The organism is Arsenicicoccus bolidensis DSM 15745 (genome assembly GCF_000426385.1).
GTDB classification, from domain to species: domain Bacteria; phylum Actinomycetota; class Actinomycetes; order Actinomycetales; family Dermatophilaceae; genus Arsenicicoccus; species Arsenicicoccus bolidensis.
Window position 1 is genome coordinate 1 of the sequence record NZ_AUFG01000005.1, and the last position, 54332, is coordinate 54332.

At 73.5% G+C, this 54332-nt stretch carries 55 protein-coding genes, 1 tRNA gene and 2 pseudogenes (1 of these 58 running past the window's edge); 38 read left to right on the plus strand and 20 right to left on the minus strand.

Annotated features, from left to right (window positions below; genetic code table 11):
• Positions 1–654: 654 nt before the first annotated feature.
• Together K313_RS0104030 and K313_RS0104035 are read right to left on the minus strand one after the other, a co-directional pair.
• The gene (locus K313_RS0104030) at positions 655–1008 is read right to left on the minus strand and encodes a type II toxin-antitoxin system PemK/MazF family toxin (protein WP_313535875.1); all 354 of its coding nucleotides are present in this window, start codon (positions 1006–1008) and stop codon (positions 655–657) included.
• Complete coding sequence (locus K313_RS0104035) at positions 975–1208, minus strand: YlcI/YnfO family protein (protein ID WP_029210535.1); 234 nt, start codon at positions 1206–1208, stop codon at positions 975–977. Before K313_RS0104035 ends, K313_RS0104030 begins: the two co-directional genes overlap by 34 nt.
• Positions 1209–1306: 98 nt before the next feature.
• Between K313_RS0104035 and K313_RS0104040 the strand changes: the two genes are divergently transcribed.
• Complete coding sequence (locus K313_RS0104040; RefSeq protein ID WP_029210536.1) at positions 1307–1915, plus strand: DUF1648 domain-containing protein; 609 nt, start codon at positions 1307–1309, stop codon at positions 1913–1915.
• Positions 1916–2002: 87 nt separating this feature from the next.
• Here K313_RS0104040 and K313_RS0104045 read toward each other — a convergent pair whose 3' ends face one another.
• Both K313_RS0104045 and K313_RS0104050 read right to left on the minus strand, forming a co-directional pair.
• A complete protein-coding gene (locus K313_RS0104045) occupies positions 2003–2551 on the minus strand; it encodes a mycothiol transferase (protein ID WP_029210537.1) in 549 nt (182 codons plus the stop codon).
• Complete coding sequence (locus tag K313_RS0104050; RefSeq protein WP_029210538.1) at positions 2551–3120, minus strand: DinB family protein; 570 nt, start codon at positions 3118–3120, stop codon at positions 2551–2553. The genes K313_RS0104045 and K313_RS0104050 overlap by 1 nt, the downstream gene beginning before the upstream one ends.
• Before the next feature lie 62 nt (positions 3121–3182).
• Between K313_RS0104050 and K313_RS0104055 the strand changes: the two genes are divergently transcribed.
• The gene (locus K313_RS0104055; protein WP_029210539.1) at positions 3183–4172 is read left to right on the plus strand and encodes a helix-turn-helix transcriptional regulator; all 990 of its coding nucleotides are present in this window, start codon (positions 3183–3185) and stop codon (positions 4170–4172) included.
• A gap of 22 nt (positions 4173–4194) precedes the next feature.
• Here K313_RS0104055 and K313_RS0104060 read toward each other — a convergent pair whose 3' ends face one another.
• Complete coding sequence (locus K313_RS0104060; RefSeq protein ID WP_029210540.1) at positions 4195–4821, minus strand: hypothetical protein; 627 nt, start codon at positions 4819–4821, stop codon at positions 4195–4197.
• A 148-nt stretch (positions 4822–4969) separates the two neighbouring features.
• Here K313_RS0104060 and ald point away from each other — a divergent pair, with 148 nt between their 5' ends.
• The 10 genes from ald (at position 4970) to K313_RS0104105 (ending at position 13762) form a co-directional block, all read left to right on the plus strand.
• Entirely contained in the window at positions 4970–6085 is a 1116-nt protein-coding gene (gene ald, locus K313_RS0104065) for an alanine dehydrogenase (protein WP_029210541.1), read from the plus strand.
• A complete protein-coding gene (gene xerD / locus K313_RS0104070) occupies positions 6055–7032 on the plus strand; it encodes a site-specific tyrosine recombinase XerD (RefSeq protein ID WP_156911130.1) in 978 nt (325 codons plus the stop codon). The genes ald and xerD overlap by 31 nt, the downstream gene beginning before the upstream one ends.
• A 50-nt stretch (positions 7033–7082) precedes the next feature.
• Positions 7083–7427, plus strand: coding sequence for a hypothetical protein (locus K313_RS23375; RefSeq protein ID WP_156911131.1), 345 nt, complete (start codon positions 7083–7085; stop codon positions 7425–7427).
• 180 nt (positions 7428–7607) lie between these two features.
• On the plus strand, positions 7608–8444 hold the full coding sequence (locus K313_RS0104075; protein WP_084412477.1) for a ParA family protein: 837 nt from the start codon (positions 7608–7610) through the stop codon (positions 8442–8444).
• A gap of 5 nt (positions 8445–8449) precedes the next feature.
• Entirely contained in the window at positions 8450–9487 is a 1038-nt protein-coding gene (locus tag K313_RS0104080; RefSeq protein ID WP_029210543.1) for a segregation and condensation protein A, read from the plus strand.
• Positions 9480–10109, plus strand: a complete 630-nt coding sequence (gene scpB / locus K313_RS0104085; RefSeq protein WP_029210544.1) for an SMC-Scp complex subunit ScpB — start codon at positions 9480–9482, stop codon at positions 10107–10109. The genes K313_RS0104080 and scpB overlap by 8 nt, the downstream gene beginning before the upstream one ends.
• Before the next feature lies 1 nt (position 10110).
• Entirely contained in the window at positions 10111–11196 is a 1086-nt protein-coding gene (locus K313_RS0104090; protein ID WP_084412453.1) for a pseudouridine synthase, read from the plus strand.
• A complete protein-coding gene (locus K313_RS0104095; RefSeq protein WP_029210545.1) occupies positions 11193–12356 on the plus strand; it encodes a prephenate dehydrogenase in 1164 nt (387 codons plus the stop codon). Before K313_RS0104090 ends, K313_RS0104095 begins: the two co-directional genes overlap by 4 nt.
• Positions 12357–12366: 10 nt before the next feature.
• On the plus strand, positions 12367–13122 hold the full coding sequence (gene cmk, locus K313_RS0104100; RefSeq protein WP_084412455.1) for a (d)CMP kinase: 756 nt from the start codon (positions 12367–12369) through the stop codon (positions 13120–13122).
• Positions 13115–13762 (plus strand): lysophospholipid acyltransferase family protein, encoded by a 648-nt coding sequence (locus tag K313_RS0104105; protein ID WP_029210547.1) that lies wholly within the window; start codon positions 13115–13117, stop codon positions 13760–13762. Before cmk ends, K313_RS0104105 begins: the two co-directional genes overlap by 8 nt.
• On the opposite strand, the gene K313_RS0104110 is transcribed toward K313_RS0104105, so the two are convergent.
• Entirely contained in the window at positions 13759–14145 is a 387-nt protein-coding gene (locus K313_RS0104110) for a VOC family protein (protein ID WP_029210548.1), read from the minus strand. The genes K313_RS0104105 and K313_RS0104110 overlap by 4 nt on opposite strands.
• Before the next feature lie 90 nt (positions 14146–14235).
• Between K313_RS0104110 and K313_RS0104115 the strand changes: the two genes are divergently transcribed.
• From K313_RS0104115 to K313_RS19960, 5 genes and pseudogenes are all read left to right on the plus strand, one after another.
• Positions 14236–15219 carry a helix-turn-helix transcriptional regulator gene (locus K313_RS0104115; RefSeq protein ID WP_029210549.1) on the plus strand — a complete coding sequence of 328 codons (984 nt, stop codon included), beginning with the start codon at positions 14236–14238 and terminating at the stop codon, positions 15217–15219.
• 37 nt (positions 15220–15256) lie between these two features.
• Positions 15257–15937: a hypothetical protein gene (locus tag K313_RS0104120; protein WP_029210550.1), complete on the plus strand. Its 681-nt coding sequence runs from the start codon at positions 15257–15259 to the stop codon at positions 15935–15937.
• Entirely contained in the window at positions 15937–16383 is a 447-nt protein-coding gene (locus tag K313_RS0104125; RefSeq protein ID WP_029210551.1) for a helix-turn-helix domain-containing protein, read from the plus strand. Before K313_RS0104120 ends, K313_RS0104125 begins: the two co-directional genes overlap by 1 nt.
• Positions 16384–16486: 103 nt before the next feature.
• Positions 16487–17956, plus strand: a complete 1470-nt coding sequence (gene der / locus K313_RS0104130) for a ribosome biogenesis GTPase Der (RefSeq protein ID WP_034251684.1) — start codon at positions 16487–16489, stop codon at positions 17954–17956.
• Between the two features lie 316 nt (positions 17957–18272).
• Positions 18273–19132, plus strand: a pseudogene (locus K313_RS19960) (SDR family oxidoreductase).
• A gap of 96 nt (positions 19133–19228) precedes the next feature.
• On the opposite strand, the gene K313_RS24685 reads toward K313_RS19960, so the two are convergent.
• The gene (locus K313_RS24685) at positions 19229–19357 is read right to left on the minus strand and encodes a hypothetical protein (RefSeq protein WP_019285733.1); all 129 of its coding nucleotides are present in this window, start codon (positions 19355–19357) and stop codon (positions 19229–19231) included.
• 173 nt (positions 19358–19530) lie between these two features.
• Here K313_RS24685 and K313_RS0104145 point away from each other — a divergent pair.
• From K313_RS0104145 to K313_RS24400, 4 genes are all read left to right on the plus strand, one after another.
• A tRNA-Pro gene (locus tag K313_RS0104145) sits at positions 19531–19607 on the plus strand.
• A 146-nt stretch (positions 19608–19753) separates the two neighbouring features.
• Positions 19754–20335 carry a type IV toxin-antitoxin system AbiEi family antitoxin domain-containing protein gene (locus tag K313_RS0104150; RefSeq protein ID WP_029210553.1) on the plus strand — a complete coding sequence of 194 codons (582 nt, stop codon included), beginning with the start codon at positions 19754–19756 and terminating at the stop codon, positions 20333–20335.
• Positions 20336–20466: 131 nt separating this feature from the next.
• Positions 20467–20799 carry a hypothetical protein gene (locus K313_RS24395; protein WP_051273994.1) on the plus strand — a complete coding sequence of 111 codons (333 nt, stop codon included), beginning with the start codon at positions 20467–20469 and terminating at the stop codon, positions 20797–20799.
• Between the two features lie 117 nt (positions 20800–20916).
• Positions 20917–21480: a fatty acid desaturase family protein gene (locus K313_RS24400; RefSeq protein ID WP_240483933.1), complete on the plus strand. Its 564-nt coding sequence runs from the start codon at positions 20917–20919 to the stop codon at positions 21478–21480.
• Here K313_RS24400 and K313_RS0104160 read toward each other — a convergent pair.
• The 4 genes from K313_RS0104160 to K313_RS0104175 form a co-directional block, all read right to left on the minus strand.
• Positions 21410–23374, minus strand: coding sequence for an alpha/beta hydrolase family protein (locus K313_RS0104160; RefSeq protein ID WP_205621810.1), 1965 nt, complete (start codon positions 23372–23374; stop codon positions 21410–21412). The two genes, K313_RS24400 and K313_RS0104160, sit on opposite strands and share 71 nt — an antisense overlap.
• Complete coding sequence (locus tag K313_RS0104165) at positions 23356–25140, minus strand: N-acetylglutaminylglutamine amidotransferase (protein WP_029210555.1); 1785 nt, start codon at positions 25138–25140, stop codon at positions 23356–23358. Before K313_RS0104165 ends, K313_RS0104160 begins: the two co-directional genes overlap by 19 nt.
• Entirely contained in the window at positions 25140–27800 is a 2661-nt protein-coding gene (locus K313_RS0104170; protein WP_029210556.1) for a carboxylate--amine ligase/circularly permuted type 2 ATP-grasp protein, read from the minus strand. The genes K313_RS0104165 and K313_RS0104170 overlap by 1 nt, the downstream gene beginning before the upstream one ends.
• Positions 27801–27878: 78 nt before the next feature.
• A complete protein-coding gene (locus K313_RS0104175; RefSeq protein ID WP_156911132.1) occupies positions 27879–28052 on the minus strand; it encodes a hypothetical protein in 174 nt (57 codons plus the stop codon).
• On the opposite strand from K313_RS0104175, the gene K313_RS0104180 reads away from it, so the two are divergent.
• From K313_RS0104180 to K313_RS0104195, 4 genes are read left to right on the plus strand one after another with little or no spacing between them, the layout of a single operon-like run.
• Entirely contained in the window at positions 28051–31188 is a 3138-nt protein-coding gene (locus K313_RS0104180; RefSeq protein WP_156911133.1) for a hypothetical protein, read from the plus strand. The two genes, K313_RS0104175 and K313_RS0104180, sit on opposite strands and share 2 nt — an antisense overlap.
• Before the next feature lie 35 nt (positions 31189–31223).
• A complete protein-coding gene (locus K313_RS0104185) occupies positions 31224–34103 on the plus strand; it encodes an FtsX-like permease family protein (protein WP_029210558.1) in 2880 nt (959 codons plus the stop codon).
• A complete protein-coding gene (locus tag K313_RS0104190) occupies positions 34103–35110 on the plus strand; it encodes an ABC transporter ATP-binding protein (protein ID WP_029210559.1) in 1008 nt (335 codons plus the stop codon). Before K313_RS0104185 ends, K313_RS0104190 begins: the two co-directional genes overlap by 1 nt.
• Positions 35103–35807, plus strand: a complete 705-nt coding sequence (locus K313_RS0104195) for an ABC transporter ATP-binding protein (protein ID WP_029210560.1) — start codon at positions 35103–35105, stop codon at positions 35805–35807. Before K313_RS0104190 ends, K313_RS0104195 begins: the two co-directional genes overlap by 8 nt.
• 70 nt (positions 35808–35877) lie before the next feature.
• Here the strand turns inward: K313_RS0104195 and K313_RS0104200 are convergent, their stop codons facing one another.
• Both K313_RS0104200 and K313_RS0104205 read right to left on the minus strand, forming a co-directional pair.
• On the minus strand, positions 35878–36273 hold the full coding sequence (locus K313_RS0104200) for a (R)-mandelonitrile lyase (RefSeq protein WP_029210561.1): 396 nt from the start codon (positions 36271–36273) through the stop codon (positions 35878–35880).
• Complete coding sequence (locus tag K313_RS0104205; protein ID WP_084412457.1) at positions 36270–37178, minus strand: UbiA family prenyltransferase; 909 nt, start codon at positions 37176–37178, stop codon at positions 36270–36272. The genes K313_RS0104200 and K313_RS0104205 overlap by 4 nt, the downstream gene beginning before the upstream one ends.
• Before the next feature lie 54 nt (positions 37179–37232).
• On the opposite strand from K313_RS0104205, the gene K313_RS0104210 reads away from it, so the two are divergent.
• Genes K313_RS0104210 through K313_RS0104220 form a run of 3 tightly spaced genes read left to right on the plus strand, consistent with a single transcriptional unit; the run spans position 37233 to position 39981 of the window.
• On the plus strand, positions 37233–38345 hold the full coding sequence (locus tag K313_RS0104210) for a type III polyketide synthase (RefSeq protein WP_029210563.1): 1113 nt from the start codon (positions 37233–37235) through the stop codon (positions 38343–38345).
• Positions 38342–38866, plus strand: coding sequence for an isoprenylcysteine carboxyl methyltransferase family protein (locus K313_RS0104215; RefSeq protein WP_029210564.1), 525 nt, complete (start codon positions 38342–38344; stop codon positions 38864–38866). Before K313_RS0104210 ends, K313_RS0104215 begins: the two co-directional genes overlap by 4 nt.
• Positions 38867–38925: 59 nt before the next feature.
• Positions 38926–39981, plus strand: coding sequence for an NAD(P)/FAD-dependent oxidoreductase (locus tag K313_RS0104220; RefSeq protein ID WP_029210565.1), 1056 nt, complete (start codon positions 38926–38928; stop codon positions 39979–39981).
• Positions 39982–40086: 105 nt separating this feature from the next.
• On the opposite strand, the gene K313_RS0104225 is transcribed toward K313_RS0104220, so the two are convergent.
• The 3 genes and pseudogenes from K313_RS0104225 to K313_RS0104235 all read right to left on the minus strand — a co-directional run bounded on the left by K313_RS0104225 (position 40087) and on the right by K313_RS0104235 (position 42769).
• The gene (locus tag K313_RS0104225; RefSeq protein ID WP_029210566.1) at positions 40087–40686 is read right to left on the minus strand and encodes a DUF2231 domain-containing protein; all 600 of its coding nucleotides are present in this window, start codon (positions 40684–40686) and stop codon (positions 40087–40089) included.
• Positions 40687–40737: 51 nt separating this feature from the next.
• Positions 40738–41526, minus strand: a pseudogene (locus tag K313_RS19970) (TIGR03557 family F420-dependent LLM class oxidoreductase); the annotation flags it as partial.
• A gap of 292 nt (positions 41527–41818) precedes the next feature.
• Positions 41819–42769 carry an ornithine cyclodeaminase family protein gene (locus tag K313_RS0104235; RefSeq protein WP_240483930.1) on the minus strand — a complete coding sequence of 317 codons (951 nt, stop codon included), beginning with the start codon at positions 42767–42769 and terminating at the stop codon, positions 41819–41821.
• Between the two features lie 371 nt (positions 42770–43140).
• Between K313_RS0104235 and K313_RS0104245 the strand changes: the two genes are divergently transcribed.
• From K313_RS0104245 to K313_RS0104255, 3 genes are read left to right on the plus strand one after another with little or no spacing between them, the layout of a single operon-like run.
• A complete protein-coding gene (locus K313_RS0104245) occupies positions 43141–43479 on the plus strand; it encodes a TraR/DksA family transcriptional regulator (RefSeq protein ID WP_019285773.1) in 339 nt (112 codons plus the stop codon).
• A gap of 44 nt (positions 43480–43523) precedes the next feature.
• Positions 43524–44531 carry an aldo/keto reductase family protein gene (locus K313_RS0104250; protein ID WP_029210568.1) on the plus strand — a complete coding sequence of 336 codons (1008 nt, stop codon included), beginning with the start codon at positions 43524–43526 and terminating at the stop codon, positions 44529–44531.
• Positions 44531–44920: an ankyrin repeat domain-containing protein gene (locus K313_RS0104255; RefSeq protein ID WP_205621812.1), complete on the plus strand. Its 390-nt coding sequence runs from the start codon at positions 44531–44533 to the stop codon at positions 44918–44920. Before K313_RS0104250 ends, K313_RS0104255 begins: the two co-directional genes overlap by 1 nt.
• A gap of 110 nt (positions 44921–45030) precedes the next feature.
• Here the strand turns inward: K313_RS0104255 and fumC are convergent, their stop codons facing one another.
• Positions 45031–46431, minus strand: a complete 1401-nt coding sequence (fumC, locus tag K313_RS0104260) for a class II fumarate hydratase (protein WP_029210570.1) — start codon at positions 46429–46431, stop codon at positions 45031–45033.
• Positions 46432–46496: 65 nt separating this feature from the next.
• The gene (locus K313_RS19975) at positions 46497–47795 is read right to left on the minus strand and encodes an AI-2E family transporter (RefSeq protein WP_029210571.1); all 1299 of its coding nucleotides are present in this window, start codon (positions 47793–47795) and stop codon (positions 46497–46499) included.
• Positions 47796–47947: 152 nt separating this feature from the next.
• Between K313_RS19975 and K313_RS0104270 the strand changes: the two genes are divergently transcribed.
• Positions 47948–49261 carry a threonine/serine exporter family protein gene (locus tag K313_RS0104270; RefSeq protein WP_029210572.1) on the plus strand — a complete coding sequence of 438 codons (1314 nt, stop codon included), beginning with the start codon at positions 47948–47950 and terminating at the stop codon, positions 49259–49261.
• On the opposite strand, the gene K313_RS22070 is transcribed toward K313_RS0104270, so the two are convergent.
• Together K313_RS22070 and K313_RS0104280 are read right to left on the minus strand one after the other, a co-directional pair.
• The gene (locus tag K313_RS22070) at positions 49233–50036 is read right to left on the minus strand and encodes a M23 family metallopeptidase (protein WP_029210573.1); all 804 of its coding nucleotides are present in this window, start codon (positions 50034–50036) and stop codon (positions 49233–49235) included. The genes K313_RS0104270 and K313_RS22070 overlap by 29 nt on opposite strands.
• Positions 50033–50755, minus strand: coding sequence for a PP2C family protein-serine/threonine phosphatase (locus K313_RS0104280; protein ID WP_019285782.1), 723 nt, complete (start codon positions 50753–50755; stop codon positions 50033–50035). The genes K313_RS22070 and K313_RS0104280 overlap by 4 nt, the downstream gene beginning before the upstream one ends.
• A gap of 123 nt (positions 50756–50878) precedes the next feature.
• On the opposite strand from K313_RS0104280, the gene K313_RS0104285 reads away from it, so the two are divergent.
• The 6 genes from K313_RS0104285 to K313_RS0104310 all read left to right on the plus strand — a co-directional run.
• Positions 50879–51493 (plus strand): CDP-alcohol phosphatidyltransferase family protein, encoded by a 615-nt coding sequence (locus tag K313_RS0104285; protein ID WP_240483931.1) that lies wholly within the window; start codon positions 50879–50881, stop codon positions 51491–51493.
• Between the two features lie 68 nt (positions 51494–51561).
• Positions 51562–52524, plus strand: coding sequence for a DUF881 domain-containing protein (locus K313_RS0104290; protein ID WP_029210575.1), 963 nt, complete (start codon positions 51562–51564; stop codon positions 52522–52524).
• Positions 52521–52853 carry a small basic family protein gene (locus tag K313_RS0104295; protein ID WP_019285785.1) on the plus strand — a complete coding sequence of 111 codons (333 nt, stop codon included), beginning with the start codon at positions 52521–52523 and terminating at the stop codon, positions 52851–52853. The genes K313_RS0104290 and K313_RS0104295 overlap by 4 nt, the downstream gene beginning before the upstream one ends.
• A complete protein-coding gene (locus K313_RS0104300) occupies positions 52850–53719 on the plus strand; it encodes a DUF881 domain-containing protein (RefSeq protein ID WP_029210576.1) in 870 nt (289 codons plus the stop codon). The genes K313_RS0104295 and K313_RS0104300 overlap by 4 nt, the downstream gene beginning before the upstream one ends.
• 58 nt (positions 53720–53777) lie before the next feature.
• Positions 53778–54164 (plus strand): glycine cleavage system protein GcvH, encoded by a 387-nt coding sequence (gene gcvH, locus K313_RS0104305; RefSeq protein ID WP_034251643.1) that lies wholly within the window; start codon positions 53778–53780, stop codon positions 54162–54164.
• A gap of 115 nt (positions 54165–54279) precedes the next feature.
• Positions 54280–54332, plus strand: the 5' end (the start) of a protein-coding gene (locus tag K313_RS0104310; protein ID WP_019285788.1) for an FHA domain-containing protein. The gene runs 400 nt beyond the window's last position; the window shows 53 of its 453 coding nt (coding positions 1–53); it begins with the start codon at positions 54280–54282; the stop codon falls past the right edge of the window.

Genomic DNA, 54332 nt, shown 5'->3' on the forward strand with positions numbered 1-54332 from the left:
CGAGGCTGCCACCTGGACCCCGCCCGCGGAGGACCTCCGTCCGTCCCTCGAGCGCGTCGAGGCCTGAGCCCCGCTCCGGGCGGGCACCCGACGGGACGTGACCTGTCGGGTCGCGTCGGGTTGAGCCCAGGGCGGGCACCCGACGGGACGTGACCTGTCGGGGCGCGTCGGGTTGAGCCCAGGGCGGCCGCCGACGGGATGTGACCTGTCGGGGCGGGTCGGGTCGGGCCCGAGGCCGCCAGCCGACGGGATGTGACCTGTCGGGGCGGGTCGGGTCGGGCCCGAGTCCGCCAGCCGACGGGACGTGACCTGTCGGGGCGGGTCGGGTCGGGCCCGAGGCCGCTGGGCGACGGGACGTGACCTGTCGGGGCGGGTCGGGTTGAGCCGCGGCGGCTAGCCGACGGGAAGTGACCTGCCGGGCCGGGTCGGGTTGAGCCCGAGGCCGCCAGCCGACAGGTAGTGACCTGCCGGGGTGCGTCGGGTTGAGCCCGAGGCCGCCAGCCGACGGGAAGTGACCTGTCGGGGCCCGTCGATCGATTAAAGCGACGTCGTCAGGGCTCTGCCTGCCCCGACGGGGCACCTTTGGGCGCGGAGGTCGGGGCGCGAGTTGAGTCCCCGATAGTGGTGTAGCGCGGTCGATGGGCGGGGGTGGCGTCAGCCGAGAAGGGGGACGTCGAGGTCGTAGGCGAGCACGATCGCTCGCGCGAGCTGATGCTCCTGGTCGTCGGTGAGGAATCCGAGCGTGCGTCCGAGCAGTGACGCAGGGATGGTCACCACGTTGTCGAGGGACACGGCGCCCGCGTGGTCCAGCCCGTTGGCGCGACCCACCGGGACCTCGCTGCTCAGGCCCTTGACGGTGGAGGTGATGGGGGCGACGGTCACCTTGGTCATGGCGCCTCGGGCGGCCTCGCGCGTGAGGACGAGCACGGGCCGAGTCTTGTCGGCGCGCGCCAGACAGATCTCCCGCACAACCGTCAGCGGTCCAGGTCGAGGGAGGACGCGGACCACGTCACGAGGTCGTCGAGATCGTCGCCCGCGCCGTGCTCGGCGAGGATCGCCGCGTCGCGGACGGCGGCCCGGTGACGCATCTCGCGCTCGATCGCCACGGCGACCAGCGCGGCCCGGCTCGGCACCTCGCCGGCGGCCACGGCCCGGTCGAGGTAGGTCACCATCTCGTCCGGCAGGCGGACGGCGATCTGAGAGGACATGGCGTCATCCTACCGCGCCTGCATCCCGAGGTGGGATGCAGGTGGTCCGGGGCGGCTGCCGCGACGCCGGGTTGGGTGGGTCGTCATACATTGGCCGTATGACGCAGACCGGGGAGACGTGGCAGCAGCGGGAGGCTGCGCGCAAGGACGTCGCCCGCGAGGCGCGGGACCTGCCCCGCGAACCGGCGTCGTGGGGACCGCGGCTCGCGATCGCGGTGGCGACCCTCGCCTGGCTGACGACCCTGGTGTGGCTGGTCGCGACGCTGCCCGAGCGCGTACCGACGCACTGGTCGGGCAGCACGGTCCCCGACGACTGGTCGAGCCGCGGCACGGCGCTGGCGATGTCGGTGCTCCTGCCGCTGGCCCTCGCCTACCCGATGGTCTGGCTCTCGCGACTCGCCCTCGTGTGGCCCGACGGGATCAACGTGCCCCACAAGCAGTGGTGGCTCGAGCGGCCGCGCCGGCTGGTGAGGTTCGAGCGGCTGGTGCGCGAGGACCTGGTGCTGCTCGTCGCGGCGACCGTCGGGCTGCTGACGGCCGTCGACGTGCAGATCGGGATCGCCGCGCACCGCCCCGGCGGCGAGACGCCCGGATGGAGCGTCCCCGTGCTGCTGGGGACCTACCTGCTGCTGGTCGGCCTGGTGGTGGGGCGGATGGTGGTGGGGCGGCGCTACCGGCCGCGCGAGGACGACGCCGAGCTCGCCTGAGCAACCTCGCCTGAGCGATCTCGCCCGATCGACATCGCCTTCGCGACCTCGCCCGATCGACGCCGCCCCCGGTCCATGCTCCGGCGGTCAGGTGACGGCCGGCTCCCACACCGACCGTCCTGCCTCGGCTGCCTCGAGGTCGGGCACGAGCGCGCCGTCGAGCTGCTCGCGGAGGATGTCGGCGTGGCCGGCGTGCCGCGCCAGCTCCTCGACCAGGTGCAGCATCTCGTAGCGCCGCGTGGCCGTCGTCGCCGGCAGGCCGTTCCACGGTGCCGGGGGCTGCAGGGACTCCTCGTCCGGGTCGGAGGCCAGGGTGCGGGCCCGGCAGTCGGCGCGGGCGGCGTCCAGCTCGGCGAGGACGCCGTCGACCGTGTGCCGGTCGTCGAAGGCGAAGGTGTCCATGAACGCGGCGACACCCTCCTCGGAGAAGTCGCCCGGTCGTCCGGACCCGGCGTGCTGGCGCAGCACCCAGGTGGTGTGCCGCACGAGCCCGCCGAGGCTCAGCCGGCTGCGGGCGGGGTGAGCGGCTGCCTGCTCGTGGGTGAGGCCACGCAGCGAGGCGTGCAGCGCGTCGACCTGGGAGTCGGCGTAGCCCGCCAGCATCGCGAGCTCGGGGTCGGTGGTGGGTGCGTACATCAGCGGATCTCCTTGTCGGTCAGGGTGTCTCGGTGGGCGTAGAGGTCGCGCAGCAGCGCCATCTCGGCGCCGTGGTGGATGACCTCTCGGTTGATGTGGAGGACCAGGGTGGCGAGCGGCAGGTCGGCATACGGGCCCTCGGTGGGACCGCAGGGTGCGGCGAGGTCGTCGGGGGAGAGGGCGGTGGTCCCGGCGCGCCAGGCGGCGTAGGCGTCGTCCAGCTGGGCCAGCGCCCCGTCGGCCGTCGTCGCATAGGGCCACGACTGGTAGTCGGCGGGCGGTCCGCCGAAGTGGCCGTGGTTGCGCATGGCGAGGACACCCACGATGACGTGGGCCAGCCGCCACGCGATGGTCGTGACCGGTGCGGGCACCGGCTCGGGATAGGCGAAGTCGATGGTGGTCGGCTCGCCCGGGTGGATGGTCCAGGCGGGCTGGGCCGGCTCCCAGAGGTACTCGTCGTCGGTCAGCCCGTCGAGCCTGGCGCGCAGCTGGTGCGTCCAGTGCCAGTGCAGCTGCTCGTCGAGCTGAGCGGTCCAGTCGAGCGGCGAGGTGGTCCGTGACGTGTTCATGGCTTCACTGTCGCGCCCCTTGCGGACACCTCCTGTCCGCAGCGTCCGGCAGGATGGGACGTATGGCGGACACCACCGCGCGGGCGCTGCGCCTGCTGTCACTGCTCCAGTCCAGGCCCGTGTGGGCCGGCCCCGACCTGGTCGCCGACCTGCACGTCACCGACCGGACGCTGCGCCGTGACATGCAGCGCCTGCGCGACCTGGGCTACCGCGTCGAGTCGGCGGCGGGGACCGGTGGCGGCTACCGCCTCGTGACGGGACGCGAGCTGCCCCCGCTGGTGCTGGACGACGACGAGGCCGTGGCGCTGGCGGTGTCCCTGCGCCTGGCCACGCAGGCCACGGTCGAGGGCATCGGCGACGCCTCCGTCCGGGCGCTGGGCAAGCTGGAGCAGGTCATGCCCGGGCCGCTGCGCGAGCGGGTGGCCGCGGTGCAGGAGACGACGGTGGCGCTGGCGCCCGGGGGAGCGCGGGTCGACGTGGGCGCCGTCACCGACCTGGCCACCGCGGCGCGCGGGCGCGTGCAGGTGCGCTTCGGCTACGTCAAGCGTGGGGGCGAGACGGGCGAGCGACGCGTCGAGCCCTATCACCTCGTGGTGGCGGGGCGACGGTGGTACCTCCTGGCGTGGGACCTGGACCGCGACGACTGGCGGGTCTTTCGCGTGGACCGGACCTCGGACGTCCACGTCACCACCTGGCGCTTCACGCCCCGGCCGTGCCCCGACCCGGCCGAGCACGTCCGCCAGGCCCTGGGGACGCGCGGGCAGCGCCATACGATCGTCGTCCGCCTGTCCGCCCCGGCGGACGCGGTGCGCGACCAGGTGCCCCCGACCATCGGCGTCGTGACCGAGGACGGGCCCGACCGGTGCGTCCTCACGGTGGGCACCGACGACCTCATGGGCGCGGCGTGGCACGTCCTCGCGCTCGCCGACGCGGTGGAGGTCGTCTCACCGCCGGAGCTCGTGGACGCCATGGCCGTGCTCGCGGCACGCGCCACGGCCGCCGCCCGTCCACCGACCGGTCAGGGACGGGCGGGGGCGGGTGTCGGGACGTGACCGGTCGGCGGGGTCCTGGGGCTCAGCGCGGGGAGGCGGCGCGCGGAGGCGGGGGTCGCAGGCCCTGCTCGCGCAGCTCCATCAGCGCCAGGGCGTGCACGACCTCGGGGTCGCCGCGGCGCCAGGCGCCGACCGGGTCGGGCGAGATGCGGGTCAGGCGCTCGAGGGGCTGACGGGCCATGGCGCGCAGCGCGAACAGGTCCAGGTCGGCCTCGGAGTCGACGTACCGCTGCGCGGCCGTCGCCGCCCGCACGAACGCCACGCGCCGCGACACCCACCACAAGGTGACGAGCAGGATCGGGACGGCCGCCGTGAGCAGGCCCAGCAGCCAGCCGATCTGCTGGATCTGCGCGACCAGGTCGCCCGACGACCGCGCGATGCCGTCGCCGGTGCCCGACGCCTTGTCGAACGGCACCTTGAGCGTGTCGCCCACCATCGGCAGGTCACCGACCGACGAGCTGGCGTCGCGCATGGTGCGACCCAGGTCGCTCGCCCGTGACTGGATCCCCACGACGGGGTCGGCGAGGCGGACCACCGTGTCCTGCACCAGGCGCCCGACCCACACCCACGAGGCGATCCACCCGATCAGCAGCAGGTCGCCCAGGACCTGTCGGAGTCGTCGGGCCGGGGCGGCGGCATACAGCGTCATGGGCCCAGTGTCGCCGGGACCCCACCCCGCAGGAGGGGGCGACACCCCCGTGGCTAGACTCGCGAGTGTCGGGCGACGGGGGCGATCCCTCCGGAGCCAGGTCGAGCACGGGGCCGACGGCGTCCCCGGCGTGGACAGGAGAGAGCACATGTTGGTTGGCATCCCCCGCGAGATCAAGAACAACGAGTTCCGTGTGGCGATCACCCCCTCGGGTGTGCACGAGCTGGTCGCTCACGGTCACGAGGTGGTCGTCGAGAAGTCCGCGGGCGCAGGGTCGTCCATCACCGACGAGGACTACACGTCGGCCGGGGCCACCATCATCGACTCGGCCGACGAGGTGTGGGCGCAGGCCGACATGATCCTCAAGGTCAAGGAGCCGATCGAGGCCGAGTACCACCGCATGCGCGAGGGCCAGACCCTCTTCACCTACCTGCACCTCGCGGCGGACCGCCCGCTGACCGAGGAGCTCATGAAGCGCAAGGTCACGGGCATCGCCTACGAGACCGTCCAGCTCCCCGACCGCTCGCTGCCGCTGCTGGCCCCCATGTCCGAGGTCGCGGGCCGGCTCGCCGCGCAGGTCGGCGCGTACTACCTCATGAAGACCAACGGCGGACGCGGCGTCCTCATGGGCGGCGTGCCCGGCGTGCAGGGCGCCAACGTCGTCGTCCTCGGCGCCGGCGTGGCCGGCCTCAACGCCGCGCAGATCGCCGTGGGCATGCACGCCCGCGTCAAGCTGCTCGACATCAACATCGCCCGGCTGCGCTACCTCGACGCGATCTATCAGGGCCACCTCAACACGGTGACCTCCAACGCGCTCGAGGTCGCCCAGGCCGTGCGGGAGGCCGACCTGGTCATCGGCGCGGTCCTCGTGCCCGGCGCCAAGGCCCCCAAGCTCGTCACCAACGAGCTCGTGTCGCAGATGCGCCCCGGCTCGGTGCTCGTCGACATCGCCATCGACCAGGGTGGCTGCTTCGAGGACTCGCGGCCCACGACCCACGCGGACCCCGTCTACCAGGTGCACGGCTCGACGATGTACTGCGTCGCCAACATGCCGGGCTCGGTGGCCAACACCTCCACCTACGCCCTCACCAACGCGACCCTGCCGTATGCCGTCGCGCTCGCCGACAAGGGCTGGCGTGCGGCGCTCGAGGCCGACCACGCGCTCGCGCTGGGGCTCAACACCTACGACGGCCGCGTGACCTTCCCCGGCGTGGCCGAGGCCTTCGACCTGGAGTGCACGCCGGTCGACGAGGTGCTGCGCTGAAGCCGGAGCGCGCCATCCGTGGGTGGCTCGACCACCTGACCGTGGAGCGGGGCGTGTCCGACAACACGCTCTCGTCCTACGGGCGTGACATGCGCCGCTACCAGGCCTACCTGGAGCAGCGCGGCATCACCGACATCGCGCAGGTACGCGAGGAGGACGTTGCGTCCTTCCTCGCGCACCTGCGCACGCCGGCGCCGGGCGAGGGAGACGCGCCGGGACGCACGGCCCTGTCGGCGTCCTCGGCCGCCCGCGCCCTGATCGCGGTGCGCGGCCTGCACCGGTTCCTGCTGCTCGAGGGCGTGACCCAGGTCGACCCCGCCCGCGAGGTGCGGCCGCCCGCCGTGGGGACGCGGCTGCCCAAGGCCATCCGCATCGACGAGGTGGAGCGACTCCTCGAGGCGGCCTCCGTCGGCGACACCCCGGTGTCCCTGCGCGACCGTGCGCTGCTGGAGGTCGTCTACGCCACCGGCGCCCGCATCTCCGAGGCGGTGGGGCTCGACCTCGACGACCTGCCCGGGCCCGACGTGCCCGAGGAGGAGGCCGCCGTCCGGCTGCTCGGCAAGGGCGGCAAGGAGCGGCTCGTCCCGCTCGGGTCCTTCGCCCGCGAGGCGATCGGCGCGTATGTCGTGCGCGCCCGCCCCCTGCTCGCCGCCAAGGGATCCGGCGGACCCGCCCTGTTCCTCAACCAGCGCGGTCGCCGGCTGTCCCGGCAGAGCGCGTGGGCCGTCATCCAGGTCGCAGCCGAGCGCGCCGGGCTCGACCAGCACCTGTCACCGCATACGCTGCGGCACTCCTTCGCCACCCACCTGCTCGACGGCGGCGCCGACGTCCGCGTGGTGCAGGAGCTGCTGGGGCACGCGAGCGTCACGACCACGCAGATCTACACCCAGGTCACCGTCCAACGGCTCCGCGAGGTCTTTGCCGAGTCCCACCCTCGTGCTCGCTGAGGTCGCGGGTGGGGTGCGGCGACCAGGGCGCTCATCCCTAGGGTGAGGGCGTGATGCTGCCCGAGTGGTTGCTGTGGTGGCCGCTGCCTCCTGCGGAGCGCTACCTGCGGCGACGATGGCCGATGGCCCCCATGGTGCCGACGAGCGGTCAGCTGCCGCGCGGTTCCGCGCCATACGTCCCGCTCACCGATCGACCGCTCACTGCGGACGAGCTCGCCCGGTGGCAGGCGGAGAACCCGATGCCCAAGCCGGACGAGGAGGAGCTCGAGCGCGGGTTCTGCGCAGAGCAGCAGCGCCAGCGTCGTCGGTCGCGGCGCCGGACCCGAGGTGGTCGACGAGGTCGCCCTGCAGGTCGCCGGCGCGCTCGCACAGGTCACCACGTGACCGGAGTGTGATCACGCACCGTGGTCACGGTATGGTCACGTGTGACTGATCTGCGCGACGCAGACCGCCGCACCAGCGTGGGAGATGATCGACCGGTGAGCCACCCGGAGCAGACCCAGCAGCAGCCGAGCGCCTACGAGTCGCCGCGTCATGACGTCCTCCCCGGGACGGACGGGGTGTTCGAGGGCAACATGGGCCCGACCGGCCGACCCATGATCGACTTCCCCGAGCCGCCGCCGCTCACCAGCCACGGCCCGGCGCGCGTCATCGCGATGTGCAACCAGAAGGGCGGGGTCGGCAAGACGACCACCACCATCAACCTGGGGGCGGCGCTCGCGGAGCTCGGGCGCAAGGTGCTCATGGTCGACTTCGACCCGCAGGGCGCGCTGTCCGTGGGTTTCGGGATCCGCACCAACGACCTCGACACCACGATCTACAACCTGCTCGTCGAGCGCGGCCTGGACGTGCGCGAGGTCATCCAGCCGACGCGCACCGACAACGTCGACATCATCCCGGCCAACATCGACCTGTCCGCCGCCGAGGTCCAGCTGGTCGGAGAGGTCGCTCGCGAGCAGATCCTCGCGCGGGTGCTGCGCCCGGTGATGGACGACTACGACGTGATCCTCATCGACTGCCAGCCGTCCCTCGGCCTGCTCACCGTCAACGCCCTCACGGCGGCGCACGGCGTCGTCATCCCGCTGGAGTGCGAGTTCTTCGCCATGCGCGGCGTGGCCCTGCTGGTCGAGACGATCGAGAAGATCATCGACCGCCTCAACCCGCGCCTGCAGATCGACGGGATCCTGGCGACGATGTATGACGGCCGCACGCTGCACAGCCGCGAGGTCGTCCGCTCGGTGGTCGACCACTTCGGCGACACCGTCTTCCACACCGTCATCAGCCGCACGGTGAAGTTCCCGGATGCCACCCTGGCCGCCGAGCCGATCACGACCTACGCGTCCGCGCACAGCGGCGCCGAGGCCTACCGCCGGCTGGCGCGGGAGCTCATCGCCCGCGGTGGTGCCGCCTGAGCGTCATGACCGAGCCAGGTCGGGCAGCGGAGGCCACGCCGGGCGGCGTCATCACCCGACGAGCGGCGGTCACGCCGTTCGAGGTGCACCTGGACAACTTCGACGGGCCGTTCGACCTGCTGCTGGGGCTGATCAGCAAGCACAAGCTCGACATCACGGAGATCGCGCTGGCCACCGTCACCGACGAGTTCATCGCCCACATCCGCGCTGCCCAGAAGGCCGCGGACGAGGGCGGGCAGGACTGGGACCTCTCCCAGGCCTCGGAGTTCCTGCTCGTGGCGGCGACCCTGCTCGACCTCAAGGCCGCGCGCCTGCTGCCCAGCTCGGGGCCCGACGACGAGGAGGACCTCGCCCTCATCGAGGCGCGTGACCTGCTCTTCGCCCGCCTCCTGCAGTACCGCGCCTACAAGCAGATCGCCGGCGCCTTCGCCGAGCGCATGTCGACGCACGGCCGCATCACGGCACGCCAGGCCGGGCTCGAGCCGCAGTTCGCCCGGCTGCTGCCCGAGCTGGTCATGGCCGTCACGCCGGAGCAGCTGGCCATGATCGCGGCCCGGGCGCTCACCCCGCGCGAGGCGCCGACCGTGGGCCTGGCCCACCTGCACGCCGCTCAGGTGTCGGTGCGCGAGCAGGCGTCGATCGTCGTGGGCCGGCTGCGCTCGCACGGCACGATGTCCTTCCGCTCCCTGGTCGCCGACGCCGACTCCACGCTCGTCGTGGTCGCGCGGTTCCTGTCCCTGCTCGAGCTGTTCAAGGAGGCGGTCGTGTCCTTCGAGCAGGCCGAGGCCCTGGGCGAGCTCGACGTGCGGTGGACCGGCGAGGACCGCGAGGACGTGGAGATCACGGGGGAGTTCGACGACGTGGACGCCGCCGACGCCGCCGACATGGCCGCGGCCGCCGTGATCGCGGGCGGCGAGTCCGTCACCGAGCGCGACGGGGACCCCAGCGACGAGGAGCAGCGCCTCATGGCGGAGGCCGCCCTGGCCGCGGCGGCCGACATACCTGCTGGTCAGGACCACGAAGGAGGGCAGACGAATGTCTGAGGCTCAGGTCGAGGTGGAGGCTGTGGAGCCGCAACCTCAGGTCGAGGAGGAGGTCTTCGACGTCCGCGACTTCCCGGCCGGGCTGCGCGGCGCGCTCGAGGCCGTCCTCATGGTCGTGGAGGAGCCGATCGACGAGAGCACCCTCGCGGCCGCGCTGGAGGTCCCCCTCGACCAGGTGCGCGAGCAGCTCGTCGACCTGGCCCGGGAGTATGACGAGGGCTCGCGTGGTTACCAGCTGCGGGACTTCGCCGGTGGCTGGCGCATCTACTCCCGCCCGGAGTACGCCCCGGCCGTGGAGAAGTTCCTGCTCGACGGGCAGCGCGCCAAGCTCACCCAGGCCTCCCTGGAGACCCTCGCGGTCATCGCCTACCGGCAGCCGGTGTCCCGGGCCCGCGTCAGCGCGGTCCGCGGCGTCAGCGTCGACGGCGTGATCCGCACCCTCATGACCCGTGGCCTGATCACCGAGACCGGCCACGACGAGACCACCGGGGCCGTGCTCTACGGCACGACCCCCTACTTCTTGCAGCGGATGGGCCTCTCGAGCCTGGACGAGCTGCCGGCCCTGGCGCCGTACCTGCCAGACACCGACATCCTCGACGAGATCGCAGAACAGGGGCGCTGACATGAGTCCGCAGCCGAACAGGTCCAACAGGTCATCCGGGTCCGCCGGCGGAGGCCGCCGCGGCGGCACCGGAAGCACGGGTGGCTCCGACCGCTCGGGTGGCTCCGGCCGCTCTGGGGGCGCAGGCCGCTCCGGCGGCACGGGAGGCTTCGACCGCTCCGGCGGCGCCGGCCGCACGGGCGGATCTGGCGCTGGTGGCGCGGGTCGCTCAGGTGGGTCGGGCGGCACGAGCCGCTCGAGCGCGCCGGGAGCCCCCCGCCGCATGGGCCCCGGGGCCAAGCGCATCGCCGGGCAGCGTCGCGCCGCCCAGCAGCCGCAGCGCGCCCGCTCCACCGAGCCCTACGTCGACGTGCACAACCCCGAGGGCACCCGCCTGCAGAAGCTCCTCGCGAGCGCCGGCGTCGGCAGCCGCCGCACCTGCGAGCGACTCATCGCCGAGGGGCACGTCCAGGTCGACGGCCACGTCGTCACCGACATGGGGGTGCGCGTCGACCCCGAGACCCAGCAGGTCCACGTGGACGGCGACCGGGTGATCTTCGACGAGAGCAAGGTCTACCTGGCGTTCAACAAGCCGCTCAACGTCGTGACGAGCATGCACGACGAGCTCGGCCGCGTGGACATCGGCGACTACCTCGGCGAGGGCCGCAAGCAGCGGCTCTTCCACGTCGGACGGCTCGACCAGGACACCGAGGGGCTGCTCCTGCTGACCAACGACGGTGAGCTCGCGCACCGGCTGCAGCACCCGGCGTACGGCGTCACCAAGACCTATCTCGCGCAGGTCCCCGGCCCGCTGCCGCGCGACCTGGGGCAGCAGCTGCGGGACGGCGTCGAGCTCGAGGACGGTCCCGTGCGCGTCGACTCGTTCAAGGTCGTCGACTCCTCGCCGGGCAAGGCCGTCGTCGAGGTGGTCCTGCACGAGGGTCGCAAGCACGTCGTCCGCCGCATGATGGAGGCGGTCGGCCACCCGGTGCTCAACCTCGTCCGCATCAAGGTCGGCGAGGTCGGCCTCGGCACCCTCAAGGCCGGCAAGATGCGGGCCCTCACGCGCGCCGAGGTGTCCTCGCTCTACGACGCGGCCCAGCTGTGATCCGAGCCCGGATCGTCGGCACCGGCCTGATCGGCACGTCGATCGGGCTCGCGCTGCGCGCCGCCGGGTGGCAGGTCAGCCTGCAGGACCCGTCCCCGACGGCGGCGGCCCTCGCCCGTGACCTCGGGGCCGGGACCATCGACGACGAGACGCCCGACGTCGTGGTCGTCGCCGCGCCCCCGGACGTGGCGGCCCGGGTCGTGGCCGAGCAGCTCGAGCGCTGGCCGGGGGCCGCGGTGACCGACGTCGCCTCGGTCAAGGGCGCCATCGCCTCCGGGGTCGCGGCCCTTGCCGGCTCCGGGTCCGTCGAGCGGTATGTCGGCAGCCACCCCATGGCGGGGCGCGAGCGATCCGGCGCGGTGGCCGGACGGCCCGACCTGTTCGAGGGGCGGGCGTGGGTCGTCGTGCCGACGCCACGGTCGGCCCCCGAGGCGGTGGACGCCGTGCGCGCCCTGGCCGCCGCCGCCCGGGGCGAGGTCGTCGTGATGACGGCCGACGAGCACGACGCGGCGGTCGCGGCCGTCTCGCACGTCCCCCAGGTGATGGCCACCCTCACGGCCGCGCGCCTGCGCGACCGCGACGAGCACGCCGTGGGGCTCGCCGGCCAGGGCCTGCGCGACGTCACCCGCATCGCCTCCAGCGACCCGCAGCTGTGGACCCAGATCCTCGCGGGCAACGCCGCCGGGGTCCGTGAGGTGCTGCTCGACGTGCAGGAGGACCTCGCCGCGGCCCTGGAGGCGCTCGCCGCGCTGGCCGACGAGGCGTCGACGAACGGCGCGGACGAAGGCCCTCACGGAGACCGTGGCGGCGAGCACGCGAACGCGCGCGGCGGGCGGTACGCCCCCGCCCCCGGTGCTCCCGGTGCCCGGGCCGTGCTCGCCCGGCTCCTCGACGACGGCAACCGCGGCCGTGCCCTCGTCCCCGGCAAGCACGGTGGCGCGCCGACGGCATACGACGTGGTCACGGTCGTGATCCCCGACGAGCCGGGCTCGCTGGGGCGGCTGTTCGCCGAGGTCGGCGACGCGGGCATCAACATCGAGGACCTGCACCTGGAGCATGCCGTCGGTCACCCGGTCGCGCTGGCCGAGGTGTCGGTGCTGCCCGCCGCGAGCGACCGGCTGCGCGACCACCTGCGGTCCACGGGATGGCGGATCCACTAGGCTCGCGGGCATGACCAGCAGCGCCTCGCAGACCCCCGCTCCGACCCCGCCAGGCGACCAGATGAACGGCCCTGACCTGGTCGTCGTCGCCATCGACGGGCCCTCGGGGTCGGGCAAGTCCAGCGTCGCGCGAGCGGTCGCGTCGCGGCTGCGCTACGGCTACCTCGACACCGGGGCGATGTATCGCGCGGCCACCTGGTGGTGCCTCGACCAGCACGTCGACCTGACCGACGGCGAGCGCGTGGCCGCCGCCGTCCGGGCCATGCCGCTGACCATCGGGACCGACCCCGAGTCGCCGAGCGTCGAGGTGGGCGGGACCGACGTGTCCGTGCCGATCCGCACGACCGAGATCTCGACCCAGGTCAGCGCCGTCGCCACCAACCTCGAGGTCCGCGCCGAGCTGCGTCGGCGGCAGCGCGAGATCATCGGGCTGGTCGGGCGCGAGCGCGGCGGCATCGTCGCCGAGGGGCGTGACATCACGACCGTCGTCGCGCCGGACTCCGACGTGCGGATCCTGCTCTACGCCAGCGAGGAGGCCCGCCTCGCGCGACGCTCGACCGAGCTGCACGGCAATGCCTCCACCGCCAACGTCGAGGCGACCCGCGACCAGATCGTGCGCCGCGACCGCGACGACTCGACCGTCTCGAGCTTCATGCAGGCCGCGCCCGGCGTCACCACGATCGACACCTCCGACCTGACGCTGCAGGGCTCGGTCGAGGCGGTGCTGGACCAGATCGCGTCCGACCTGGGCCGCATCCGTGACTGACCGCCGCGAGCTCGATCCCGCCCTCGCGAGCGACCGGCTGATGGGGGCGACCGCCCGGGCGGTGCGGGGAGTCCTGCGCCTCTATCGCCTGTCCGTCCTCGGGCGCGCGTCGTTCCCCGCGTCGGGGCCGGTGGTGCTCGTCGCCAACCACAGCGGCGTGCTCGACGGCCCGCTCGTCGCCGCGGTCGCGCCCCGGACCCCGCACTTCCTCGTCAAGCAGGAGCTGTATGCCGGCCGCGTCGGTCGCCTCCTGCTGCGGCTGGGGCAGATCCCCGTCGACCGCACGACCGGTGACCGTCAGGCCCTGGCCTCGGCCCGCACGGTCCTGGATGCCGGGGGAGTGGTCGGCGTGTTCCCCGAGGGCACCCGCGGCACCGGAGAGGTCGCCGCCGTGCAGCAGGGCGCCGCCTGGCTCGTGCTGCAGACCGGCGCGCAGGTCGTGCCCGTGGCCTGCGTCGGCACGCGCGCTCCCGGACGAGGTGCCGGGTCGCTGCCCCGGCCGGGCGCGCGGATGGTGGTGGCGTTCGGCGAACCCTTCTCCGTCGAGGCGCCCGCCGGCGTCCCCGGTCGCGAGCGCCTCCGCCTCGCGACGTCCCAGATCCACGAGCACCTGCGCGAGCACGTCGCCGCCCACCGTTAGGTGATCTGCGCCGGGTCGGGATCGACCGGAGCGATCCGCAGAAGGTTGCCGTCGGGGTCACGGGCGAGGAACGTCAGGCCGAACACGTCCTCGTGCGGCTCCTCGACGATGTCCACCCCCAGGCCCCGCCAGCGGTCGTACTCCGCACGGATCCGGTCTGGGCCGCCGGTCAGGTTCACGCACACCTCGCTCGTCCGCGAAGCCAGGACGTCCACCGAGGTCGTGGAGCCCGACCACAACGCCAGGCTTGCCCCCTCCGCGATGCGGAACTCAGCGAACCGCGGGCTGGCGATCGTCGGTCTCATGTCGAACAGCCGCCTGTAGAAATCGGCCGATGCGGCGGCGTCGCTGACGTAGACGATGAACAGGTTGGGTGTGGGCATCAGGGTCTCCTCGGTGCGGGATGCTCGGACAGCCCCACCGCATCGTCAAAAGACGACAGCTCCTGTCATCTTTGCGGCGAGAATGTGGGCGTGAAAGCGTCCCGGCTGATCGCGATCCTGCTGCTGCTGCAGACTCACGGGCGGATGACCAGTGCTGACCTGGCCGAACGCCTCGAGGTGTCACGCCGGACCATCCTGCGTGACGTCGAGGCGCTGTCCGCCGCGGGAGTGCCGGTCTATACCGAACGCGGGCGGCGTGGCGCCATCGTGCTGATGCAAGGGGCACGACTGAACGCGGCGCGCCTCGACCCTGACGAGGTGGAGGTGCTCCTGCTCGCTGGCCTGGATCAACGCTCGTTCGCACTGCTGAACCTCGAGGCGGAAGCCCGGTCCTCAGCTCGCAAGCTGGCCACGCGCCGACTCCCGGCACCCGAGCAAGCGAGACTGGCCGACCTCATCGTGGTGGACAACACCCCCTGGGCCAGCGACGAAGCACCCGTCGACGTTGCCGCGGTTCTGGCCGCAGTGCGCACAGGTCGGCGGCTGCAGATCCGGTATCGCGGGAGCGGGCAGGCCGAACCCACCAGTCTTGTCATCGATCCCTTCGGGCTGGCGAGCAAGGGAGGCCCCTGGTACCTCGTCGCCGACGTCGACACGGCGCCGCGACTCCTCGCCCTCAGCCGCCTCCTGGAGCACGAGGTGCTGGACGAGCCCGCCCGACGTCGCGCAGGAGAGACCCTCTCCTCGGTGTGGGGAGATCTGCGACGCCACACCGAGCCAGGCGGGAGGATCCTGGTGACGGCGCACCTGCGTGCTGATCGAATCGACCTCGCACGCCGGATCCTCGGGACGCGGTTGGTCCAGGCGAGCGACACCCAGGACGTCGGACACGGCTTGGTCGTGGAGATCGTCGTCCGCTATGACCACCCGGAGGCCGTCCGCCAGCTCCTGCAGTTCGGCGATCACATCGAGGTCATCGCCCCGGCCAGCGCGCGCCGGCGCATGCACGAGCTGGCCGCGGACCTCGTGCGGGTCCACGCCTGTGTGCCATCGATTGACGTCGCGGGCTCATAGGAAGGCATTGCCTTGAGTTATCAGATATGATCATTTCATGGATGTGCTCTCCGAGGTGCTGCAGTCGGCCGTCCGGCTCCAGCGGCTGGTGCCGGATGCCGTGCTGGTCGGTGGCTCGGCAGCCGCCTACTACGCCGGTCACCGCCAGTCCTTCGACCACGACCATGTCCTGACCGATCTGGTCGAGCGCTACGGGGCTGTCCTTGACGCGGTCGAGGCGAGCGACGGCTGGGCCACCAGCGTGCGGGCGTCGTCCCCGCCGTTCACCATCCTCGGCTCCCTGGACGGGGTCGAGGCAGGGCTTCGACAGCTGCGACGGCGTCGCCCGCTGGAGACCGCTCGCGTCGAGGTGGCCGGCGCCGGGGAGCTGGTGGTGCCGACGATCGAGGAGACCCTGCGCGTCAAGGCCTACCTGGTGGTCCAGCGCAACCAGACCCGGGACTACCTCGACGTCGCTGCCCTGGCGGACGCGATGGGTCACGCGCCTGCCGTGACGACGCTGCTCGCCATCGACGACTACTACGCGGACCGATCCGACGAGCAGGGTGCCGTGTCAACACTTCTCGTGGAGCGGTTGGCCCAGCCTGACCCCCGCGACCGCCGCACGATCGACGAGCTGCCTCGATACAAGGGGCTGCTGCCCCGGTGGCACGACTGGTCGGCGGTGGTGCAGGTGTGCGCAGACCTGGCCGCGGTCATGGTGGACCGGGACGAGTGATGGCGCTGAGCTTTCGCAACGTCGATGCCGACCCGAGCGACCCGGTCGAGTCGTGGCCCTACGAGGGGCTGGTCACGGCCGTGGAGCGCGGCGGTCTGGCCGACTGGCGCCGGATCCACCGCGCCGTCCAGGCCGACCCGTGGGGTCCGGTGGCGCGCTCGCTCGAGGACTACTTCAGCTATGAGCAACCGTATGGCGTGACGCCGCTCCTGCAGCGCTCGATCGCCGACGCACGCGCGGCCGCCGAGGCTGCCGAGAAGGCGGCGGTGGCCCACGAGGTCACGGCGCTCGTCGCCGCGAGCGGCCTGTCGCGCAAGGCCTTCGCCGAGCGGATCGGCACGTCATCGTCACGGCTGTCGACCTACGCGTCCGGCAAGGTCTCGCCGGCGGCCTCGCTGGTCGTCCGGATGCGTCGCGTCGCTCGTTCGGGCGGCAGCGGGGCATGAGGGACAATGGGATGCCGGTGCCCGCTCCGCGGCATACGGCAAGGACTGCTGAAGGACCGCTCACGTGACCGACCACGACAACCCGACCTCCGACGAGACCCCGGTGGGATCCGCGGCGGACGACACCCTCGACGAGGGGGTCGAGCAGGCGCTGCGTGCAGGGCTCGAGGACTTCGAGCTGTCCGAGGAGGACCGCGCCCTCATCGACGCCGAGCCGGGCTCGCAGGACGACGACGACAACGCCGGCCCGCTGCCGGTGCTGGCCGTGGTCGGTCGCCCCAACGTCGGCAAGTCCACCCTGGTCAACCGCATCCTCGGCCGCCGCGAGGCCGTCGTCGAGGACGTGCCCGGCGTGACCCGCGACCGCGTCGCCTACGAGGCGGAGTGGACCGGGCGGCGCTTCACGCTCGTGGACACCGGCGGCTGGGAGGTCGACGCCCGGGGCATCCACCTGCGCGTCGCCGAGCAGGCCGAGGTGGCCGTCGAGCTGGCCGACGCCGTGATGTTCGTCGTGGACGCCACCGTCGGGGCCACCGACACCGACGAGGCCGTCGTCAAGATGCTCCGCCGCTCCGGCAAGCCCGTGATCCTCGTGGCCAACAAGGTCGACGACCAGCGCGCCGAGGCCGACGCCGCCATGCTCTGGGGCCTCGGGCTCGGCCAGCCGTGGCCCGTCTCGGCGCTGCACGGCCGCGGCTCCGGTGACGTCCTGGACGAGGTGCTGCGGGTGCTGCCCGAGGTGTCCAAGGTCGGTGGCGCCTACGAGCGCGGCGGGCCGCGTCGCGTGGCGCTGCTCGGGCGCCCCAACGTCGGCAAGTCCTCGCTGCTCAACCGCCTGGCGGGGGAGGAGCGCGTCGTCGTCGACACCGTCGCCGGCACCACCCGCGACCCGGTCGACGAGCTGATCCGCCTCGGCGACACCACCTGGCGGTTCGTCGACACCGCCGGCATCCGGCGGCGCGTGCACCAGACGCGTGGCGCCGACTTCTATGCCAGCCTGCGCACCCAGTCGGCCCTCGAGAAGGCCGAGGTCGCCATCGTCCTCGTCGACGCCGGCGAGCCGATCTCCGAGCAGGACATCCGTGTCATCCAGCAGGTCGTCGACGCCGGCCGCGCCCTGATCGTGGCCTACAACAAGTGGGACACCGTCGACGAGGAGCGCCGCTACTACCTCGAGCGCGAGATCGAGCGCGAGCTCGTCCAGATCCAGTGGGCCCCGCGCGTCAACCTGTCGGCGCTCACCGGGCGCAACACCGGCAAGCTCGTGCCCTATCTCGAGACGGCCCTGGACTCGTGGGACATGCGCGTGCCCACCGGGCGCCTCAACGCGTTCTTCGGCGAGATCGTCGCCGCCCACCCGCACCCCGTGCGCGGAGGCAAGCAGCCGCGCATCCTGTTCGCCACCCAGGCGTCCACGCGACCGCCGCGGTTCGTCGTCTTCGCGTCCGGCTTCATCGAGGCGGGCTACCGGCGCTTCCTCGAGCGGCGGCTGCGCGAGGAGTTCGGCTTCGAGGGCACGCCGATCGAGATCTCGGTGCGCGTGCGCGAGAAGCGCGGCCGGCAGTCGCGGTAGGCACCCGGCATACGGCCGGGGTGGGTGCGTCGGCGCTGTGGCAACGTGCGGGGGCTGCGCTCCGAGCGCGGCCTTCGCACGCTACGGACCGGAGAACGTGCGGGGTCTGCGCTCCGAGCGCAGACTGTTCACGCCCGGCGGCCTCAGCCTGCGCAGGGCCTGCGGTGACAGCGCGGACCCTGCACGCCGGGCGACCGCAGACGTGTGCGGTGCGCGCTCCGAGCGCGCACTCGCACGCCGCACGGCCTGAGAACGTGTGGGGCCGCGCTCCGAGCGCTGACCATGCCCAGCCCACGACGACGTCGAGGAGGACCTGATGACGAGCACGACCCTCGCCACGACCGGAGCCACCGGACAGCTCGGGGGGCTGGTCTCCCGGCTCCTCGACCAGGCCGGTATGCCGCACCGCCTCGTCGTGCGTGACCCGTCCAGCCCGCGGGTGCCGCACCACGACGCGGTCACGGACGTCGCCGCCGCCGAGTTCGGCGACCTGGACGCGGCGACGCGGGCGCTGGCCGGGGTCGACGTGCTGTTCATGGTGTCGGCGTCCGAGAGCGCGGACCGCCTGGCGCAGCACCGCACCTTCGTCGACGCGGCCGCGGCGGCCGGGGTGCGCACGTGGTCTACACGTCGTTCCTCGGAGCGGCGCCGGACGCGACCTTCACCCTCGCGCGCGACCATCACGCCACCGAGGAGCACCTCAAGGCCTCCGGCATGGCGTGGACCTTCCTGCGTGACAGCCTCTATCTCGACTTCACCGAGGCGCTGGTGGGCGAGGACGGGGTCATCCGCGGGCCTGCGGGAGAGGGCGCCTGCGCGTTCGTCGCGCGAGCCGATGTCGCGCGCTCGGCGGCCGCGGTGCTGTCGGACCCGGCCGCGCACACCAACCGCACCTATGACCTCACGGGGCCGCAGGCGCTGACCCTCGACGAGGTGGCGAGCACCATCTCCGCGGTGCGGGGGACGCGCGTCAGCCATCACGACGAGACGCTCGACGAGGCATACGCCTCCCGGGCCGGCTACGGCGCCCCCGACTGGCAGGTCGAGGCCTGGGTGAGCACCTACACCGCGATCGCCGACGGCACGATGGCGACGGTGAGCAGTGCCGTCCACGAGCTCACCGGTTCGCGGCCGACGAGCCTGGAGGAATACCTGCGCAGCACCCCGCCGCGCTGACCTCCTCGCAACCGCGGTCCCCGCACGACAAAGGCGCGGATCCACCTCCAAGGGGGTAGGAGGTGGATCCGCGCCGGTCTGTGGGCCGAGCCCGCGTCACTCGTGGCCGGTGGGCTCGCTCTCGGTGCGGCGCGCGATCACGCCGCGCAGCTCCCCGTGGGTCTCCTGGTGCTTGCGCAGCAGGTGGCGGGCGTCGAGGTAGGCCTTCGTGCGGCGTGGGGACATGGGGGTTCCTCTCGGTGGTTCCTGGATCGTTCAACGACCGGGAGAGGACAGACATTCCCGTTGTGTGAGGGTTGGGGTAGGCGCTCCTGCGGGGCGGCAGCGGTGGGCGGGATCGATTGGGAATCGTGGCCGCTCGTGCGCTAAGGTGACGTGTCGCTCACCGCGGTGGGCAACGGGCTGTAGCGCAGCTTGGTAGCGCACTTGACTGGGGGTCAAGGGGTCGCAGGTTCAAATCCTGTCAGCCCGACCACAAGGTCCCGGGAACGCTAAGTTCCCGGGACCTTTGTCATTGGAGTGTCTCTGCGCACGTCGAGGACTGACGACGCACCCAGCTAGGCGGCAGAATCGCATACACACTGGCATGATGTGGCATGCTTTCTGCTGAGGTGGGTGATCATGGCAGAGCGGCAGCTCCCGGACTTTTTGGCGTATGGCGACCTGGCCCGCCACGGGCTCAGCCGGCATGGCCTGGAGCAGCTCGTGGCCCAGGCGGAGTTTGAACGCGTTGCGCCAGGCGCCTTCATCAGGACAGGGCTGACGGATGCCACGACCGCCGCTCTGATCGCCGCGACCGCGAAGAAGCCGCAGGCCACCATCTGCCTGCTGTCTGCCCTGTCCATCCACGACCTGACGGACGAGATCCCCATGAGGAGCGACATCGCCCTGCCGCGGGGCAGCCAGCCCCCCAGGATCACGATCTCGCCGGTGCGCTGGCACCGCTTCGACCCGGCCACCTTCGAGGTCGGCCGGACCCAGCAGTCGCTGCCCGGGGGCGGGCGCATCGGGCTGTACTCGCCGGAGCGCACGATCCTCGACGTCTTCCGGTTGCGCCACGACTGGGGTGCCGACCTCGCTCACGCGGCCCTCAGACGATGGCTGGCGCGTCAGTGTAGCAGCCCAGCGACGTTGCTGTCGATGGCGGAGGACTTCCCCAAGGCCCGACCGGCCGTCCGGACCGCGCTGCAGGTCCTGCTGTAGCGCCCCGGTGGTCGGATCTGAGGGGGTCGGAGGTGGGGGATAGGGCATCCGTCCGATGTGGGGGCCTACCTCAGCAGCCCAGTGTGGAGGTGTCGGAAGGACCGGCGACACCACCCGAGAAGGGCACCGTCATGAGCGTCTACGGACACGAGTACATCCTCAACACCGAGGTGGAGTACCGCCTGGAGCGCGCTGGGGTCGGCCGGGGCAACCCCGGGCTGGGCGGGAGCGGCGCGTGGGCCGGCATCCGGTCAGGGTTCTTGGCCCGGCGCCGGGAGCACCAGACCGCTGCCGCGGCCGGCGCCGCACCAGCTGCTGCCCCCGCCTCGCCACTGGCCTCGGCAGATCTTCGTCACGGGCGCCGCCAACGAGGGGCCGCGCGCCTGGTCGCCACCCTGGTCGTGGGCCTGAGTCACGGCTGGTGGATGCGCAAGCACTCCCGCCACCACGCCAACCCCAACTAGGTCGGGGCGGACAAGGACATCCGGCCCGGCGTCCTGCTCTTCACCCCCGACGACGTCGCCCGGCGCAGGGGCCTGAGCGGCTGGCTCACCGCTCGCCAGGGGTGGCTGTTCTTTCCCCTGCTCACCCTCGAGGGCCTCAGCCTGCACGCCGACGCGGTCCGCACCGTCGTCCAGGACCGCGAGCTCAGCCACCGCGGCACCGAGGCCGTGCTCCTGACGATCCGGCTGGCCGTGCTCCCGGGCCTGGTCCTCACCCTGCTCGGGCCGGGCCTGGGTGCAGCCGTCCTCGCCGTGCAGCTCGCCGTCTTCGGCGTCTACATGGGCGCGACCTTCGCCCCCAACCACAAGGGGATGCCGCTGGTCCCGCGGGACACGAGGATCGACTTCCTCTCCCGCCAGGTCCTGACCTCGCGCAACATCCGCGGCGGCCGGCCGGTCGACTGGCTCATGGGCGGCCTCAACCTGCAGGTCGAGCACCACCTGTTCCCGAGCATGCCGAGCGGCAACCTGCGCCGGGCGCAGCCGTTCGTCCGCGCCCACTGCGCCGAGCACGGCGTCCCCTACACCGAGGCCGGGCTGCTCGAGTCCTATGGCATCGTCGTGCGGCACCTCAACCGGGTGGGGCTGGGTGACCGGGACCCGTTCGCCTGCCCGTTCGTGACGGCGCACCGGCAGGGCTGACCGCCGCGGCGAAGGCCGCCAGCGTCCATTCCCGGACCAGCTCCGCCGCCGCGCGACGCCGGGCGGGCTGGACGATCTCGTGGCCCTCGTCGGGCACGATCTCGCAGCGCGCGGTCCCGCCGGCCGCCTGCACCGCCTCGGCGAGCTGCTGCGACTCGCTCGGCGGGACGTTGGTGTCGTGGGCGCCGTGCACCAGCAGCACGGGCGCGTCGATCCGGTCGGCCAGCCGCAGCGGCGAGATGGTCCGCAGCAGCTCGGCGTCGTGGACGGGGTGGCCGTACTTCGGCAGGGCGGCCCGCGCGATCCACGGCTCGGTGGTGGCGTAGAACGTGCCGAGGTCGCTCATCCCCGCGATGCTGGCCCCGGCTGCGAAGAGCCCGGGTCGAGCCGCCAGGCACGAGAGGGTCAGGTAGCCGCCATACGACCAGCCCACGCACGCCACCCGGTCCGGGTCGGCGAGGCCCCGCGCGACGAGGTCCGCCACGACGTCCTCGACGTCGTCGACGCCCCGCCAGCGCAGACCGACGTCGTCGGCGTGGGAGTAGGCCCGCCCGAAGCCTCCCGACCCGCGGACGTTGGGCGCGCAGACCGAGATGCCGGCCCGCAGGAGCACGGGATACAGGTGCGACCAGCCGGGGCGCTCCTGGCCCTCGGGCCCGCCGTGCAGGTGTATGACGACCGGCCCGCCCCCGTCGACCGGGCGGTCCTGCGCCGGGTGCCACCAGGACGACACCTCTGTGCCGTCACGCGTCGTGGTGCGCAGCAGCTCCGGCAGGACGGCCTGCGGGTCGCGGGTGGCGCCGTCGACGTCGACCCACGCCTGCGAGACCCAGCTGCGGGTGCGCAGGTCGAGGATCTCGACGCACCGGTCCCGGTCGGGGCTCTCGACCGTCAGGGCCAGGATCGAGCCGTCGGCGCTGAGGCTCGGCTCGGTCGCGACCCACCCGGGCAGGGGGATGGCCTCGTGGACGGTGCCGTCGACCAGCTCGACGAGGGCGAGCTCGCTGCGGCCGCCGTCGACGTTCCACAGGACCGCGGCGCGGGTGCCGTCCTCGCTGACGCAGAACTCCTCGACGTCGGCGTCCGGACGAGCCATCAGGACCCGCTCCGAGACGCCGCGGCCGGTCACCGTGAGCAGCGCCAGCCGCTGCCGGTCGCCCCCGACGTCGGTGCGGACCACGACGCGCAGGTAGCCCTCGCGGCTCTCCGACGGGCACGAGGTGTGCGGGGGCAGCCGCTCCGACCAGCCCGATCGTGACGGCAGGCGCCGGGGGCGGTGGTCGTCGAGGATCGCGGCGGCGTCCGTGACCGAGCCGGGGTCCGGGCGCAGCAGCGCGGTGTCCTCGCCGCCCCACAGCAGGCGCAGCGACCGGTCGCCGCGACCGCCCACCCGCACCAACGACGCGCCACCCCACGAGTCGACGAACCGGCCCTCGGGACGCCGGTCGACGACCTCGACGCCGAGCGTCTGCGGGTCGACCAGCCGAGACTCGCCGGAGCCGTCCTCCAGCTCGGCCGTGACCTGGATCCGCGTGCCGTCCCAGCCGACGAGCTCCGCCGACCCGTCGCGGTCGTCGTCGGCGCGCCACGCCTGCGGGTCGCCGGGGTCGGTCGTGACGACCCACACCTGGGAGCGGTCCCCGCCATACGGCGCGACCTGGCAGGCCAGCCACAGACCGTCGGGAGAGTGCCGCACCCGGGTGACCGGTCCGTCGACCGGCAGCCGGACGGGCCGCCAGGTGCCCGCGCGCGCCCCCTCGAGGAAGCGCTGCACCGCTCGGGGATAGCCGTCGACGTCGACGACGTGCGCCAGGGCACGGCCGTCGGGGGCGACGGACGCCCCGTGGGTAGGGCGGCCGGAGAGCTCCATCACGGTCAGAAGGTCTGGAGCCACAGCTCCAGGGTCACGAGCTGCCAAAGCTCGTTGGAGCCGAGGGTCGTGCGGGTCGTGTTGGGATCGGCGAGCAGCCGGTCGAGCACGTCGGCGTCGAAGACGTGGCGGTCGAGCGCCGCCGACGAGCCGAGGGTGTCGCGGACCAGCTCGAGCACCTCGCCCTCGAGGTGGCGGATGCCGGGGACGGGGAAGTAGCCCTTGGTGCGGTCGATGACCTCGACCGGCAGGATCGACCGGGCGGCGTCCTTGAGGACCCCCTTGCCGCCCCCGGCGAGCTTGAGCTCGGGCGGGCAGGAGCCGGCCAGCTCGACGAAGTCGTGGTCGAGGAACGGCACCCGGCCCTCGAGGCCCCAGGCCATCGTCATCGTGTCCACCCGCTTGACCGGGTCGTCGACCAGCATCACCTGCGTGTCCAGGCGCAGGGCGGCGTCGACGGAGGTGCCCGCGCCGGGAGCGGCCTGGTGGGCGGCGGCGAAGGCCCAGCTCGGGTCGTGGTCGAGGCGGTAGTCCGGGTGCAGCAGGGCACCCACGGCGTCGTGGCTGCGGTCGAAGAAGACCCGGCGGTAGGCCTCGGTCGTCCGGTCGCGGGGGACGTCCAGGAGCGGGGGATACCAGTCGTAGCCACCGAGCACCTCGTCCGCGCCCTGGCCCGACTGCACGACCTTGACGTGCCGCGAGACCTCTTGGGAGAGCAGGTAGAACGCGATGCAGTCGTGGCTGACCATCGGCTCGCTCATCGCCGCGAGGGTGCCGGGGACGGCCGGCAGCAGGCGGCTGGTGTCGACGTGGATCTTGTGGTGGTCGGTGCCGTAGCGGGCGGCGATCAGGTCGGAGTAGGAGTACTCGTCGCCGGACTCGCCCCCGGCCGAGTCGAAGCCGATGCTGAAGGTCTGCAGGTCCTGCTGCCCCTGCTCGGCGAGCAGCGCCACGACCAGGCTGGAGTCGAAGCCGCCGGACAGCAGCACCCCCACGGGCACGTCGGCGACCATGCGTCGCTCGACGGCGGTGCGCAGGGAGTCCAGCAGCGCGTCGCCCCAGTCGCGGGCGTCCCAGTCGGCGCGGTCCTCGCGGCGGGTGAACGACGGCTCCCAGTAGACGCGGTCCGTGTAGCGGCCGTCGGGCTGGTAGGTCCGGACGGTGGCCGGCGGGAGCTTCTGGATGCCGGCGAACATCGTGCGGGGCGCGGGCACGACGGAGTGGAAGGACAGGTAGTGGTGCAGCGCGACCCGGTCCAGCGACACGTCCACGTCGCCGGCGTCGACGATCGCGCGCAGCGACGAGGCGAAGCGCAGCCGGTCGCCGCGGCGCGAGAGGTAGAGCGGCTTGATCCCGAGCCGGTCCCGGGCCAGGGTGAGCACGCCGGTGTCGACGTCGGTGATCGCGAAGGCGAACATGCCGGTCAGGTGCTCCACGCAGTCCGGCCCCCAGCGGTGGTACGCCTTGATGATCACCTCGCTGTCGGCGCGCGAGAAGAAGCGGTAGCCGTGACCCTCGAGCTCGGCGCGCAGCTCCTGGTAGTTGTAGATGCAGCCGTTGAACACCATCGACAGGCCGAGCTCGGCGTCGACCATCGGCTGGGAGCCGCGGGGCGACAGGTCGATGATCGACAGGCGCCGGTGCCCCAGGGCGACCCGCCCCTGGGCCCAGACCCCACCGTTGTCGGGACCGCGCGCGACCATCGCCTCGGTCATCGTCTCGACCGCCGCGACGTCCGCGGGCCGAGCCCCTCGCTCGCCGAACCTGACCTCACCGCAGATGCCGCACATCAGCGCTCCTCCCCGTCCGTCATGATCCACGTGTCCTTGCTGCCGCCACCCGCCGAGGAGTTGACGATCTTGCTGCCCTCGGCCCCGGACCGGCTCAGCGCGGCCGGCATCGTGATCGCCTCCGTCTCGCGGGTGCCGCTGCGCCGTCGCAGGTGCACGAACACCCGCAGGTCCACGTGCCGCGGCCGCAGGGCGTTGCCGTCGAAGGTCGGGTGCGTGGACAGGTCGACCAGCTCCTGCCCGATGTAGCGCTCGGGGTTGGCGAGGATCTCGCGCCGTCGCTCGGCGACCTGGGCGGACGTGGCGTCCGGCCCGATGAGCACCCCGAGCCCGCCGTGCCCGTCGATCGGCTTGGTGACGAGCTCGCCCAGGTGGTCCAGGACGTGCTCGCGGGAGTCCGCGTCGGCGCACAGCCAGGAGGGGACCTGGTCCAGGATCGGCTCCTCGCCCAGGTAGTAGCGGACCATGTGCGGCACGAAGGTGTAGACGGCCTTGTCGTCGCCCACCCCGTTGCCGAGGGCGTTGGCCAGCGTCAGGGTGCCCCGGTGCAGCGCCTCGATGACCCCGGCGCGCAGGGGCTGGCCGTCGCGTCCTCCCGCCGACAGCAGCAGGTCCTCGTCCATCCGCAGGTAGGCCACGCGCACCTGGGCCGGTCGTCCTGCCCGCTGCCGCATGAGGCGCCCGTCCTCGAACCACACCTGGCTCGGGGTGAGCACGTCGACGCCCATGGCCTCGGCCAGCCCGGTGTGCTCGGGCCACGCGGAGTCGGTGGGGCCCGAGGAGAGGATGGCGATCTCGCCGGGCTCGGCGGCGCCCCCCTGCGCGGCGGCGGACAGCGTGTCGCGCAGCAGCTCGGGGACGGGACGGACGGGCCGTATGCCGCGGGGGAACACCTCGGGCACGAACCGGCGCATCAGGGCGCGCGCAGCGATGGCGTAGCCGACCCCGGACGGCACGCGCAGGTTGTCCTCGAGCACCCGCCAGCGTCCGGGTCCGTCGCTGACCAGGTCCAGGCCGCTGACGTGGTTGCGGACGCCCGGCCCGCCGAGGCGCCCGCTGGAGCGGTAGCCCGGCGCCCGGTCCAGCAGCTCGCGGGGCATCACGCCGTCGGCGAAGATCGCGCCCTCGCCGTAGCAGTCGCGCAGGAAGGCGTCGAGCGCCCGGGCCCGCTGCTCGCCGCCGGCGCTGATGTGCTCCCAGTCGGACGCGGACACGATCCGGGGGATCAGGTCGACGGGGAAGACCTGGGGCTGCGGCTGGTCGCGCAGGCGGAAGGTCAGGCCGTCGGCCCGCTGCAGGTCGACGATCGCGTAGTCGCGCTGGCGCAGCCCCCGGGTCCCCAGCCGCTGGAAGGCGGCGACCACGTCGGCATACGGCGGGCGCGGTGCACCGGACTCGTCGACGGCCTCGTCGTAGGCCGCGGGGGCCGCCCCCTCGCGGGGCCGGTAGGACTCGAGCAGGTCCTCGGTGCCGTCGACCGGGGCCGCGACGCCACGGGCGGTCTCGGCGATGAGCTGGTCGACGACGTCCGTGAGCCGGCCCCGGCGGCGGCGTGCCCGGCGCTGGCGGGCGGCGGAGCTGCCGCGCAGCAGGGCGGCGGTGGTCAGCCCGTCGACGAGCTCCCAGTCGCCGTTGGCGCGCAGCCACGGCTCCAGCGAGGCGACGAGGTCTCGGATGATCTCGGGGGCCGGGGCGGTGCGGCCCGAGCGCAGGTCGACGAGGTCGCCCTCGAGCCCCGAGCGCGCCGCCCGCCAGGACGCGGCGCGGCCGACGACGGGGGCCAGGTCGAGCGGGGGGACGCCCGCGGCGATTGTCTCGACGGCCCGGTCCACCATGGCCCGGAACAGGCCGGCGACCAGCACGATGGTGTCGGTGGAGGGGCAGCTGTCGCAGATCCGCAGCTCGATCGTGCTGATGCGCGCGGCCGGCCGGACGTCGAAGTAGATCATCCCCGGGTCGCTGATCACGCCCGTGTCGACGAGGTTGGCCACCAGCCGGTCGAACTCGGCGGCGGAGCGGGCCCCGCTCGACAGGCCCGTCGTGGGCCAGCGGCTCCATACCAGGCTCCGCACGCTGGCGTAGCCCGTGTCATCCCCGTCCGACCAGTAGGGGGAGGACGCGGACAGCGCCAGCAGCGGGGGCAGGTCGGGGGCTACGTGCTCGGCGACCAGGCAGGCCTCGTCGAGGTCGGCCACGTCGACGTGCACCTGCGAGCCGCAGATCAGCTGCTCGCGCGTGAGGAGCTGGTAGTCCGCCAGCATGCGCCGGTAGCGCGGGGTCTCGGTGACGTCGATCTCGTCGGGCGCCGACAGCGGCAGGGAGCCGGCCCCCACGATCCCGAGCCCCAGCGGCGTCGCCGCCTGCACCAGGCCCTCCCGGCAGCGGAGCAGCTCGTCGCGCAGCTCGTCCAGATCGGTGACGACGGCCGAGTTGACCTCGACGACGCACTGCTGGAGCTCGGCGACGTACTCCGTGCGGTCGGCCAGCGCCTCGAGCAGCTCGGGGGCCTTGGCGGCGAGCCGGCGCGTGGTCAGGTCCACGACATGGAACTCCTCCTCGACCCCGAGCCTGCGGATCGGCCGGGTCCGCGGCTGCGACGTCTGCGTCGCCTGGGGGGAGTGCCGGGTCTGGGCCTGCCCGCTGGATCGTGCGCTGTCCATGGCGTGAGGCTTCCACGCGCATGTTGCGGGCGCGTTGCGAAATCGTGTCGGCCTGCGTCCCTCGTGCGCCGTGCCCGCTCAGGCCGGCCGGTCGAGGGCACCGAGCTTGGCCGGGTTGCCGTGGAGCTGGACGGTGCGGACGAGTCCGTCGCGCACCTCCAGGACCAGGCAGCGCAGCGACCCGTCGGCGGCGCTGAAGACCAGGGCCGGGCCACACGGCGGGCGCGAGGGTGTGTCGGCAGGGGCTGGCATGATGCAGGGACCGACGCGACGGTGCGTCGGGTTCGGGGAGGACGTCATGCGGTCGCTCGGGGTGCTGGTGGGGCTTGCGCTGCGCCGTGTCCGCCATCGCCCTGCCGCCGTGCTCGCCGTCGCGCTGTGCACCTTCGTCGCGTGCCTGGCCGCCGCGACGGCGCAGGTCCACGCGGACTCCGCGGACCGGGCCGCGCGCACCTCGGCCCTGCGGCAGGCGCCGCTGGACGACCGCTCGGTCGTCGTGAGCGGCACCGTGTCCCGAGGGCTGGCCGAGACCGACGCCGTGGTGCGGTCCGCCGCCTCACGCATCCCGGGCGCCCAGGTGTCCCGGTGGGTCACCTCGTCCGGCTACGCCGTGGCGGGCGCCGCCGCCAACCTGCGGGTGGAGCTGGGGCACGCCCCGGGCGCCGTCGCGAGCAGCACGCTGGTGAGCGGGGCCTGGCCCACCTCGGACGGCGACGTCGCGGTCCCGCAGGTTGCGGCCGAGCGTCTGGGGTGGCGCGTGGGGCAGACCCTCGCCCTCAGCCGGCTGGTGGCCACGCAGGCGGACCCACCCCGCCTGCGGATCAGCGGCACCTACCGGACTCGAGCCACCGACACCCCAGGGTGGGCCGACGACGCGCGCCGTGGGGCGGGGATCAGCGAGGGCGACTTCCGCACCGTGGGGCCGCTGCTGGTCTCGGGCGACACGGTGCCCGCGCTCGGCGCAGGAGCGACGGCCACCTGGCGGATCGTGCCTCCTGCGGACGCGTCGGGGCTGGAGCCGCCCGTGCGTCACGCCGTGGCCGCGCTCGAGCAGGCGCCCCTGCTCGACGGTTTCGCGGTGCGGACCGGACTGCCGGCGACCCTCGAGCGGGCCGTCGCCGACGGTGTCCGCACGCGTGCCGCCATCGCCGGACCGACGGCCCTGCTCGTGCTCGTCGCCCTGGTGGGGCTGGGGCTGACGGGCCTGCTGCTCGGGGCGGTCAACGAGCGGGGCGACCGGCTCCTGCGCACTCGTGGCGCGTCGCCCGGGCAGGTCGGGGTGCTGGCCGGGCTGGCGGCCGCCGCCGTGCTGCCCGCCGGTGTCCTGGCCGCGCTGCTGGCCCCTGTGCTGGCGCGCGTCCTGCCGGGGGCCGACCGGGTCGAGCCCACCGTCATGACCTGGGTCGTCGCCCTCGGGGCCACGATCGCGGCGATGCTGGTCGTCACCCTGACGGCGCTGGCCGGCTCGGTCGGGGGTCACGGTCGCACCTCACGCATGATCGACGCCGTCCTGCTGCTGCTGGCGGCCCTGGCCTGGTGGCGCCTGCGGGGAGCCGGGGACGAGCAGCGCGCCGATGCGCTGTCCGTGGTCGCGCCCGCGCTGGTGGTCCTCGGGCTCGCGCTCGTGGCGATGCGCCTCGCCCCCGTGCTCGGCCGACTCGTCGCGCGCGCGGCCGGGCGATCTCGTGGCCTGGCTGCCGCCTGGGCCGCGTGGGGCACCCGTCATCCCTCGCCCGAGAGCCTCGGCACCCGCCTTCTCGCCGTGGTGACGGCCGCGGTGGCAGCCCTCACCGTCACCCAGCTGGCCAGCAACGACCAGCTGATCCAGGACCGGGCGGTGCGAGAGGTCCCGGCGCCCGTCGTGGTCACGTTGGCGCCCGACGCGGGCCACGCGGCCGAGGTCGCCCGCGGCCTGGGCGGGACGACGACCTCGGTGTGGTCCGAGCAGGTCACGGGAGTCGGCGGTGCCGAGGCGACGCTGCTCGGCGTCGACCTGAGCGACGCCGTGATCGCCGACCCCACCTTGGTGCCCGACCCCGCCGGCGCGCGCGCCCAGCACGACACCTGGCAGTCGACCCTCCACGGCCTGCGAGCCGCCCCTGCCCCGCCCCCCGTTCCTGCGATCCCGTCGACATCCTCGGCCACGACCACGTCTGCACCATCGGCCACCACGTCGGCGGCACCGTCGGTCCAGCCCACCGCGCCCTTGTCCGCGGGCGCGCCCTCTCCCGCGGGCGCGCTCACCCTCGAGGCCACGGTCGTCGGCACCCTGGAGTCGCTCGAGGACAGGTCCGGCCTGCCCGAGCTGCAGCTGTTGCTCGACGACGGCGAGGGCTACCGCCACGCCCTCGCGCTCACTGCCGGGACGCCGAGCACCCAGGTCAGCTATCGCGGCACCCTCGGCACCGGTGTGGGGCGCGCTGTCCCCGAGCCGCTCGAGCTCGTCTCCGCCACCATGCTCTATCCCCCTGCCGACATGACCCTCCGTTCCCTCACCGTCCGCCGGCCGGACGGGTCGCGCACCTCCCTGCTGCCCGCTCCGGTCCCGCTGACCACCACGACCGAGGGCAGCCGAGGCCTGAGCGCCGAGGCGGTGGTGGCGAAGCCGCGCGTCGACCCGGTCCCCGCCGTCCTCTCGCGCGGACTCGCAGAGGCCCTCGAGGCCCGGCCGGGGCAGACCGTCGAGCTGCCGGTCGCCGGTCGCACGGTCCGGTTGCGCGTGACTCGGGTGGTCGACCGGGTCCCTGGCCAAGGCGATGCGCAGCGCGCTGCTCTGGTGGACCTGCGGACGCTGCAGACCACGGGTGCCAGGGGGAGCTCCGGGGCCGACCTCCTGCTCCCACCCCTCGAGCCCGGGCAGGTGTGGGGGACGCGCGTCCCCGACCCGGCATCCGCGCCGCAGGCCGGGCAGGGCGGGGTCCTCACCGTCGCCACGCAGGCCGAGACGCTCGCCCGACTCCGCTCCGACGTAGCCCCCGCTGCCCTGCGGGGTGTGCTCGCCCTGCTGCTGACGGCCAGCGCAGCGCTCGCGGTCGTCGCGGGTCTCGCGGGGACGGCGGCGGCGGCCCGGGCCCGCCAGCGCGACCGGGCGGTCCTCCACGCGCTCGGGGTGCCTGCCGCGCTGCTGCGCCGATCCGTGTGGGGGAGCGAGCTCGCCCAGGTGCTCGTCGCGGTCCTGACGGGCACCGCGGTCGGGCTGCTCGCCGCCGTCGTCGTCATCCCCGCCTGGTCCGTCGAGGGGGCCGGCACCACTCCCGTCGTGCCCTGGGGCCAGGTCGTCGCAGCGGCCGGTGCGCTGGCGGCCGCGCTGTGGCTGACCGGGCTGCTCGCGCTGCGGCCGCCGGCGCGCAGCTGGTCGAGCCTGCTGCGCGAGGGGGACACGGCATGAGGCGGCCAAGCCTGCGGGGCAGAGGGGGAGACGTGATGACCTGGTCTCGCCTGGTGCTTGCGTCAGCCCGCACGACGCGCGGGCTGACGCTCCTCACGGCCCTGGTCGTCGCCGTCACGACGGCCCTGGTGACCATGCTGCCGGCGTTGACCGACCGCGCCTCGCGCGACTGGCTCGGCGAGAGCCTGCGCCGGGCTCCGGTGATGGGCCGCTCGGTCCTGGTCACCCTGCCCACCGGCATCGGCGCAGGGTTCCCGGGCGGTGATCCAGCCGCGCCGTTCGCCCGTGTCGCGACGTCCGTGCAACGGCTGTGGGGCCCGGAGACCTCTCAGCTCTACGGCCCTGTCCGGCCGATGGCCGCGACCAACGACGCGCAACCGCTCGCGCCCACCCCCCAGGGCGTCGTTCGCAGCGGGCAGCTCGTGCTGACGCCGGCCTTCGAGTCCCGGGTGCGCTGGACCGCCGGACGGGCACCGCGCCCCTCGGCCGAGCGCCACGTGCTGCCGCCCGCGCCGGCGACCGAGGACCTCAGCGTGCAGACGGCCGGACCGGGGCTGCCGGACCCGGCGACGCTGCCCCCGGAGACCATCCCCACCCTCGAGGTGGGACTGTCCACGGTCGCCGCCGACTCGTGGGGCACCAAGGTCGGCGAGCGGTGGACCATGCCAGCCGCCTCGGGGACGGCGACCCGGCTGCACCTGCTGGTCTCAGGCATCTACGAGCCCACCGACCCCCGCGACGACCTCTGGCAGTGGATGCCTCAGCTCGCCGGGATCAGCCTGATCGAGGAGGGCGGCGCCAACGGTGGCGTCCAACCTGCGGTCGGGCTCGTCCTCTCGCCGGACGTTCACCAGCAGGTCGTCGCCATCTCCGCGCTCAGCAACACCGTGAACTACTCCTGGACCTGGCGCGTCGACGACCGACGCGTCCGACCGGCCGACCTCCCGGCACTCACGAGCGGGCTCGCCCGGGTGGCCTCGGCGCCGAGCGAGGTCACGGACGGGGCGGTGTCGGTCCGCTCGACCCTCTCCGGCACGTTGTCGTCGTGGCGGGACGGGGTGCGCGCCACGCGGCTCGTCGACGGCACCGTCACAACCGGTCTGCTGGTGCTGGCGGCGGCGCTCGCCGTGCTCCTCGCCCGCCTGCGCACCGAGCGACGGCGGCGGGACGACGACCTGCTCCGATCACGTGGGGCCTCGATGAGCCGGCTCGGCCTCCTGGCGGCCCTGGACGTGAGCATGCCGGTCGTCCTCGGCGCGGCGCTGGGATGGGGCGTCGCCGCGCTCACCACCCAGTCCGTCCTGCCTCCCTGGTGGGCCCTGGGGCTGGCCGCAGCAGCCGTCCTCGCGCACGTCGGTGCCACGGTCCTCGGGGCGCGGGATCGTGGCCGCGGGCAGCGGGGCGGGCGGCTCGCGCGGGTCGGGGCCGCCTCCAGGCTGGCGCCAGTGCTGGCACTCGTGGCGCTGGCCGTGCTGGCCGTGATCACCGTGCGCCAACGGCCGGCCGAGCCGACCACACCTCGCGACGACCTCATCACCGCTGGCCGCGCTGCGCAGCTGAGCACGGGCGACATCACCCCCGACCCCCTCGTCCAAGCCGTGCCCGCGCTCGTGGCGGTGGTGGTGGGCCTGCTGCTCCTGGCCCTGGTGCGCGCCGCGTCCAGCGTCGCCGCCCGCATCGTCGACCGTCGCCCGGGCGGACGCAGCTGGCTGGGGCTGACGCAGGCGGCCCGCGCGGGTGGCGCCTCGCGACTTCCCCTCGTGGCCCTCACGGTGGCGGCGGCACTCGCCGTCCTGACCTCCACGCTCGGCCACACCCTGGTCCAGGCCCGCGAGCTGCAGACCTGGCGCGAGGTGGGAGCCGACGCGCAGGTGACCGGGTCGCGCCTCGACGCATCCGTCGTCGACGCCGTCCGGCGCAAGCCGGGGGTGCAGGCCGTGGCCGCCCTGGGGGAGACCAGCGGACAGCTGCTCTCGGACAGCACCGGCGCAGACGCACGGGCGCAGGTGGCGGTCCGCGTCGGCTCCGTCCAGGAGGTCGCCTCCGTGCGAGCCGGTACGCCGATCGCCGTGCACGAGGCGTCGACGTCCACGGCGACCCCCACGTCGACGTTTACTGCGACCTCCACGGCGACCTCCACCTCGACCTCCCCGCTGGGCGACGGGGTCACCCTCGTGGTGGGGCGTGACCGGCCGGTCCTGCACCAGCCCGGGCTGCGGGTCGAGATCAACCGGCGCTCGGCCCCCGTCCGCACGGTGGTGGTCGACGAGAGCCTGCAGGACACCACGACGCAGCTGATCGCCCTGGCGCCGCGCGACCAGGTCGAACGCCTGACGGGATCACCGGTCCCCACGACCACCCTTCTCGTGCGCGCCACCCCCGTCGCGTCCGCCTCGCTCGTGGCCGAGGCACGGACGCTGAGCCCGCTGGTCGAGCAGGCCGTCGACCGCACGACGGTGGCCGCCCGCGCCGCCGACCAGCCGCTCTCGCGCCACGTGCTGCTCGTCGTCCTGCTCACGTCGCTCGCGGCGGCACTCCTGGCCGCGCTCGCGGCCTATGCCCTCACCGCCGCGACGGCAGCGGCGCGTCGACAGCTCCTCGCGCGGGCCCGGGTGCTCGGCATGCCCGCGCGCGACCGGCATACGGTCGTGCTCGTCCAGGTGCTGCCGCCCGCCCTGGCCGCCGTGGTCACGGGCCTGGCCACCGGGCTCGGCCTGCCTTGGCTGCTCCCTCGGCTGGTCGACCTGGCACCCTTCGCGGGCGGGGATGCCTATCCGAGGCTCGTCCCGTCCTGGCCAACTGTCGCCGCCATCGCGATCGGCCTGTCCGTGCTGGTCAGCGCCGTCGTGGCGCTCGACCTGCGATCCGCCACCAGACTCAGCCTCACGCGCCACCTCAGGGCAGGAGACCAGTGATGACGACGACCCAGACCGAGGCGGAGCGGGGCAGACCGCTCGTCGAGTGCGACAACGTCGTGCGCATCTTCACGTCCGAAGGTGTCGAGGTGGTGGCGCTGCAGGGGCTCGACCTGTCCGTCGCCGCCGGTGAGCTCGTCGCCGTCGTCGGTGCGTCCGGCAGCGGCAAGTCGACCCTGCTGCGCGTGCTCTCGGGGCTGGACCGGCCCACCGCCGGGGCCGCGAGGGTCGCGGGGCACGACCTCGTCGCCATGCGGCGTCGCGAGCGGCTGCGCTTCCGCCGCGAGACGGTCGGGTTCCTCTACCAGCAGGCGAGCGACAACCTGCTGCCCTATCTCACGGCCGCCGAGAACGTCGCCGTCCCGATGCGCCTGGCGGGTCGTCCTCGGGAGGAGGTCGGGGGCCGGGTGAGTGACCTGCTGGGCCTGCTCGGGCTCGCGGAGTGCGCCGACCGCCCGCCCGCCGAGCTGTCCGGCGGGCAGCAGCAGCGGGTCGGGCTGGCCGTGGCCCTGGCCAACCACCCGCAGGTCCTGCTCGCCGACGAGCCCACCGGTGAGCTCGACACCCGCACGGCCGACGACGTGTTCGCCGCCATCCGCACCGCCAACGCCGAGCTCGGCGTGACGGTCGTCGTGGTCACCCACGACCAGGCGGTGTCGGGGCAGGTCCAGCGCACCGTCGGCATCCGCGACGGACGCACCAGCTCGGAGGTGCTGCGGCGCACCGAGGTCGACGCCGAGGGGCGCTCGGCCCTGGTCAGCGAGGAGTATGCCGTGCTCGACCGGGCCGGACGCCTGCAGCTGCCGCGGGAGTTCACCCACGCGCTCGAGCTGCGGGACCGCGTGCGGCTCGACCTCGAGAGCGACCACATCGGCGTCTGGCCGGGTCACGACGGGGCCACGCCCCGGACACGACGTGAGCGAGCCGCTCTCACCGAGGACACCGGGTACACCGGGTACACCGAAGACACCGAGGGCGAGCCAGGGAGGCACCGGCGCCATGACTGAGACGACCGACCTGATGATCGAGCTGCGCGCCGTGGCCAAGAGCTTCGGCACGGGGGCGGGCGCGGTGCACGCCCTGCAGGGGATCGACCTGGCCGTGCCGCGCGGCGAGCTGCTGGCCGTCCGCGGACGGTCCGGCTCGGGCAAGACCACGATGCTCCACGTCGCCGGCGGCCTGGACGACGCCGACGAGGGCGAGGTCCGCGTCGACGGCGTGGACGTGCGCGCCCTGGACGAGGCGGGCCGGCTCAGGCTGCGCCGCGAGCACGTGGCCTACGTGTTCCAGTCGTTCGGGCTCGTGCCCGAGCTCACCGCCGCCGAGAACGTCTCCGTGCCGCTGCGGCTGACCCGGACCGACCCGGGGGAGCGGGACCGCCGCGTGGCCCAGGTGCTCGAGCGGGTCGGCCTCGGACCGCACGCGCGACAGACGCCGCGCCAGCTCTCCGGCGGGCAGCAGCAGCGCGTGTCCCTCGCCCGGGCCCTCGTCGGTGAGCCGGCCGTGCTCCTCGCCGACGAGCCCACGGGGCAGCTCGACTCCGAGACGGCGCGCGAGGTGATGACCCTCATCGTGCAGCTGGTGCGCGAGCGGGGCATGACCGCGGTGGTCACCACGCACGACCCGATGATCGTGGCCTATGCCGACCGGGTGCTCGAGCTCGTCGACGGGCGGCTGCACGCGATCGAGCCGCTGCCCGCCTGACGTGCCAGCGGGTGAGCGGGTGAGCAGGTGAGCAGGTGAGCAAGTGTGAGAGAGCCGGCCGGTCGGCCGGTCAGGCGCCGTACTCCTCGTCGGTGACGTGGTCCAGCCAGGTCACGACCTCGCCCTGGTCGTCCGCCTCCTGGATCGCGACGTGCGCCATGAAGCGGTCCGGCGTCGCGCCGTGCCAGTGCTCCTCGCCCGGCTCGATGTAGACGACGTCCCCCGGGCGGATCTCGCGCACCTCGCCGCCACGGCTCGCGACATACCCGATGCCGTCGGTGACGTAGAGCGTCTGGCCCTTGGGGTGGGTGTGCCACGCGGTGCGGGCACCCGGCGTGAACCGCACGTGCGCGCAGCCCACCGCGGACTGCTCGTCCGGGTTGCGGATCCCGTCGATGTAGACCGCGCCGGTGAACCAGTCCTGCGGCCCGGGGGCGGACTGCCCGCCGCTCTGCGTGAACCTCATGCGATCTCTCCTCGTCCTGCTGGTGGTGGCGCAGCTGCTGGAGCTGTCGATGGTGGTGGCGCCGACGACGGTGGGGTGCCTCCGGCCCATCCTCGCCCCGCCACCGCCCACAGCGCCACGTCGCAGACGGCCATCCCGGCCGCGCACCAGAACGGTGCCTTGCCACGACCGCCGAGGACGCCGGCCGCGAGCGCAGCCCCGAGCCCCACCGCGACGCGTGCGGATCGGGCGGGTGGGCGCGCCCCGGCCAGCACGGCGAGCTGGGCGCCGGCCAGCCCAGCCACGGCCTGGGCCCGCAGCGACGCCGGGGACCACCGGTGCGGGTAGCCGCGCACCCCGGTGGCGGCGTCGTCGTCGAGGTCGGGCAGGACGTTCAGCAGGTGGGCGGAGCAGCCGAGAAGCGCGCCGGCGACCGTCTGCCACAACGGCGCCGGGCCCTGGCGCGGACCACCTCTGGTCAGATGCGGCACGTGCGGAAGCCCCCCGAAGGCCACGGCATACGGCAGGATCGAGGCGGTCGAGCGCTTGAGACCAGCGTTGTATGCCCAGCCCGACCCGACGACGAGGACCACATGGACGACTCCGGCAGCACCACCGCACCTGCTCGACAGGAGCAGACAGGCACCAGCGGCCACCCCGAGGGCCCGGCGGACCACCCTCGCCGCCCCCGGATCGGCGGCGAGCGGCTTGTCGACGCGTCCCGCGACCCGGTCGCGCCCGGCGTCGAGCAGGTCATTGCTCCAACCGATGGTCAGCTGCCCGGACAGGACGGTCGCGCCCACGAGCAGGACCCGTCGGCGGGGCAGACCGCAGCCGACCGCGAGGGCCGTGGTGAGGCCGGTGACGACCGCGGTCGGGCCCGGATGGCAGGTGGTCGCCAGCAAGGACAGCAGGGGAGCGGGCATGAGCCCACGCTAGGCCCGGGCGGCCTCGGGCGGAGGCCTGCGCTCCCCAGCGCCGTGGTGGCCGTCCGCGGGGCGCTGCCGCCGCACCGCTACTCTCAGCACGAGATCACCGACGCGGTGGCGGAGTTCACCGGTGCCGCGTCCGGTGCCCGGCGTCGGATGCTCGACCAGGTGCACGCCAACGCGGGGGTGCGGACACGGCACCTGGCCCTGCCGCTCGAGCGCTACGTGGGACTGGCGGACTTCGGCGAGGCCAACGACGCCTTCATCGAGGCGGCGGTCGAGCTCGGGTGCCAGGCCGTCGAGGCGGCCCTCGCCGAGGCGGGGCTCGCACCGCGCGACGTGGACCTGCTCGTCAGCGCCACCGTCACGGGTCTCGCCGTGCCGTCGATCGACGCGCGGATCGCCGCGCGCCTGCGCATGCGGTCCGACGTGCGGCGCGTGCCGCTCGTCGGCCTGGGGTGCGTCGCGGGAGCGGCCGGGATCGCCCGCGTGCACGACCATCTCGTCGGTCATCCCGCGCACGTGGCCGTGCTGGTCGCGACGGAGATGTGCAGCCTCACCGTGCAGCGGGACGACACCACGCCCGCCAACATGGTGGCCAGCGGCCTCTTCGGGGACGGAGCAGCGGCCGTGGTGATGCTCGGCGCCGACCGGGCCGCCGAGCGGGCGACCGACCAGGGAGCACCAGACCGGTCGTCCGGCTCGACGCCCACCCGGCCCGAGGTGCTGGACACCCGTTCGCGGTTCTACGACGACACCGAGCGCGCCATGGGCTGGGACGTCGGCGCCACGGGGCTGCGGATCGTCCTCGGCGTCGAGGTGCCCGAGCTGGTGCGCTCGCACGTCCGCGAGGACGTCGACGGGTTCCTGGCGCTGCACGACCTCACGCGTGACGACATCGAGTGGTGGGTCGCGCACCCCGGCGGCCCCAAGGTCCTCGAGGCCATGCAAGAGGCGCTCGAGGTGCCCCGCGACGCCCTTGGCGTCACCTGGGACTCCCTCGCCGCGATCGGCAACCTGTCCTCGGCGTCGGTGCTGCACGTCCTCGCCGACACGCTCCGGACCCGCCCACCACGGCCCGGGTCGCTGGGGATGCTGCTCGCCATGGGCCCCGGCTTCTGCCTCGAGATGGTCCTGCTGCGGGCGCCCGAGGACGCCCGATGAGGAGCCAGACGGCGTATGCCGGACTGGTCGCCGTCGTCGCGGCCGAGCGCCTCGCGGAGCTGGTGGTGTCGCGCCGCAACGCTGCCTGGTCCCTCGCCCAGGGCGGGCACGAGGTGGGGCGCGAGCACTACCCGGCCATGGTGGCCCTGCACACCGGGCTGCTCGGGGCGTGCCTCGCCGAGATGCACTGGGGCCAGCGGCGGTTCGGGCGCGGGGGATGGGTCGCCCTCGCCGGCGTCGGCGCCGCCCAGGCCTTGCGCTGGTGGTGCATCCGCACCCTCGGTCCGCAGTGGAACACGCGCGTGATCGTGGTGCCCGGCGCCTCCCGGGTCACGGGCGGCCCCTACCGCTACCTGGACCACCCCAACTACGTCGCCGTCGTCGTCGAGGGCGTCGCCCTGCCGATGGTGCACGGGTCCCGGTGGACTGCAGCGGGATTCACGATCGCCAACGCCGCCCTGCTGGCTCGCCGCATCCGGGTCGAGGAGCAGGCGCTGCGCGCGCTGCACGAGACGGCCTGACGGTGGCGAGGGACCCCCGAGCACCAGGCACCGGGGCCGACGCTCACGCCAGGGCGGACGTGGATCTGGTCCTCGTCGGCGGCGGGCCGGTCGGGCTCGTCGCGGCGCTGCACGCGGCGCGGCTCGGGATGAGCGCCGTCGTCGTCGAGCCCCGCCCGTCGCCGGTGGACAAGGCCTGCGGCGAGGGCATCATGCCGGCCGGCGTGGCCGAGCTCGCGGCTCTCGGGGTCCACCCGGACGGTCACCCGATCCGGGGCATCCGGTATGTCGACGGCAGGTCCCTCGACGGGCGCGGCCCATCTGCCGACGCACCGGTCGGGCCGCGGCCTGGGCTCGGCGTGCGCCGCACGACCTTGCACGCCGCCCTGACCCGGGCCACGGAGGCGGCGGGGGACGGCATACGGCAGGTGCAGGATCGAGTCGTGGACCTGGCCCAGGACGACGGCGGGGTCACGGTGGGGCTGGCCGGGGGAGGCGAGGTGCGCGCCGGGCACGTGGTGGCGGCCGACGGGCTGCTCTCGCCGACGCGACGGCTGCTCGGGCTCGACCGTCCGTCGCGGGCGCCGCGGAGGCGTGGGCTGCGACGGCACTACCGGGTCGCGCCGTGGACGGACCACGTGGAGGTCCACTGGGGGCGGTCCTGCGAGGCCTATGTCACGCCGGTCGCCGAGGACGTCGTGGGGGTCGCGGTGCTGACCGGTCGCGTCGGGGGATTCCTGGAGCACCTCGCCGAGATCCCTAGGTTGGCAGACAGGTTCGCGGGCGCCGAGCCTCTGGACGAGGTGCGCGGTGCGGGACCGTTGCGGCAGCGCGCGGCGCGTCAGGTTGCCGGTCGGGTGCTGCTGGCCGGCGACGCCGCGGGCTACGTCGACGCGCTGACGGGGGAGGGGCTGACGCTCGGGTGGCGACAGGCGAGGGCCGCCGTGGAGGCCGTCGCGGCCGGTGACCCCAGCCGCTACGAGGCGCACTGGCACACCATCGGGCTGCCCGCCCGGGCGCTCACGGGCGGGCTCGTCGTGGCCACGCGATCGGCGTTCGTGCGACGACACCTGGTCACGGCTGCGGCCCACGTGCCGTGGGTCTACCGATCGGCCGTCCGGGTCGTCGCGTCCTAGGCGAGCGGTCGCGACCGGCATGCCCGAGAGTGCCCCGACGGCGGCTCCGCCGGATCTGCCTGAGGTCGACACATCGGCCTGGCGTGCCAACCCGGGCTGATGTGCCTACCTGAGGTAGGGCTGCTCGGGGATGAAGGAGGGGTCGTGCGTGCCGACCTTGCGCGCCGCCGCGAGGTGCCCGCCGAGGAAGCCGCCCGCCCCCACGGCGCCGAGCGCGACGAGCCCGAGGGCCGCGCCGAGCCGGTGCTGACCGTTGCGCCTCGCCACCCACGACGCGACCTGCAGCCCGGCACCGGCGCCGTTGGCGATGGCGTGGACCACCCCGACGCGGCGGGAGCGGGTGTCGGTCTCGGCATACTCCGACCAGCCCGACAGCGCGGCCGGCACGGCCGCCAGCACGCCGACGCCGGTCAGCAGGCGGGCCCCGTCGCGCGAGGCGTCGTCGCCGGCCAGGTCGAGCAGGGTCGCGCTCATCCACGTGCCCATGGGTACCTCGACGAGCAGGGGGTGCAGCGCGTGGCCGAGCCAGGCGCCCTGCAGCACCTGGCGCCGCAGGTCGTCGGCGACGATCGCCCCGGAGACGCGATCGCCCACCGCCACGACGGGGTCGAGCGCGGTGGAGCTCTCGATCGCGTGGAGGGGTGCGGCGAGCGGGGTGCGGGGGCGCGTCGTCGGCTGGTCGGTCCGGCTGGTGTCGTGGGTCATGAGGACTCCTGGTGGTCGAGGGCGGTATGGCGGGACGGGTGGGCGCAGCGGTCAGGCGCGCACGTGGCGGGACCGCAGCTCGGGCAGGACCTCCTTGCCGTACGCCTCGATCATCTCGGCGTAGCGCGGCCCCATGTTGGCGACGTAGACGTCGTCGAACCCGGCCTCGACGAACGGCGTGAACGCGTCGACGTGCTCCTGGACGGAGTCGCCGAAGGTCGCCGAGCCGGCGATCTTGTCGCGGGTGACGAGCTCGGCCGCCTGCTCGAAGTGCTGGGGGCTCGGCAGCACCTGGCTCAGCTCGCCGGGCACCCCCGCGTTGGGCCACAGGCGGTAGGCGTCGTCGATGGCCTGCTCCTTGTCCGCGCCCCAGCCGACCTTGAACCCGGCCTGGGTCGGTGCGTGGGCGCCCTTGGCCTGGCGGAAGGTCGAGACCCCCTCGGCGTCGGGCATGACCGAGATGAAGCCGTCGCCGACGCGGCAGGCCAGGTCCAGCGCCTTGGGCCCGAACGCCGAGACGTAGATCTGCGGCAGCTCCTCGGGCAGGGAGTAGATCCGGGCCGTGTCGACCGTGTAGTGGACGCCCTCGTGGGACACGACCTCGCCGGTCCACAGGCGCCGGATCAGGCCGATCGCCTCCTTGAGCATCTCCAGGCGCAGGTCGGCGTGCGGCCAGACGTCGCCGAGGATGTGCTCGTTGAGCGCCTCGCCGGAGCCGACGCCAAGAGTGAAGCGGCCGGGGCCGAGGAGCGCGGCGCTGGTGGCGGCGGCCTGCGCGATGATCGCCGGGTGGATGCGCACGGTCGGGCAGGTCACGGCCGTCGTCACCGGGAGGTCGCAGACCCTGGCTGATCGCGCCGATCGCGGACCACACGAAGGCGGACTCGCCCTGCTCGTTGGTCCAGGGGTGGAAGTGGTCGCTGATCCACAGGGCGTCGAAGCCTGCCTCCCCGGCGAGGCGGGCCTGCTCGACGATCTCGGTGGGGGAGTACTCCTCGCAGGACAGGAAGTAGCCGATGCGCTTCACGGTCGCGTCTCCTTGGTCGTGGGCTGACGCTCTCATCCCACCAGGGTGGCCGGGCCGGGGGGAGGTTGTCAGCCGGGAGACTCGACGGTCGCTCGACGCCCGCGGTCAGCGGGCGAGCACCGTGCCGGCCCCGCGGTCGGCGGCCCGGTCCGCGACGTATGCCGCGAAGACGACGTCGGTCGCCGCGATGCCGAGGTTCTGGCAGACGAGCCGTCCGGCAGGCCGAGGCTGACGGATCGCGTCGCCCGTCCACCCGGTGGCCGGCGGATAGTCGGCGGCGAGCTTGGCCGGGGCGACGGCGGCCAGCTGCTCGACGTCGTCCGAGACCAGGGTCGCCTCGCGGGCGAGCCGGCTGCCGACGCTGCTCGAGTAGTCCAGCGGCAGCAGCAGCGCGTCCTCGCGCACCCACCCCGGGTCCAGCTCCTGGCCGCGCAGGCCGATGCTCAACCCCGTGATGACGGTGCCGGCGCCCTCGACCGCGGCCCTCGGGTCGTCGGTGACCTCCAGCCTCAAGGTGGGCACGGCCTCGGCCGCCCACGCCGACAGGTCCTCGCGCGCCTCGGGGCGGCGGGCGTAGACCCGGGTCTCGGCATACCCCAGGGCCTCCAGCACCAGCAGGTGCCACCGCGCCTGGACCCCCGCGCCGAGGAACGCGACGGGCGACGACCGGTCACCGAGCGCGTCGAGGCAGGCGCCGCTGACGGCGGCGGTCCGCTGAGCGGTGAGGGCGGCGGCCCCCATCAGGGCCCGCGTCTCGCCGGTGCGGGCGTCGCTGAGGATCATCACGCCCTGGGCGGTGGGCAGGCCGCGGGCGGGGTTGTCGGGGACCAGGGTCACCCACTTGCACCCGAGCAGGTCTTCGTCGAGCACGGCCGCGGGCATCGCGTTGGCGAAGCCGTCACCGGCGAGGCGGACGGCCGGCTTGGGCGGCACCTGCGCGCGCCCCTCGGCCCGCGCCACGAGGGCTCGGCGCGCCAGCGAGACGGCGGTCCTCGGCTCGGGGAGCAGCCCCTGGACCTCGGCGTCGGACAGATATCTCAGCGGGCTCGGATCCATCCGTCGACCCTATCGAGGACCGATGCGCACCTTGCGTCTTCTGCGTCCTCGGCGTACTCGGACGCCGAAGGCCCCGCCACGCGGGGGACGCGGCGGGGCCTTCGGTCGTGAGCGGTCGGGGTCGGTCAGCGACCCCGGTAGCCCGGCACCTCCGGGTTGAACGCGGCGAGCGTCCAGCGGTCGAAGGAACGGAGCCAGGTCTTCATGCGAGTCATCGGGTGACCTCCTGTCGTCGGTGTGCATGGTGCGGGCACCCCGTTGTGTCACCACTGACAAGTATGACGAAGCCCGGCGTCATGACGCAAATATCATACGATTCAGGATGCGTCGCGCTGCCGACGCCAGGCAGGCGTGACCGGCATACTGCTGGGATGGTCCCTCCCGAGGTGCGCACCGCCCTCGACGCCCTGCGCCGACAGACCCTGGAGCGCGTCCGGGACCTGGAGCAGGACCGGTCGCGCATCGTCGACGCCAGCCGGTCCAGCAACGCCGACGACGAGCACGACCCCGAGGGCCAGACCATCGCCTGGGACCGCGAGCAGACCGCCGCGCTCCTGCGGGACGCGCGTGCCCGGCTCGCCGAGATCGACGCCGCGACGGCCCGGCTCGACGGCGGGTGGGACGGGCGCTGCGAGGTGTGCGGCGAGCCCGTCCCCGCCGGACGGCTCGTCGCCCGCCCCACGACCGCCCGCTGCGTGCACTGCGCCTGAGCGCGACTCCCCACGAGCCGCCGATGCGGCCTACGGTGGCTGGCATGGAGTTTCGATACCTCGGCAACAGCGGTCTCAAGATCAGCGAGATCACCTACGGCAACTGGCTCACCCACGGCTCCCAGGTCGAGAACGAGACGGCGAAGCAGTGCGTGCGCGCCGCCCTCGACGAGGGGATCACGTCCTTCGACACCGCCGACGTCTATGCCAACACCAAGGCCGAGACCGTCCTCGGCGAGGCCCTCAAGGGCGAGCGGCGCGAGTCGCTGGAGATCTTCACCAAGGTCTACTGGCCGACCGGGCCCGGCGGTCACAACGACTGCGGACTGTCCCGCAAGCACGTGATGGAGTCGATCGACGGCTCGTTGCGCCGCCTGCAGACCGACTACGTCGACCTCTACCAGGCGCACCGGTTCGACACCGAGACGCCGCTGGAGGAGACGATGCAGGCCTTCGCCGACATCGTCCGGCAGGGCAAGGCGCTCTACATCGGCGTGAGCGAGTGGACCGCCGACCAGATCCGCGCTGGTCACGCCCTCGCCAAGGACCTCGGCATCTCGCTGGTCTCGAGCCAGCCGCAGTACTCCATGCTCTGGCGCGTCATCGAGCCCGAGGTCGTCCCCGCCTGCGAGGAGCTCGGCATCTCCCAGATCGTGTGGAGCCCCATGGCGCAGGGCGTCCTCTCCGGCAAGTACCTCCCCGGTCAGCAGCCGTCCTCGGACACCCGCGCCGGACACTCCGAGGCGGGCCAGAGCATGCGCGACCTCATGCGCGATGACGTGCTCGAGGCCGTGCAGCAGCTGGTCCCCGTCGCCAAGGACGCCGGGCTGACGATGCCGCAGCTGGCCGTCGCGTGGGTCCTGCAGAACGACAACGTGGCCGCCGCCCTGGTCGGGGCTTCCCGCCCGGAGCAGATCAAGGACAACGTCAAGGCCGCCGGGGTGCGTCTCGACGACGACATCCTGCGACGCATCGACGACGCGCTCGGCGGGGTCGTGCAGCGCGACGCCGGCCAGACCGCGGCCCGCGCCCCGCAGGGCCGCCCCTGCTGATGGAGCCGTTGACCGAGGAGGAGCTGGCCTTCCTGCAGGGATGCTTCGACCTGGCTCGCGACGGCGACCCGCAGCTGCCTCGTCTCGTCGACGAGGGTCTGCCGGTCAACCTGACCAACTCCAAGGGCGACACGCTGCTGATCCTCGCGGCGTACCACCAGCACGCGGAGCTCGTGTCGGCGCTGCTCGCGCGCGGCGCCGACACCGAGCGGGTCAACGACAACGGGCAGACCGCGCTGGCGTCGGCGTGCTTCCGCAGGAACGCGACGATCGTGGGTCTCCTGCTCGACGCCGGGGCCGACCCGGCGACGGGTGAACGCTCGGCGATCGCGATCTGCGAGTACTTCGACCTGCCCGAGATGCTCGAGCTGCTGCACGCGCCCGCCTAGCCCGCTGCCCCGGACCCACGCAGATCGTGAGGGTTTGGTCCAAGGATGTTGGACCAAACCCTCACGATGTTGGGGGAGGTGTCGAGGGGTGGTGCTAGGGGAGGAGCGGGTCAGGCGGAGGGGTGCGTCATGTCCATCGGCACCACCCAGCGGTCGAAGTCGGCCTCGCCCACGTCGCCGCTGGCGATCGCCGCCTCGCGCAGCGTCGTGCCCTCCTTGTGGGCGCGCTTGGCGATCGCGGCGGCCTTGTCGTAGCCGATGTGCCGGTTGAGCGCGGTCACCACCATGAGGTTCTGCTCGAGGTTGGCCTCGATGCGCTCGCGCTGCGGCTCGATGCCGACGGCGCAGTGCACCCGGAAGGACTCGCACGCGTCGGAGAGCAGCCGGATCGACTCGAGCACGGCGTGCGCCATCACGGGCTTGTAGACGTTGAGCTGGAAGTTGCCCTGCGACCCGGCGAAGGCGACGGTCGCGTCGTTTCCGAAGACGCGGGTGGCGACCATGGTCAGCGCCTCGCACTGGGTGGGGTTGACCTTGCCCGGCATGATGCTCGACCCGGGCTCGTTCTCGGGGATGGTGATCTCGCCGATGCCGTTGCGGGGGCCGGACGCGAGCCAGCGGACGTCGTTGGCGACCTTCATCAGCGCGCCGCCCAGCGTGCGCAGCGCCGCGCTCACGCCGACGAGGGCGTCGTGCGCGGACAGCGCCGCGAAGAGGTTGGGCGCCTGCACGAAGTCCAGGCCGGTCTCGTCGGCGATCTTGCGGGCCGCGAGCGCGCCGAACTCCGGGTGGGCGTTGAGCCCGGTGCCGACCGCGGTGCCCCCGATCGCGAGCTCGAGGACGCGGCCCTCGGACTGGCGGACGGCGTCGAGGGCCTGGTCGACCTGGGCGACCCAGCCGCCGATCTCCTGCCCGAGGGTGATGGGGGTGGCGTCCTGCAGGTGGGTGCGTCCGACCTTGACGACGTCGGCGAACTCCTCGCTCTTGCGGGCGAGCTCGTCGCGCAGCGCCTCGACGCAGGGATAGAGCCGCTCGGTCAGCTCGAGGGCCACGGCGATGTGCATGGCCGTGGGGAAGGTGTCGTTGCTGGACTGGCCGCGGTTGACGTGGTCGTTGGGGTGCACCGGCTCCTTGCTCCCCATGACCCCGCCGGCCAGCTCGATGGCGCGGTTGGAGACCACCTCGTTGGCGTTCATGTTGGACTGCGTGCCGGACCCGGTCTGGAAGACGACGAGGGGGAAGTGGTCGTCGAGTCGCCCGGCGATCACCTCGTCGGCGGCCCGGACGACCAGGTCGGCGACGTCCTGGGGGAGCTGGTCCAGCTCGGCGTTGGCCAGGGCCGCCGACTTCTTGAGGATGCCGAGGGCCCGGATCATGGGGGAGCCCCACACGAAGGTGTCCCGCCCGATGTCGAAGTTGCCCAGGCTGCGCTGCGTCTGCGCCCCCCAGTAGCGGTCCTCGGCCACCTCGACGGTGCCCATGCTGTCTCGTTCGGTGCGCGTGCTCGTCATGCCTCCACCGTATGCCGGGGGGCGGGAGGTCCGTCAGGCTGCGTCGCCCTCAGATGTCGTCGTGGTCAGATGTCGTAGTGGTCGAGCTCGGCCCGCACCGACTCCTGGACCGGCTCGCCCGCGGCCGCGGCGACGGCCACCGCCTCGGCGGCCTCGGAGAACTCGTACCTGCGCTTGTAGAGGTCGAACAGCGCCATGATCGTGGCGCCGACGGGCACGCCGAGCAGGGCACCGGAGGCTCCGAACAGCGCGCCACCCATCATCGCCGACGCGAACGCCACGGCGGGGTGGACGTCGACGGCCCGCGCGCTGATGCGGGGCTCGACGAAGACGTTCTCGACCTGCTGGTAGGCGATCGCGTAGATCAGCACCCAGAGCCCGTCGCGCGGCTCGCTGCTGACGAGGCCGACGAGGACCGGCAGCACGATGGACACGTAGGTGCCGATGTTGGGCACGAACTGCGCGACCAGGCCGGTCCACAGCGCCAGCGGCAGCCAGTAGGGCAGGTCGATGAACCACATGAACAGGCCCATGGCCGTGGCGTTGATGGCGGCGAGGACCAGCCGGCTCGAGACGTAGCCGCCGACCTTGACCAGCCCGATCTCCCACATGCTGAGGACGACGCCCTGCAGCCGGGGCGGGAACAGCCGGGCCAGCCAGGTGCGCAGCCGCGGCGAGTCGGCGGAGAGGTAGAAGGTGAACAGCAGGAAGGCGAAGGTGCTGAGCAGCGCCGACAGCAGGCTCGTGACGAAGCCCAGCAGCCCGGTCGCCACCTGGCCAGCCAGGGCGGTGATGCGCTCGGAGGTGAGGTTGAGCCGGTCCATGATCGAGCTCTGGTCGATGTCGAGGCCGAAGCGCTGGTTGGCCTGCTCGACGGCCGACTGGACGAGGCTGGGGGCCTGGGTCACGAGGCTGGTCAGCTGGTCGCGCAGCATCCCGCCGAAGGCGAGGAAGAACGCGACGGCGAGCAGCGCCACCCCCAGCATCACCAGAGCCGTGGCGACCGGGCGAGGCATCCGGGTGGCCAGCCGCGAGACGGCGGGCTCCATCGCGCAGGCCGCGAAGAAGGCCATGACGACCGTGAACAGCACCTGCGCGCCGTCCTTGAGCACGAATCGTGCGAACAGCGCCAGGGCCACCACGGCCACCACGACCCAGGCGGCCCGCCATACCGACTGCTGGTCGAGGGCGACCGTGGCGGTGGGCGGCTCGATCGACGCCCGCGAGCGCTCGGGCACCGTCGCCCCGGTCGGCCCCGCCGGAGCGGACGACACCGAGGCGTCGGCCGGCCCTGGCGCGGGCGACGCCAGCTCGTCGGCCGGCGCCGGCTCGGTCGCCGGTCGCCTGGGGAGTCGCAGTCTCAACGTGGGTCCTTCCGGACGGGTCGTATGCCGCCCGCCTGCCCCTGTCCGGGGTGCGGGCTCGGCGCGACGAGCGTAACTCCGACGTCCGACAGACCCCCGCAGGTCCTCGGCAGACACAGGGCCGGAGCCGTCACTGACGGTAGTGTTCGCTCGTGCCACACGAGCAGGCCGCGCCCACGGGCGCCCCCGACGAGCGTCAGACGCGTCGGCTGCTGGCCTACCTCGCGGCGGCGCTGGTCGCGGGTGGCATGCCGGTCCACGAGGTCGAGGCCGACGTGCGTCGGTGCGCACGAGCACTGGGCCAGTCCGGCTGCCAGCTGTCCGCGCTGCCGACCGGGGTGGTCCTGTCGCTCGGCTACGGCTCGCCGGCGACCTTCGAGGCCGTCGAGGGGTCGCTGCGCCTCGACCAGAGCGCCGAGGTCAACGCCATCCAGCGCGGCCTCGAGGACGGCTCGGTCACCGCGACGGAGGCGCTCGAGCGACTGGTCACCCTCCGCTCCCGCCCGCACCGCTACGACGTCCCGGGCATGTATGCCGGAGGCGCGCTCGTGGCCGCCGGCATCGCCCTAATCCTGCAGCCGTCACCGCGCAGCGTGCTCTTCGCCCTCCTGTGCAGCCCGCTGGTCGTGGCGCTCATGCGGGTCAGCGGACGGCACCGGCTGCTCACGATCCTGTTCCCCAGCGTGGCGGCCTTCCTGGTGAGCGTGCTGGCGTTCTGGGCGGGGGAGCACGGCTGGGTCCCCGGCCCCCTGCGCAGCCTGCTGCCACCCCTGGCCGTCCTGCTGCCCGGCGCCCTCATCGTCACCGGTCTGTCCGAGCTGGCTGCCGGCGCGATGGTCGCGGGGACCTCACGGCTCGTCTTCGGCGCCAGCCAGCTCGTCCTCTTCGGCCTCGGCGTGGGGGCGGCCGCGGTCCTGCTGCGCGTGCCGCCGGACATGCTCGCCAACGAGCGCAGCCACGAGCTCGGCTGGTGGGCGGCCCTGCTCGGCCTGCTCCTGCTCACGATCGGCATCAGCCTGATGGAGGCCGTCCCGCCGCGGCTCGTGCCCTGGGTGCTGCTCATCCTGGCCGCCACCTTCTCCTCGCAGGTGGTGGGCCAGACGCTGGTGCCGAGCCCGTGGTTCGGGGCCTTCCTCGGGGCGGTGGCGGCGAGCTTCGGGGCCAGCGCGGTCGAGCTGCTGCGGCCCCGGCTGCCGCGCCTCGTGGTGTTCCTCCCGAGCTTCTGGCTGCTGGTGCCCGGGTCGCTCGGCCTGATGTCGGTGACCCAGCTCGGGCTGGACACGCCCTTCGCGGCGGACACGATCGCCCTGTCCGTGGGCGTGATCTGCGCCATCGCCGTGGGTCTGGTCGTCGGGTCGAGCATCGCCCGCGGGGCGTGGTTCGTGGGGAGGGCGTCGCGCTACCAGCTGCGGCGCGGGGTCGATCGGTGGGACCGGGTCAGCCACCGACCGGGTCGCTCGCGCTGAGCCGCAGCACCGGAGCAGGGTCCGTCGCCGTGTCGACCGCGCCACCGGCGGCCCGCACCTCCAGGTGCAGGTGGCAGCCGTCCGGCGCCCCCAGGTCGCCGACCTCGGCCAGCGGCGTGCCCGGCTCCACCCGCTGACCGGGGGAGACCAGGACCCGGCGGGCATGCCCGACCAGCACGTCCCGGGTCGCGTCCGTCGTGCGGACGCGGAGGGCGTTCGGGCCGTATGCCGGACCCGGCCGCCTCGGGGTGGCGGGGTCGACGACGGTGCCGGCCACGCCGGACGTGATCACGGTGCCGCACGGCAGGGCCACGTCGACCCCGTGGTGGAAGCCCCGGCTGGCGGGGCACCGCGCGTCGGCGTCGTAGTACGGAGCGCTCGTGCAGCCGTAGGGCACCATCACCGGCCAGGCCCCCGCGAACCAGGGTGATCGCTGCAGCGAACGGTCGGTGTCGTAGAAGCGGTTGCCCGGGTCGAGCCCGGCCGGCAGAGCCGCCGTCGTCGTCGCCGCCGTGGGCGAACCGGTGCCGTCAGCGGTCGCGGGGGTCGCCGGGGTCGTCATACCAGGGCTCGTGGGTGCCGACCCGCTCGACGATGCCGTCGGCGAGACGGTCGAGAGGTCACGCGCGGCCGGCGGGGTGTCCCCGGGGGTGGACAGCTCGAGCCGGGTGGGCGTCGGCTCCGGGTCCGGCGGGGCGCAGGCACCGAGGCCGGTCGCGCCCATCAGCAGGGTGGCGAGAGCGGCGACATCGACGGGACGGCGCAGCCTGCTCACAGGTCGACGACCACCACGGTGACGTTGTCGCGGCCGCCGGCGTCGAGGGCCTCGTGGACCAGGGCCCGGCTGGCGGTGCCGGGGTCGTGGTCGGCGAGCAGGGCGGCGATCCGGGAGTCCTCGAGCTCGCCGTTAAGGCCGTCCGAGCACAGGAGCAGGCGTCCGGCCGCGGGCACGACCGCCACGCCGGGGGTCGCCTCGCTCTGCGGGTCGTCGGTGATCGCGCGCGTGATGCGGTACTGCCCCGGGTGCGTGCGTGCCTGCTCGAGCGTGATCATCCCGAGGTCCACCATCTCCTGGGCGACGTTGTGGTCGCTGGTGAGGGCCACCAGGTCCCCGTCGACGAGCAGGTAGGCCCGGCTGTCGCCCACCCACGCGACCACGAGCTGCCCGTCCCCGCTGCGGGCGGCGACGACGAGCGTCGTCCCCATGCCGACCGTCGCGGGGTCCTGACGGGACCGGTCGACGACCGCGCCGCGCGCGGCGGCGACGGCATCCTCGAGCAGTCCCTGCACGTCCGCGCTGCGTCCGACCGCGCCGCCACCGGCCATCCGCACGACGGCGTCGACGGCCACCTGGCTGGCGATCTCCCCGCCGGCGTGCCCGCCCATCCCGTCCGCCACGACCCACAGGTCGTCGTCGACGGCATACGCGTCCTCGTTGTGGTCGCTGACGCGCCCTCGGTCGGTGAGGGCGGCGTGGCGCTGCGACGTCGTCATGCCAGCATCCTGACATGTCAGCCCCGGTGAGCAGCGCAGCAGCGGGCGCACTCTCGCAGGTGACCCGTCCACGCGTCGGCGCGTCAGCCCGGCCGAGTCTGCCGAGGTCCTAGCCTGGAGCCCGTGGGGGACCCAGGTATGCCGAGCGGACCCGAGCCCGGCGTCTCGACGCGCGTGCTCACGCTGCCGAACGCCCTCACGCTCCTGCGGCTCGTGCTGATCCCCGTCTTCCTCTGGCTGCTGCTGGTGCGGCACGCCGAGCTCGAGGCGTTCTGGGTGCTGGCCGTCTCGGCCGCGACGGACTGGGTCGATGGCGTGGTGGCCCGCCGCTACGACCTCGTCAGCCGGCTCGGGCAGACCTTGGACCCCGTCGCGGACCGGCTGTTCGTGCTCACCACGATGCTGGGCCTGATGGTGCACGGCGTCGTGCCGTGGTGGTTCGTGGCCCTGCTGCTCGCCCGCGACCTGTGGGGCGTCACCCAGATGGTGCGCCTGCGACGCCACGGCCTGCGCACGCTGCCGGTGTCCTTCATCGGCAAGGCCGCGACCTTCGCCCTGCTCACCGCCTTCCCGCTCATGCTGCTGGCGCACGGTCCGGGCACCCCCGCGGCCGTCGTCCGGGCCGTGGCGTGGGCCTTCGCCTGGTGGGGTGCCGGGTTGTACTGGCTGTCGGCGATCATGTACTACATCCAGGCGCAGCAGGTCGTGCGCCGTCCGTCGGGGGAGGAGGCACCATGAGCACGCCACCAGGGGCACGGCCGGCACCGTCAGCACCCACACCACGGCAGCGTCGTCCCGACGAGAGCATGACCCTGCTCACGGAGATGATGCACCGTCCCCTGGACCCCGGGTATGCCGCCGAGGCCGACCGCCGGGTCGCGGCGGGTCTCACGCCGACACCGTCCGGGCGCACGTGGCGCACCACCGTCTATCTCCTGCTCATCGGGGTGCTCGTGGCGAGCGCCGGCATGGCCCTGCGTCAGCCCAAGGCCGCCGTCACCGCCGAGAAGTCCGCGCTCGTGGCGCAGATCGAGCGCCGCCAGACCGAGGCCGACCGGACCCAGGCGCAGATGGCGACGTGGGAGGCCGAGATGACCCGCGTCCGCGAGCAGGTCCTGGCCGGCCAGGCCGAGCAGGGACTGACCGACCGGCTGCGGCAGGCCGAGCTCGGAGCGGCGGCCACCCCCGTCACGGGGCCGGGGCTGGCGGTCACCGTCGACGACGCCCGCACCAGCACCGAGGCGTCCGCCGACGGCAACCCCCGCACGTCCGAGCAGGACCCGGGGCGGGTGCAGTCCAGCGACCTGCAGCTCGTCGTCAACGGGCTGTGGGAGGCGGGCGCCGAGGCGGTCGACGTCAACGGGCACCGGCTGACGTCGACCTCGGCGGTGCGCTTCGCCGGCGAGGCGATCCTGGTCGACTACCGTCCCCTGACCCGGCCCTACGTGATCCATGCCATCGGGGACCCGCAGCAGCTGCGCACGCGGTTCCAGGCCACCGAGGGCGGCCGCTGGCTGGACGCGCTCGGCCGTGAGGTCGGCATCCGTCACGACGTCGCGACGCAGGAACGGCTCGTGCTGCAGGGCGACAGCGGGGTGCGGCTGCGCCACGCGACCCCGGTGCCCGCCTCCGCCATACCCGCTGCTATTGCGAAGCCAGCCACCAGCACGACGACCAGCGCGAAGCCCGCCAGCACGAAACCAGCCAGCACGACGACCAGCACGAAGCCAGCCAGCACCACGCCCAGCACGACGGAGGCCAACCCGTGATCCCCGCACTCGGACTGCTCATCGGCATCGTGATCGGGGTCTTCCTCGACCCCTCGGTGCCGGTGTGGCTCCAGCCCTACCTCCCGATCGCGATCATCGCGGCGCTCGACGCCGTGTTCGGTGGTCTGCGCGCCGTCCTCGACGGCATCTTCAACGACAAGGTCTTCGTCATCTCGTTCCTGTCCAACGTGGTGGTGGCGGCGCTCATCGTCTTCCTCGGTGACCAGCTCGGCGTCGGCGCCCAGCTCTCCACCGGGGTCGTCGTGGTCCTCGGCGTCCGCATCTTCTCCAACGTCGCGTCGATCCGCCGACACCTCTTCCACGCATGAGCACGCGCCTCCCCGACCCGCCCGACGGCGACGGCACCACGCCGGAGCCCCGCACCGCTTCGCAGCCCTCCACCGCTTCGCAGCCCTCCACCTCTCCGTCGGACTCCACCGCGCCCACGACCGCCACCCCTCCCTCCGCGTGGCGGCGGCTCGCCCGCGTCGGCCGCCCCCGACTCACCAAGGCCAACGCGGTGGCCACGGCGCTCGCGGTGCTGCTGGGGTTCGCGCTCGCCACCCAGCTGCAGTCGCAGTCACGACGCGGTCTGGAGTCCCTGCGCACCAGCGACCTCGTGCGCATCCTCGATGACCAGAACGCGCGCTCGGACCGGCTCGACGCCGAGGCGCGGCAGCTGCAGGCCCAGCGGGACGAGCTCGTCAACGGGTCGCAGCAGGGGCAGGCCGCCGTCACCGCGGCCCGGGAGCGGCTCGACACGCTCGGCATCCTGGCGGGCACCGCCAAGGCCAAGGGGCCCGGGGTCACGATCCGCATCACCGACCCCCAGGGCAAGGTCAAGGCCCCCATGCTGCTGGACGTCGTCCAGGAGCTGCGCGACGCGGGCGCCGAGGCGATCCAGGTCGGTGACGTGCGGGTCGTCGCCTCGACGTGGTTCGGTGCCCAGGACGGCGCCCTGCGCGCCGACGGCAAGCCGCTCGGCGCCCCTTACGTCATCAAGGCGATCGGCGACCCGGCCACCATGGACGCCGCCATGCGGATCCCCGGCGGCGTCGTCGAGAGCATGAGGCAGGAGGGCGCTGACGCGGCCGTGGCACGGGCAGATAGCATCACCGTGGACGCGCTGGCGACGCCGGCGCAGCCACGTCACGCTCAACCCGTGCCGGCCCCGACGACGGGACCAGCTCCGTAGCACCCGTCCACGGAGGCCCGTCCGAGCCGGACGTCATCCGCGACCTACAAGGAGCGCCATGTCGGAGCTGTCCTACCCCGAGAACCTTCGCTACACCGCCGAGCACGAGTGGGTCGCCGTCGAGGGCGACCTCGCCAAGATCGGCGTCACCGCCTACGCGCAGGACGCGCTGGGCGACGTCGTCTACGTCAACCTCCCTGCCGTGGGCGACACCGTCTCCGCCGGCGACTCGTGCGGCGAGGTGGAGTCCACCAAGTCCGTCTCCGACCTGTACTCCCCGGTGTCCGGCGAGGTCGTCGAGGTCAACGAGGAGCTCGACGGGACCCCCGAGTCGGTCAACTCCGACCCCTACGGCAGCGGCTGGATGTTCACGGTCAAGGTCACCGACCCCGGCCAGCTCGACGGTCTCATGGACGTGAGCGCCTACAAGGCCCAGCTCGACTGACCGATAGGCTGGTGCCTCGGACACATTTCTCATACGGTGTCACCCGCGGTGACCCGCACGTTCGCGTGACGGGCACGCGGGTGACACCGATTGATCGCCAAGGAGGGACTGCATCATGAGCCACCCTGAGCAGGAGGGCCGTCGCCCTCTCCCCGAGGGCCCGTCGAC

What these genes read in the sequence shown, in the direction of transcription:
- K313_RS0104035 (WP_029210535.1), bottom strand. Translation starts at nt 1,208, where the DNA reads ATGTCCTCTCAGATCGCCGTCCGCCTGCCGGACGAGATGGTGACCTAC.
- K313_RS0104040 (WP_029210536.1), top strand. Translation starts at nt 1,307, where the DNA reads ATGACGCAGACCGGGGAGACGTGGCAGCAGCGGGAGGCTGCGCGCAAG.
- K313_RS0104045 (WP_029210537.1), bottom strand. Translation starts at nt 2,551, where the DNA reads ATGTACGCACCCACCACCGACCCCGAGCTCGCGATGCTGGCGGGCTAC.
- K313_RS0104050 (WP_029210538.1), bottom strand. Translation starts at nt 3,120, where the DNA reads ATGAACACGTCACGGACCACCTCGCCGCTCGACTGGACCGCTCAGCTC.
- K313_RS0104055 (WP_029210539.1), top strand. Translation starts at nt 3,183, where the DNA reads ATGGCGGACACCACCGCGCGGGCGCTGCGCCTGCTGTCACTGCTCCAG.
- K313_RS0104060 (WP_029210540.1), bottom strand. Translation starts at nt 4,821, where the DNA reads ATGACGCTGTATGCCGCCGCCCCGGCCCGACGACTCCGACAGGTCCTG.
- ald (WP_029210541.1), top strand. Translation starts at nt 4,970, where the DNA reads ATGTTGGTTGGCATCCCCCGCGAGATCAAGAACAACGAGTTCCGTGTG.
- K313_RS0104075 (WP_084412477.1), top strand. Translation starts at nt 7,608, where the DNA reads ATGGGCCCGACCGGCCGACCCATGATCGACTTCCCCGAGCCGCCGCCG.
- K313_RS0104080 (WP_029210543.1), top strand. Translation starts at nt 8,450, where the DNA reads ATGACCGAGCCAGGTCGGGCAGCGGAGGCCACGCCGGGCGGCGTCATC.
- scpB (WP_029210544.1), top strand. Translation starts at nt 9,480, where the DNA reads ATGTCTGAGGCTCAGGTCGAGGTGGAGGCTGTGGAGCCGCAACCTCAG.
- K313_RS0104090 (WP_084412453.1), top strand. Translation starts at nt 10,111, where the DNA reads ATGAGTCCGCAGCCGAACAGGTCCAACAGGTCATCCGGGTCCGCCGGC.
- cmk (WP_084412455.1), top strand. Translation starts at nt 12,367, where the DNA reads ATGACCAGCAGCGCCTCGCAGACCCCCGCTCCGACCCCGCCAGGCGAC.
- K313_RS0104110 (WP_029210548.1), bottom strand. Translation starts at nt 14,145, where the DNA reads ATGCCCACACCCAACCTGTTCATCGTCTACGTCAGCGACGCCGCCGCA.
- K313_RS0104120 (WP_029210550.1), top strand. Translation starts at nt 15,257, where the DNA reads ATGGATGTGCTCTCCGAGGTGCTGCAGTCGGCCGTCCGGCTCCAGCGG.
- K313_RS0104125 (WP_029210551.1), top strand. Translation starts at nt 15,937, where the DNA reads ATGGCGCTGAGCTTTCGCAACGTCGATGCCGACCCGAGCGACCCGGTC.
- K313_RS24685 (WP_019285733.1), bottom strand. Translation starts at nt 19,357, where the DNA reads ATGTCCCCACGCCGCACGAAGGCCTACCTCGACGCCCGCCACCTGCTG.
- K313_RS0104150 (WP_029210553.1), top strand. Translation starts at nt 19,754, where the DNA reads ATGGCAGAGCGGCAGCTCCCGGACTTTTTGGCGTATGGCGACCTGGCC.
- K313_RS24395 (WP_051273994.1), top strand. Translation starts at nt 20,467, where the DNA reads ATGAGCGTCTACGGACACGAGTACATCCTCAACACCGAGGTGGAGTAC.
- K313_RS0104165 (WP_029210555.1), bottom strand. Translation starts at nt 25,140, where the DNA reads ATGTGCGGCATCTGCGGTGAGGTCAGGTTCGGCGAGCGAGGGGCTCGG.
- K313_RS0104170 (WP_029210556.1), bottom strand. Translation starts at nt 27,800, where the DNA reads ATGGACAGCGCACGATCCAGCGGGCAGGCCCAGACCCGGCACTCCCCC.
- K313_RS0104180 (WP_156911133.1), top strand. Translation starts at nt 28,051, where the DNA reads ATGATGCAGGGACCGACGCGACGGTGCGTCGGGTTCGGGGAGGACGTC.
- K313_RS0104175 (WP_156911132.1), bottom strand. Translation starts at nt 28,052, where the DNA reads ATGCCAGCCCCTGCCGACACACCCTCGCGCCCGCCGTGTGGCCCGGCC.
- K313_RS0104185 (WP_029210558.1), top strand. Translation starts at nt 31,224, where the DNA reads ATGACCTGGTCTCGCCTGGTGCTTGCGTCAGCCCGCACGACGCGCGGG.
- K313_RS0104190 (WP_029210559.1), top strand. Translation starts at nt 34,103, where the DNA reads ATGACGACGACCCAGACCGAGGCGGAGCGGGGCAGACCGCTCGTCGAG.
- K313_RS0104195 (WP_029210560.1), top strand. Translation starts at nt 35,103, where the DNA reads ATGACTGAGACGACCGACCTGATGATCGAGCTGCGCGCCGTGGCCAAG.
- K313_RS0104200 (WP_029210561.1), bottom strand. Translation starts at nt 36,273, where the DNA reads ATGAGGTTCACGCAGAGCGGCGGGCAGTCCGCCCCCGGGCCGCAGGAC.
- K313_RS0104205 (WP_084412457.1), bottom strand. Translation starts at nt 37,178, where the DNA reads ATGCCCGCTCCCCTGCTGTCCTTGCTGGCGACCACCTGCCATCCGGGC.
- K313_RS0104215 (WP_029210564.1), top strand. Translation starts at nt 38,342, where the DNA reads ATGAGGAGCCAGACGGCGTATGCCGGACTGGTCGCCGTCGTCGCGGCC.
- K313_RS0104225 (WP_029210566.1), bottom strand. Translation starts at nt 40,686, where the DNA reads ATGACCCACGACACCAGCCGGACCGACCAGCCGACGACGCGCCCCCGC.
- K313_RS0104235 (WP_240483930.1), bottom strand. Translation starts at nt 42,769, where the DNA reads ATGGATCCGAGCCCGCTGAGATATCTGTCCGACGCCGAGGTCCAGGGG.
- K313_RS0104245 (WP_019285773.1), top strand. Translation starts at nt 43,141, where the DNA reads ATGGTCCCTCCCGAGGTGCGCACCGCCCTCGACGCCCTGCGCCGACAG.
- K313_RS0104250 (WP_029210568.1), top strand. Translation starts at nt 43,524, where the DNA reads ATGGAGTTTCGATACCTCGGCAACAGCGGTCTCAAGATCAGCGAGATC.
- K313_RS0104255 (WP_205621812.1), top strand. Translation starts at nt 44,531, where the DNA reads ATGGAGCCGTTGACCGAGGAGGAGCTGGCCTTCCTGCAGGGATGCTTC.
- fumC (WP_029210570.1), bottom strand. Translation starts at nt 46,431, where the DNA reads ATGACGAGCACGCGCACCGAACGAGACAGCATGGGCACCGTCGAGGTG.
- K313_RS0104280 (WP_019285782.1), bottom strand. Translation starts at nt 50,755, where the DNA reads ATGACGACGTCGCAGCGCCACGCCGCCCTCACCGACCGAGGGCGCGTC.
- K313_RS0104290 (WP_029210575.1), top strand. Translation starts at nt 51,562, where the DNA reads ATGACCCTGCTCACGGAGATGATGCACCGTCCCCTGGACCCCGGGTAT.
- K313_RS0104300 (WP_029210576.1), top strand. Translation starts at nt 52,850, where the DNA reads ATGAGCACGCGCCTCCCCGACCCGCCCGACGGCGACGGCACCACGCCG.
- gcvH (WP_034251643.1), top strand. Translation starts at nt 53,778, where the DNA reads ATGTCGGAGCTGTCCTACCCCGAGAACCTTCGCTACACCGCCGAGCAC.